The sequence below is a fragment of the Paenibacillus glycanilyticus NBRC 16618 genome, from assembly GCF_004000805.1.
GTDB classification, from domain to species: Bacteria; Bacillota; Bacilli; order Paenibacillales; family Paenibacillaceae; genus Pristimantibacillus; species Pristimantibacillus glycanilyticus.
Genome location: NZ_BILY01000013.1, coordinates 115,344 through 161,383 on the forward strand (window position 1 = coordinate 115,344; position 46,040 = coordinate 161,383).

The window sequence follows — 46,040 nt, forward strand, 5'->3', positions numbered from 1 at the left end:
AAAGGCTGTTAGTCCTTCCTGAGTTACAACTACGGGAACGGTATAGCTCGTCCATGTCCCGCTGCTGCCCAGCTTGTACTCTATCTCGTTGTCAGGATCAGTCGTGATGGTCACCGTTACGTCTTTATTCGTCCAGTTTGCTTCACTCGGCGTAATCGAGAGGCTGTTGTTGACCTTGATGTTCTGGGTAGCGCCGATATGGTTAAGCGTTGTGCTGAAGCCGTTGCCTGCAGCATCCGAAATAACGGCTCCGTTTAAGGCTAATGCTCCGGCATCCACGCTTATGCCATCCGTATCTTGATCCTCCAGACGTACGGTGTAACGGAACTTGAGCTCGCTTGACGATACAGCTTCAAGGTATTCCGCTTTAACGACAGCGGATCCAACCTGCACTTCAAGGTATGGTTTTCCAGCTGTGACATTCAGAATAACCGGTTCGCTTGCTTTAACGATAAAGTCTAGGTTTGCCCCTGCATGATACGTTCCGTCAGCAGGTACGCTGACCAGACTCACAACAGGTGCCGCAGTATCGATCAGTACCGCACTAGTATCGCCTGCGCTTGCAAGAGTAAGTACAGCCGCATTGCCTGCTTGGTCGGCAATTGTTGCTGCGCCATTCAAGGAAATAGCCGCAGCAAGCTCAATGCCTGTCGAATCGGTATCTCCGGCTTGCACTTCATATTGGAATACAAGAGCGTTTGTGCCCGATCCCGAAACATACGACGCTTGAACGGTTTTACCTTCAAGCTTCACATCGAGCTCCGGGTTACCGCCGGTTACAAGAACATTCTCGCTGAAATGAACCTTAAACTGGAGGTTTGCTCCCGCTTTGTAAGAGCCGCTTGCCGGAACATCAACCTGCGTAATGCTTGGAGCAACGGCGTCAATCTTCACTCCAGCCGTACTCCCCAGACCGCTGAGAACCACTGCGGCGTTGTTGCCTGTTGCGTCCTTCAGCGTTCCGCCGTTCAGGCTCAAAGCTCCGACTTCAATACCGTTCGCATCATTGTCCCCGGTTTGCACGGTGTAGCGGAACAGCAATGCTTTTGTCCCCGTACCCGAAACATATTGGGCCTGCACTACAGTTGAACCAAGCGTAATCGAGATCGAAGGCGTTCCGCTGACTGTTACCTCCTCATCGTAATGAATCGTGAAATCCAGATGCTCTCCTGCCACGTAAACATCGTTCGCAGGCAAATCCACGCTTTCAATCGATGGGGCTATCGCATCCACGAGGACAGCGCTTGTGCTTCCTACGGAAGCCAGCGTCAAGTCTGCCGCATTGCCTGCAGCGTCTTTCAACGCGCTTCCGCTCAGTACAATGGCATTACCTACTTCTATGCCGTTTCCGTCAAGGTCGCCGGCTTGAATCGTGTAACGGAATAACAAATCGCTTGTTCCCGTGCCCGATACGTACGCCGCATGGACGGTAGTCGAACCAAGCGTAAGTGTCAAATACGGCGTTCCGCCGCCGACTGTTACGTTCTCGTTGAAGTAAACCACAAAATCCAGCTGTTCTCCCTCTTTGTAGGTCCCGTTTACCGGAACAGCAACGCTTGCAACGGTTGGTACAATCGCATCGACGCGTACCGCGCTAATGTTGCCTGCTCCCGCAAGAGCAAGGCCAGCGGCATTGCTTGCCAAATCCACAATGGAAGCTCCGCTCGGATTTACCGCATTGCCAACTTCAATGCCATTCGTATCTTCTTGGCCGGCTACTACCGTGTACCGGAATACCAGCGCATTGGTCCCGGTTCCGGACATGTAAGAAGCCTCTACTGGCGTAGTCCCGATCGTTACGGGCAAATATGGCGTTCCTCCAAAAACGTGAACAACTTCATCGTAATGAACCGTAAAGGTCAAAGCCTCGCCTGCTTTGTACGTTCCGTCAGCCGGAACATCCAGGCTTGTTACCGCTGGGGCAACCGCATCAACCCTTACCCCCGCCGTGCTGCCCAGGCCGCCAAGAACCGCTTCGGCGTTGTTGCCTGTTGCGTCCTTCAGCGTTCCGCCGTTTAGGCTCAAGGCTCCAACTTCAATGCCGTTCGCATCATTGTCGCCGGTTTGTACGGTATAGCGGAACAGCAGATCTGTTGTCCCCGTACCCGAATCATATTGGGCTTGCACCGTAGTCGAACCAATCGTAATTGCGATCGAAGGCGTTCCGGTAACCGTTACCGCCTCGTCGTAATGAATCGTAAAATCCAGATGATCGCCTGCCACGTAGAAACCATTTGCGGGCAGGTCTACGCTTTCAATCGACGGAGCTATTGCATCGACTAAGACGTTGCTTGTGCTGCCTACCGAAGCGAGCGTCAGAGCCGCCGCATTTCCGGCCGTATCTGCGATCGTTCCGCTATTTAAGTTGAGCGAAGCGCCCACGGAGATTCCGTCCAAGTCCACCTGACCCGTTAACACGGTATAGGTGAAAACCAAAGAATCCGTTCCCGCTCCCGTTACGTATGCCGCCTGAACAGTTGAAGAACCAATCGTAATCGGAAGGGTCGGCGTACCCGTAACCGTTACTTTCTCATTATAGTGAACCGTAAAGTTTAGAGCCGAACCCTCGCTGTAATAACCGCTGCTAGGCACTTGCACACTTGTGACGGAAGGCGCGGCGGTATCCACCAGCACTCCGCTGGTGCTGCCTGTTGTCAAGGTCAGAACGGCGGCATTGCCTGCCGCGTCTTGAAGCGCTGCCCCGTTTACTTGGATGGAGCTGCCGGCTTGAATGCCGTCAGAGTCATTATCTCCCTCCAGCACGTCGTATTCGAACAGAAGGGAGCTTGTTCCCGAACCGGAAACATAAACGGCTTGGACCGCAGCCGAGCCAATCGTAACGGGCAGGTAAGGCGCTCCTCCGGTTACCGTAACCTTCTCATCATAATGAACGGTAAATTCAAGCTTGTCCCCGGCTTTGTAAATGCCGTTGTCCGGCACATCTACGCTTGCGATAGTTGGTGCTGTGGTATCAACCAGCACCCCGTTGGTGCTGCCCGCTGCAGCAAGCGACAGGCTGGCCGCGTTGCCTGCCGCATCGCTTAGTGATCCGCCGTTTAAAGCTGCCGCACCTAATACAATACCATCCGCGTCCTGATCCCCGGTTTGAACGGAATAAGTAAACGTAATATCCTTTGTTCCCGTACCGGAAGCATAAGCGGCATGAACCGTTGCGCTTCCGATCGTTAACGCAATAGACGGCGTACCGGTTACGGTAACTTTTTCATCATAGTGAATCGTAAAGCTCAAGCTGCTGCCGGATTTATATATACCCGCTGCCGGCACATCAATGCTAGCAACGGATGGAGCTACCGCATCGACAAGCACTTCACTGGTATCGTCAACGGCTGCCAAGGTCAAAACGGCCGCATTGTCCGATTCATCCTTCAGCGTTCCGCCATTCAGCGCCAGTACACTGCCAACTTCAATGCCATCCAAATCTACCTGTCCGCTAAGCACCGTATACCGGAATAAAAGGGCGTTTGTCCCCGTACCGGATACATACGCGGCTTGGACCGTTGAAGAACCAATGGTGACTGGCAATGTCGGAGTCCCCGTAACCGCAACATTCTCGGAATAATGAACGGTGAAATCCAGAGTGGAGCCTGATTTGTAGCTGCCACCAGCAGGTACATCTACTCTCGCAACGGCCGGTGCCGTCGTATCAACCAAGACCGCTGTGGTGCTGCCAACGCCAGCCAAGGTCAAAACGGCATTATTATCCGATTCATCCTTTATCGTACTGCCATTCAGAGAAATAGTGCTGCCGACTTCAATGCCGTTATTATCATTGTCGCCAGCTTGCACGACATAGCTGAATACTATCGTGTTCGTACCCATTCCGGATAAATATTGCGCCTGTACCGTAGAGGATCCAATCGTTAACGGAATAGAAGGCGTTCCCCCGGCAATGACCACCTTTTTGCTAAAATGAACCCTAAAGTCCAGATTATCCCCTGGGCCGTAGGTGTCGTTCAACGGCACGTCAACGCTGCTAACGGTTGGGGCTGTCGCGTCCACCAACACCGCAGTCGTACTACCTGCATTGTTTAAAGCTAGATTCGCATTATTCGTGGCGGAGTCTCTTAGTGAGCCGCCGTTTAAGTTCAAGCCGGATGCAACCGTAATGCCGTCGGCATCAAAATCTCCAGCCTGAACGGTGTAGCGGAAAAGAAGGTTCGGGGTTCCCGATCCGGAAACATAGGTTGCTTGAACGGCCTTACTGCCGATCGTTAACGGTAAATAAGGCGTTCCCGTAACCGCCACCGGCTCGTCGTACTGAACCGTGAATTCGAGCTCTTGCCCGGCGAGATACGTTTTGTTAGCGGGCACGGTTACACTGCTGACGGTTGGGGCAACCGCGTCTACCAGTACGATATTGGCGCTAATGCCGGAGAGCGCGAGATTTGCGTTGTTGTTTGCCGCATCCCGAATGCTCCCCCCGTTCACCGCTAGATTTGCCCCTGGCTGAACTCCGTCGGTATCAAGATCTTCCGCTTGGACCGTATAGCGGAAGAGAAGGTCTTGCGTTCCCGATCCGGATACATAGGCTGCTTGCCTCGAAGATGCGCCAATTGTAACCGGCAAATAGGGAGTGCCAGCTACGTTTACGTTCTCGTTGTAATGGACGGTGAAGTTAAGTGGGTCGCCTGTCTTATAGGTACCTCCTGCAGGCAGATTTACCGAACTGACGGTTGGTGCTACGGCATCAACTCTTACGCCTGCCGTGCTGCCGACGTTATTTAGAGTCAACGCTGCCGTATTTCCTGCCAGGTCTTTAATGGTTGCTCCATTAAGTGAAAGAGTACTAACCGTAATTCCGTCCGTATCGTATAATCCGTCTTGCACATCGTAACGGAATACAAGCGAGCTTGTTCCCGAACCGCTAAAGTAATTGGCTTGCACGTTTGTTGAACCGATAGTCAGGCCAAGACTAGGCGTTCCGCCCGTAACGTTTACAGGTTCATTGAAATTGACCGTAAACCCGAGGCTTTGTCCGCTGCCGTAGGTCGCGTTAGCCGGCACGCTGACTGAGCTTGTCGTTGGAGCTGCTGCGTCCACTTTTACATTGGTTAACGAGCCGATATTATTGAGGGTAAGAATACTGTCTTCATCGCTGGCGTTTTTAATGGTGCCTCCGTTGAGGTTGATCGTATTGCCTAATTGCACACCATCCGTATCAAGCTGACCGTTCGCTACGGTGTAGCGGAAGGTGAGAGCGGTAGTACCGGTACCAGATGCATAAGTTGCCTGCACAGTCGTCGAACCAATCGTCAGAGGGATGGAAGGTGCCCCCGTTACATTGACGACACGGTCAAAATTTACGGTAAAGTCCAGGTTTTGCCCGGCAGTGTAGGTTCCATTCGGCGGAGCCGTCACCGACAGTACTTTTGCGTTTGTTGCCGTAGTCACTACCAGCGCTGGTTTGTCGGAAGGCGCGTTGTTGGAATTGATGGCGAACTGATTGCTTTTTCCAGGCGTATCCTTGCTGGTCAGCACAAGAGTCGCTTTTCTGTCGCCCGTAGCCTGGGTCTTAATATAGGAAGTAAGATCTAGCAGCAAAAACTGATTTTGCACAATGCCGGTCTGTCCATTAATGATGGTAACGTCTTTGGTCGGGATCTTCTGGGAAGTTTCCGAAATCGTATCGTCATTTGATCCGTAGACATTCACAAATAATGGGGTTGCGTCTGTATGGTCGTAGTCGACGTACGGCACATACAGCTTTAGTATGGCGCTCGTAACGGTATCGTTAACGGGTATATCTCTCAAATCGAATTGCATGACCGTTACGGAATTTCCGTAAACCGAATCAAAATAAGTTCCAATCCAGCTATATCCCGGACCTACGGAATCATCCCCGTTAAAATAATAACCGGTATTATCGTGGAAATAATCCACGCTTGCGGGAATGGGAGCCAGCGCTGCCGCATAACCCGTTTGCGCGGGCAGCAGTCTGAACACGATTAATGCCAGCATAACCGACATAACCGCTATTCCTATTTTTCGTAAAACACCTTTCATAATCCGCCTCCTTGTTTGTTCAGATGACCCCTGCCCCGTACCGTTTGTTCCCCTTCCGTCGCTAGCAGATCCGCCGGTTTCCGCGCGCCAAAAACCCTCTCATTCGCCCTGCCACCCTGTTATCACCAATGGGCAATGCTAACATGAGAAGTTGCTTATTTTTAGCCAATATAGGTCTTCGTTACCAGTTCGACATTTCTTTCCGGTTTCCTTTCTTCGCAATAAAAACTTAGTATTTTTTGGCAAAAAAATAAGACAGCTGCACAAAGCAGCTGCCTTCAATTTAAACGATAATTTTCAATAATGAGGCCAGACGATATTTTTCAAATACAACTTCGGCTTCGGCAGGTACGCTCCATACGCATTCTTCCAAACTGCATGCAACCGGCACTTCGATGTTAATTCGCGCCAGCGTCCGGGACAAATGCAGCATATCCAGATCCGCTTCAATCTTCGCTTTAATGCTCTTGGACACAGAGTCCAGATTGCTCAAAATGCCATCGATTGACTCAAACTCCTGTAGAAGCTTCAAAGCCGTTTTCTCGCCAATCCCTTTGACACCCGGGTAATTATCGCTTGTATCACCGGTCAGGCCTTTCATCTCAATCACTTGGAAAGGATGGATACCTTTGTCTTCTTTAAGAAAACCTAGATCATAGACCGCATAATTGCCTCTGCCTTTTTTCATGATAACAACATGAATACGTTCTTCAACCAGCTGCAGCATATCCTGGTCGCCCGTCAGAATGTATACATGAGCCATTTGGCTAAGCTGCTTCGATACCGTGCCGATACAATCGTCCGCTTCGTAACCCTCGATTCCGATATTCGGAATGCCAAGCGCGGCTACGATATCTTTCACGAGCGAGAACTGCGGGATCAAATCGTCCGGAGCTTCCGGCCGGTTCGCTTTGTAATTCGAATACATCTCGGTTCGGAACGTTTTGCTCCCCATATCCCAGCAGCACGCCACGTGGGTGGGCTGGAACTGGTTCACCGCGTCAAACAGATATTGCATAAAACCGTAGATCGCATTGGTAGGCGTTCCGTCCGCCATTCTTCTAGCGCTGTATTGCTGAGCGAAAAAGGCCCGGAAAAGCAGCGCCATTCCGTCTACGATAAGAATTTTATTTTCGTTCATTCGAAAGGCCATCCTCTTCACCATAATATAATTCTATTGTACAGCAGTTTTGGCGTTCATTGTAATGCAAAAGCTGGCATTGGATGCTAGGTCGCTGGCTGGTCACTGCAAAAGCTTTCTCGGGAGGATGGGTCGCTGGGGTCGCTGCGTAAGGGAATATTCTTTCGATCGCTGTTGTTTTCAAAGTTTCTCGGATTATAATTTGTCGGATGATAAACTTTGAAAACAAAGGCGAACGCTACGCTTCTCAAGAACATTCCCTTACTCCGCTTCCCGCTCCCCACCTCTTTACTCGCTCCGTTTCTTCGCTCCCAACCTCTCTTAATGCCGCTGAATTTGCATGAAGATGAAGCCAAAACCGTGTACGGCCGTGGACCGTACACCATCACTCAATTCCCGAGTGATGACAAACTATTCAAAGATCCATTACTCGTATTCCGAGTGATGACATATAAAGAACCTGCATCACTCAGGTTACGAGTGATGCAAACGGCCCCTATAAAATTGCTTGGACGAAGCGAAGCGAATCAATACTCTGGAGAAGCGCAGCGTTCGCCTTTGTCCCCGAATTTCATCCGCTAAAGCGGATTCCAAATGAAGAAATTCGGGGACAACAGCGATCGGAAGAGTATTGATTTGCGTAGTGCCGCATCGCAATCCTTAGCTTTTCAAATATGCGCCGATCCGCCGAGCAGCCTCACGCAGCCTTGCTTCGTCTTCGACCAAAGCAATCCGCACATACCCTTCGCCCTCGCTGCCAAACGCTTCGCCCGGTATAACTACAACACCCGTCTGATCCAGCAGACCGCGGGCGAACTCGCGGGAAGTCCATGTTGTGCCATCGCTGCGTTCCGGCAGCTTTGCCCACGCAAACATGGTCGCTTTCGGCTTTTCCACAGCCCAGCCTTCAGCGGCCAATGCCTCGATAAACGAATTCCGCCGCTGTTCATATAATACGCCGGCTTTAGGCGGCGCAGAATCGGACATCGCCTCCTGCAGTGCCGCTACGCCCGCTTCCTGAACAGCGCCAAATACGCCATAGTCTATATTTTCTTTCAGCTCTCGCAGCGCTCCAACCGCTTCCCGATTCCCCGCAAGGAAACCGATGCGGCAGCCGGCCATATTAAAACTTTTGGACAAAGAATGGAATTCTACCGCTCCATCCAATGCTCCCGGAACGGCCAATATGCTTGGGGGTTCATGTCCGTCGAAGGCCATTTCGGAGTATGCCGCATCATGGACGACCAGCACTCCGTATTGCCTCGCTTTAGCGAGCAATCGATCGAAGAAGGCAAGATCAACAACAGCCGAAACAGGGTTGCCCGGATAGTTCAGCAAAATAAATTTTGCGCGTTCCCACACTTCAACCGGCACGGAATCGAGATCAGGGAGAAAATGATTCTCTTCCTTCAGCGGCAGCAAATATGGCTCCACGCCTGCCAATGCCAGTGCCGCCGTATAAATCGGATAACCGGGATTGGGCACGATAACCACATCTCCCGGATTACACAATGACATAGCCAGATGGGACAAGCCGTCCTGCGAGCCCATCAGGGAGACCAGCTCATGATCGGGATCCAGCTTTACTCCGAACCGATGCTCCATCCAGGCGGCTGCCTGCCTACGAAAACCCGTACTTCCATGCGTACCCGGATAAGCGTAAATATCCGTGCGCAGCGCTGCTTCGCTTAGCGCTTTTCTTACTGCCTCCGTTGGAGGCTTGTCCGGACTGCCGATGCCAAGGTTGATAATGTCCCTTCCTTTGCCGGCTGCTTCCTTTCTCCACTCCGCGACCTCGGCGAAGATCGAAGAGCCTAGCTGCGACAACCGTTCAGAACGCCACGATTTCCTCATCCCATCACCCGTTCCATACTTGCTCGTATTGTTCTTCCTTGTACCCAACCGTTACTTTTTGGCCGTCCGTTACGATTGGGCGTTTGATCAGCATGCCATGGGAAGCCAGCAATTCAAGCTGCTCCTGCTCGCTCATGCTGCCAAGCTTGTCCTTCAAGCCAAGCGCCTTGTACACTTCGCCGGAAGTGTTAAAAAATTTCTTCAGTTCCAATCCGCTGTTTCGTACGAGCACTTTCAGTTCGGCGGGAGTTGGCGTCTCTTCCACAATATGCTTCAGATCCAGCTCATTGCCCTTTGCTTGAAGCGATTTGACGGCTTGGCGGCATGTACCGCATTTCGGATATTGATATATGGTCAGCTTGCTCATCTGTGTAAATCCTCCTATTAGCACTCTCTTAACGCCAGTTCCAGCTTCTCAAGATCAGGCGGCAGCGCAGCCGTCCACTCCATCCATTCCTTCGTCATCGGATGCGTCAATCCCAGCGTCTCCGCATGAAGCGCCTGGCGTCCGGCGGCTGTCTCCCATTTGTCTACCTTGCCGGACTGCCGTCCGTACATGCCGTCGCCAATCAGCGGACAGCCGATATGCTTCATATGGACGCGAATCTGATGAGTGCGCCCCGTCTCCAGCTTTAATCTCACTCTTGCTGCCTGTCCCTCGCCGTATACATCCGTCGTCTTGTAATGCGTAACGGAAGGATAACCTTCCAGCGTTACGATTCGAACATGCGGATCCTCCGGGTCGCGGTCAATTGGCGCATCTACCGTTCCTTCTGCCGGGGATGGCGCACCGTAAACGTAGGCGCAATACATTTTCATTATGGTTCCGGCCTGCAGCTGTTCGGACAGTTGCTGGTGAATGTACGGATTTTTGGCAATGACGACAAGTCCCGATGTATCCTCGTCCAGCCGATGTACCGGACGGAACCGGACGCGTTCACCGTTAACCTGCCAATGATGGACGATCCCGTTCGCGAGCGTGTTGGTGTAATGTCCTTTGGTCGGATGGACGATGATGCCCGCGGGTTTGTTCACGACAAGCAGATAATCGTCCTCGAACACAATCGATAAAGGCAGATCCTGCGGCAAAATATCCTCCGAGATCTCTTCCTCCATCCGGATGGCGACCAAATCTCCTTCGGTCACTTTCGCCGTGGTGTATGCCCTAACTCCGTTAATGGTAATGCCATATTCAGTCAGCTTGAGCCGGGACAGAAGCGAGCGGGATACGCCCAGCTTCCGCTCCAGCACCGTCCTGACGTCTTTTCCTGCCAGATCAGCGCCGACCTCAACGGCCAGCGCTTTGTAATAACCCGCTATATCTTTTACTGTCATTTCGATTTCTTGCGGAACACTTCCGCACTCCGTACGTATTCGGTATCGGGCACGCCAAGCTTCGCGTTCGCCGCTCTTGCCGCCGCGAAGAAAAAGTCCGACAGCCTGTTTAAATATTTCTGCACTTCCGGATTAGCCGGATTGTCAGGATGCTCCGCTGCAAGCGTAACGACGCGGCGTTCCGCCCGTCGGCATACGGTCCGGCATACATGCAGCAAAGCCGATACGGAGCTGCCACCCGGCAAAATAAATCTTGTAATCTCAGGCGCCTCGTCGGTATATTGATCGATCATCGCCTCAAGCCTGACTGCCGCCTCTCCCGTCACTTTAAGCGGAGCCCCCGGGCTTGCATAGGCGAGGTCCGAGCCGCAGTCAAACAGCTCCTGCATAATATCGACGAGGAGCGCGGCCATATCCTTCAATTCCTCGTGCTTGGCAGCCTCCGCTGCCGCCTGCCCGACAAAGGAGTTCAGCTCATCGATTGTGCCATAAGCTTCAACGCGGATATCGTCTTTACGAACCCGACCGCCAATAAGCGAGGTTTGACCCTTGTCGCCCGTACGAGTATAAATTTTCATACCAATCAGCCCTTCCTAAGGGTATAGTTCCCTTCACTATACCATATATCTGCTTGTTCATTTCGCAAAAAAACAGGCAAGGGCGCGCCCTGCCTGTTTCCACTACTGCTATTAGCCTTGCTTCAGCTTATGGACAAATTGTCCGATCCGGTCAAGTGCTTCCGTAAGCTGGGCAACCGATGTTGCGTAGGAGCAGCGCAGATGTCCTTCGCCTCCTAGGCCAAATACATCGCCGGGAACAGCAGCGACATTCCCTTCCTCCAGCAGCCGCTGCGCGAATTGCTCGGAGGTTAGACCCGTTGACGTAATGGATGGGAAAGCGTAAAACGCTCCCTCCGGCTCGTGGCACTCCAGTCCGATTTGCCGGAAGCCCTTCACAACAAGCCTTCTGCGCTGGTTGTAAGACTCCATCATCCGGTCCTTTTCTTCCAGGCCATGAGGAGTCAACGCTTCAAGCGCCGCATATTGAGCCATAATCGGCGCGCACATAACGGTATATTGATGAATCTTCAGCATGGCGCCAATCAGATCCTGATGACCGCATGCGTAACCCATCCGCCAGCCGGTCATGGCAAAAGCCTTGGAGAATCCGCTCACAAGAAGCGTCCGGTCCTTCATGCCGGGGATAGCAGCGAAGCTCACATGCTTGGAGCCGTAAGTAAGCTCCGCGTAGATTTCGTCGGAAATAACGATCAGGTCGTTCTCTTCGACAACCTTAGCGATTGGCAGCCAGTCCTCGTAGGTCATAATGCCGCCGGTTGGATTGCTTGGATAACATAAAATAAGAACCTTGGACTTTGGCGTTATCGCCGCACGCAGCGATTCCGCCTTCAGCTTGAAATTATCCTTCGCAAAGGTCTCGATGCCAACGGCTTTCCCGCCGCTTAACGTCGTAATTGGCGAATAGGAAATATAGCATGGCTCCGGAATAAGAATCTCGTCGCCCGGGCTGATCAAGGCCCGCAGGGCAAGGTCAATCGCCTCGCTGCCGCCGACCGTTACCAGAACCTCGTTAGCCGGATTATAGGAAACGGCAAAGGAATCGTTCAAATATTGACCAATCGCTTCTCGCAGTTCCGGCATGCCGGCATTGGATGTATATTGCGTCTTGCCTTTCTCGAGCGCGTACACAGCAGCGTCGCGCACATGCCATGGCGTTACGAAATCCGGTTCGCCTACGCCAAGCGTAATTACGTCCTTACGGGTACTAACCAAATCAAAAAAGCGCCGGATGCCTGACGGTTTGATGCTCCGAGCAAGCGGCGACAAATAATCAGCCATTGATTGGCGATGATTCGATGTTACCTCGTCTTTAATCATAGCCATCACCCTCTTATGGCGAAATCATCAATCGATGGTCACCTTCATGCTCCTCGAAGATAATTCCGTCCTGTTTGTATTTTTTCAGAATAAAGTTCGTTTTTGTCGACAGCACTTTGTCGATCGGTGATAGTTTATTGGAAACAAAAGAGGCAACCTCTTTCAGATTCTTACCTTCAATCTCGACAAGCAAGTCGTATGCCCCGGACATCAGATAGACCGATTTCACTTCCGGATATAAGTATATGCGCTCGGCGATGCCTTCAAAGCCGCGTCCGCGCTCAGGCGTAATTTGAACCTCGATCAATGCCGTAACCTTCTCGTCATCAACCTTGCTCCAGTTTACTACCGTGGCATATTTAACGATGATATGTTCTTCTTCCATGTAGGCGATTGCCTGCTTCACGCTCTCCACCGGCTCATTCAGCATGGCGGCAATCAGGTCGGCGTCGCGTCGCGCGTCTTCCTTGAGCAGCTCCAGCACTTTCAGCTGTAGTTCGTTCATCGTCAAACTCCTTCCAAAACTGCGGTTATTAAAATATTTTACAACGAATTATAGGTTCCTGCAAAGAAAAAAAACGAAAGACCCCGAAGGGTCTTTACATGTAGAAAGGCTGATGCGACTGGTTCTGCTGCTGTTGCTGGAACTGGCCGTACTGCGGGAACGACGGCTGGGAGTTGCCCATGCGCTGCTGTAAATATTGAGTCGTTTTTTGCTGGGTTTGCTGATATTCCTTCGTTTGCTTGTCGATTTCCTGACGAAGCGCGGAAGAAGCCGTGCTGTACATATTTTGAGACTGCATCGCTTGGAACAAGTTCCCTTGCAGCTTCAGCGTGCTGTTCAGCAGATGGGTGAACATTTGACGCACTTCCGGGCAAGTCGATTCCGTCGCAGCCGTCGCATACTCGCGTACAACCCGTTTCAGATCGGCAAGTACGGTATAAGCCAAATCTTCATCCGGCAAATGATGCTGTTGTTGGTACATGGTTGATGGACCCTCCTAAAATAAATTGCGAAGCCACTTATGCTTCGTAAGTAGTTATTGTGGTTGCGTTGGCGCCAAATGCTGATGCTGCTGCAGTGCCTGCATCAACGTTTGATAATGCTGCTGATGCGTTTGCAATTCCGCCATGCCGGCTTGTCTTAATGTCGGGTTAGTCGCTAGGGACGCAAGCAGTGCATTTTGCTTGATCAGCAGATCTTCATTGGACAACGAGTCCGCGATATATTCCAGTTCCTTCGCGGTTAGAGCTTGAAGCATATGTTTTCGTCTCCTTCATGCCAAGTTTGGGATAGCATACGTATTATGGTCGTAACTCCCATGGATTATGTATGCAGCTTGAGTTCGGATTTCGTGCGGAGCTCCGATTCCTTCGTAATCTTGCACTTCACTTCGATGGTCAAATCTTTTGGACCGGGCCTCCAATCTTCTTTAACAAGGCGCTTCCACGCCTTATTGTGATGACGGTACAACTGATGCTCGAGATCATAAATATCGGCATTGAGCGCTAATCCCCTCGCGTAAGTGTCCTTCAGCTGTTTTTTCACAGTCTTCTCCACTTGCTCAATAAGCTCCTCGTCTGTCACATCGCTTGATGCTTCAATTAAATGCCCGGACAGATTAACCTTTAATACGAAATGAGGGTTGTTATTATCCATGCTGGCCTTTACCTTCGAGTTTGCCGAATCAACAACAACGGAGGCTCTTTTGTCGTCAACCTGGATTGGAATGAGGGAACGTTTGAATGCTTCGTCAATCCAGATTAGCCCTTCGGACTTTGCCCTGGACATATAACCGGACGGTTTCTTCTCATTAAATAAAAACACGCCATCAATGGTTAAAAAGTTTAGCTTCTTTTTATTGTTCTCCCAGTCATCCGGCAGAATCGAAAGCGAAGGAAGCTTGACGGACATAGCCGGTTCAAGAGCATCGCGCACGAATGACTGCAGGGTCATCGGCTCGACATAGCTGTTCTGGTTATTCTCGATTTGAGGTGCGTAAAGCGGCGTTGTCAGCGGCGTTTTGTTAAACAGCATATCCATCGTAAACAACTCGTTAATGTCTGTTTTGGTTCCAAATATAAAGGAATTGAATCGGGTGGAGCTAAGCCGGTTAAGACTGTCGATGATTTGCTTCATTTCTTTGAAGGCGCGTTCGTGGATCACGACCGACTTCAAGTGATTAAGCGACAGCTTGTACTGGGAAGAATCCATTAAATTAAACACCGCAGCAAGATTGGTATTGCCTTCATGCTTTCCTATCCATATCGGGCTGCCTGGCGGCGGTGCGCTGCCTTCCTGCTTGGCGATGACGCCAAATGATATCATTTGGGCGTACACAACGAATTTATCGTCAACATAGTCGACGCCGATAGCCGATATGTAACTGACATCCTGCAAATTCACTTCGTCCCAGCAGCCGCCTGTTACAAGCATCACGCAAACGGCCAGAGCGGCTTTAGCCGCTTTCGCATAGCTTCGAATTTTCGCATGAACCGTCATGGCTTCTCACCTTTTGCTCTGGACTTCCAAGGCTTCTGGAATAATCCCGTCACTAATTCCCTCCATTTAATCGGGGCAATGGGCTGCATGTAATTCTGATTAAACGTTTCAAGCGAACACATATAGATCAGGATTAAAAACACGCTGACAAAGAAGCCGAAGATCCCGAACATCGACGAGAGGGTCAACACGAAAAATCGTAATATGCTGACGGTTCCGCTTAAGGTCTGATTAACCAGCGTAAAGGTGGAGACTGCCGTAATAGCAGCTGCCACAAGCATCGTCGGAGAGGTTATGCCTGCCCGTATGGCAGCATCCCCGATAATGAGCCCGCCAACGACGGACACCGTTTGGCCAACGGGCCGGGGCAGCCTCACGCCAGCCTCCCGGAACAACTCGAACATCGCCATCATGAGAAACATTTCCATCGTGGCCGATATCGGCAGACCGATTCTGGAGTTCGTAACGGTAGCTAGCAGCGTAAACGGTATTTGATCCGTATTATAGGCCGATAAAGCGACCCAAAAGCCCGGGAGACAAATAGCCAGTACAAATCCGATAAAACGAAGCAGCCGCTCCAGGGTTACATAGTAATAAGGAAGATGGGCATCCTCCGGGGATTTTACAAGGAGCGTCAGATTACCCGGCAGGATAATAACCGAAGGATTGCCATCAACCAGGAGACAAACTCTGCCTTGCATTAACGCCTGAACGACGTAGTCGGGACGGCCAATGTAATCAACGAGCGGGAACAGACTGTTGGGCCTGTCCGACACAAGCTCCTCCAGCTCGGAAGAGCTGTACAAGGCTTCGATATGAATCTCATCCAGCCTTTTTTTAGCTTCTCTGACCAAGGACGGCTCCGCTTTGCTTCTCATGAACATCATCGAAATTTCCGTCTGAGACTCGGTTCCGATTTTCATATATTCCACATTCAGATCCGGCGTGCGCAGTCTTCTCCGGATAAGAGCAATATTGGTAGCTAGACTTTCCACAAACCCGTCCCGCGGCCCTTTGACCGACAGCTCCATCGTTGATTCTTCGGGCTGGCGCCCCGGAATGCTTGCGATATCGAAGGAATATACCGAGCGCGTAGCATCGTCGATAACGATGACGCTGCCCGAGTAAAGGTTGGAAAAAAAGAAAGCGACCTCCCGTTCATTATCGAGCGAAAGACGCGCGCCAAACGAATGGCCTTCCTTGTGCAGATTGTTCTTGTCCATCACAACCGGTTCCCGCGCAGCCTCTGCCTGATCCAGCGCTCCGAAGTTTTTGTTTAAACTCTCAGCCAGCTTGTCAAGCTGCGGCAGCAAGGCGATAAATACCGTCTGCATATCCACCATGCCGCTGCACATCAGAATGCGAAATACCCGCTTTGGTTCTTCTTTGCCAACCACCAACGTTTGAATAACGATGTCCCCTGAACCGGCCAATTCTTCATAAATTCGGTCCAAACGATCCCGTTTGCGATGTTGCTTGTCCGGTTCATGACTCATTGCGGTAACCTCCTTGCGTTTCCGGCTGAGCTGATTTTTTTGGTTTGCGGAACGTGAGAATCCATAGCAGCAGAAGAACGGCGCCAAACAGAATCCAAGCAACCTGAAAGTAAGCGTGCATTAGGATCATGTACCACTTCATATGCATCAGAACGGTAATGCTTGCTATAGCCAAAACAAAAACGGTGATCAGCATGCTGATCCATTTTCGCTTTATTTTCCTGAACGGTCCGTAAAGCTGAATGAGATAGAGTGGCAGCGATATCCGGATAAGCGCTCCGGAAAGCCATTGAAACACGGCAAAAAAATCAACATGCTCGAAATATTTGCCAATCTTCACTAGACGCCATTGCGAATAAGCCGGATAACGCATCATGCTTGCTTCTTCAGGTCCAAACAGAGTAATAGCTCCTACCGTAGGGCCCAGGGTCAAGAGCATGAGCATGATGGTCAGCAGCAGGAGATGCCACTTCTTAAAGCTTCTCTTCATTTCATGTTGGATAAGAAGCAGGAAGGACAGTTCCATAAATGCGCTAAGGGAATAGACAGAACCTTTGAGTATCGGGTACATCCCCATTTCGAACATCGGCAGCAAGTACCGGTAATCCTTGGACGGCATGTTGGCTGACATGACAAAGTCTCCCAGCACTACAACGATTGGAAGCAGAATGCAGGATACATAAGCAATCGTGCGCAGTCCGTTCATAGCCGCAAACATGCAGATAAAGCAGAAAATAAACAGAACCACGTATTGCGGTGTCAACGGCAAATAGGTATTGGATGTCCAGGCGACAACGTCTACCAAAGATCCGAAAGCGACGAAAAGCAAAGCCAAATTAATAATTGCGAGAATCAACCATACAAAAAAAGTCGGAACACGTTGCCCGAGCCATTCGTCAAAGCGTACTCTGTTCATCTTGAACATCACGCGCTGCAAAGGAAACACGGCAATGGGAAGCGCGATAATAAGCGCAACCGGAATACTCAGCCATGCATCTCTTTTCGCTTCGGCAAGCAGCAGGGGCACTACGATGACGTGATTGACAAGGCCAACGCTGAGCAGAGTCATCATAACAATTGGCCATAAACCGATAGGCTTCGCATTTAGCTGCACAGACATTCACCACCTTCGCTTCCAGCATTCCCCTTAGGAAGAAAAGTGATGCATTTCCTTATCTATGGAAAAAAGCCCTTTGATTGCTGGACGCGATCAAAAGGGCTTTACCGTTTATGGCAGGTGAATCGTTTTGACGTGATCAAAATGGATAAACACCGATGATCCACTCGCATCCGCAAGTTCAAGCAGGTTCAAATCGACATTTTTGAGGACACCTGTTTTTCTAGGATTCTCCCCCAGATCAAGAACGACGAATTGTCCGATATGTTTGCGCAGCTGCTGATCAAAGGTTCGGGCAAGGGTTAAGGGCGTTGGCTTGAGCGGAAATTGTTCGGATGACAACGAGTAAGGGGTAACATTGGCGTTATACGGTACCAGATATTTAAGATGCCGCATGGAGATCATGACGGAATGGTAGACCGGCGAATAAAAAACAAAGAAATCGTTCATGACTGCCGTCACATAGCCATGTATGGATTGATTGCCGGTAATATAAATTTCCGAAAACATGCCTTTGGAATTCAATAAAATTTTGCGGAAAGATATGGAGTCGTTATACGATTCGAAAGGTAGCTCCGGCGTACTGCTGTAGTTTTGATTTTCATCCTGCACAATTCTCATTTGCTGCAAATGGATCAGCGGTACGTAAAAAAACTGGGTGCCGTTGTAAAGCACAAGTATATCGGGGCCAAAATCAATCAGCTTGCCGCGTATGCCCGCTCTTCCGGAAATAACAAGCTCAACCTGTGAATCGAGGAATGGATGCTGGTTTTTCAACTGCTCGACCTCCTTTTCAAAAGCTTCATCTATTAAGGAAGCCGGACACTAAAGTAAATGCCCGGCTTCTATCTATCGATTAGCCTTTTTTCGAGCGGTTGCTGCTACCGGATTTTTTTGATTTGTTGCCTGTCGACTGCCCTTGAGCTTGAGCACCGGTACGGTTGCCCGATTTGTTGCCGCCGGATTTGTTGTTGTTTTTATTGCCCGATTTGTTGTTGTTTTTGTTGCCGCCGGATTTGTTACCGCCTTGGTTGCCGCCTTGGTTGCCGCCTTGGTTGCCGCCGCTCTTGTTGCCGCCGGATTTGCCGCCGAATTTTTTGATTGTTTTGATGTGGTCAACCAGGAGATAAACAACTTGATTATTTGCTGCTACAACGAGTGCTGTGTTGCCTTGTACTTCAGCGAGGAAGCCTTCTACCTTTTCCGGCCCGCCCCAGTTGATTTGCACGAATTCTTTCGTTAAAGCATTAATAACGCCTCTGAAGTTGTTCGCGTTGATAAAATCAGTGCTGGTACCGCCGCTTTTGCTTGTAGCAAATCCTGTTACGCTTTTAACATGGCTGAGGTCAACGTATACAACGCCTTCTTTTGTCGCAAGAACCAGGTAATCGTTTTTAACTGCGAGCAGTTTGCCTTCCAGAGATTCCGGACCGCCACGGTTGATTCTGACAGTTTCGCCTACCAAGTTTCTAAGTTCAGTGTTGCTGCCTGTTCCTGTGTTGCCTGTTCCTGTGCTTTTGCCATTGCTTCTGTGGCTTTTGTGACTCTTGTGCCATTGGTGACCGCCGCTGTTGTTGCTACCTTGCTGCCAATTGCATCCGTACATGTAATAAATCCCTCCGATAACTTTCTCTTAATAGATTTACAACCGTGCCATCCAATTGACCTTCTACCACTAATAGGCTGAACTTCCTGGTGTTTCGCTATCTAGTCATCTACCATTGGTGACGGTTTGTAATATATTTATATGTAACCCGTATAGGAGAGGTACTAGATTAGTAACCATTTATGCGGACAAAAAGAAGAAATAAACAATTTCATCACTAGCGGGTGTCATTCTCCCCCTTTCCCGAATACCGTAAATAAGCACAGGAGCCTATCGGCCACGATAGGCTTTGACTTCGGTCTTAAGGGGTGAAGCCCGTGGCACAGCTGCCTATACGTAAAATTGAAATTGACGAGGATGATCTGTGGGATTTGAAGAACAATCCTTGGAGCAAATCGTTTAAACCCATCCATATTGAAATAGATGGAAAAAGCTATTCGGGGACTTGCGGCATTCGGGGCGGCCATACGCGCAATTACACGAAAAAATCGTTCGAGATCAGGCTAGACGGGGGCAAAACGCTGCACTGGAACGCGGAATTCGACGATCCATCCATGATCCGCAACGCCTTATCCTTTCAATTTTTCAACCTCATTGGAGTGCCGTCCCCGGAAACCCAGCATATCTCCGTCGAGATTAACGGTTATGAGCAAGGGGTTTATTTGGAGATTGAAGCGGTGGACCGGCGGTTCTTTAGAAAAAGAGGTATCGGTTATACCTCCTTGATCTATGCCGTTAATGACAGCGCGGATTTCAGTCTTGTCGATCAGAATACAAATGCGAAAAAAGACTCGCTATTTGACGGATATGAAATCGTGAACGGACAAACAAACACAAAATACCGGCTGGTCCGTTTCATTCGCAATATCAACTCCCTCTCTAGCAAACAGTTGAGCGTCTATACGGCCAAACGGCTGGATATCAATCAATATTTATTGTGGCTGGCCGGAGCGGTTCTTACCGGCAACTACGACGGCTTTGATCAGAACTATGCCCTCTATGAGCATAAGAAAACAAGCAAATATCGAATTATTCCTTGGGATTACGAGGGAACCTGGGGTAGAAACTGCTACGGAAAGCCATGCGGCAGCGATCTTGTAAGGCTGCAAGGCTATAATAGTCTGACCGGCAAGCTGTTTAAATTCTCTTCCTGCCGCCAAAGATACCGCGCAATCCTGCATAGACTATTGAAAACAGCCTTTACCGTTGAGCGGATCGATCCTATGATTACCCGCTTATACAAAGAGATCACGCCGGCAATCCGTGATGATTTTACCCGCAAAAGCAGCTACGACACGTTTCTCGACGAGCCTTCTTTTATACTCGATTATGTAAGAGAACGCCGCGGACTTATTAAAGAAGCCCTTAAAGCTTGGAAATAAGCTTTAAGGGCTTTCTTTTCGGACAGAACTCGAGGCGATTATAAGCCCAGATGAAGCTTGCGGACATTCAGCATCCCGTTAAGGCCGGTTGGATCCTTTTCGGTCTTGTAGGCCGTAAATTTATCCGCCGCCTCCGAAGTACGGATGCGAAGCGGCTTCTCCTCGAGGCTAACAAGGCTAAACACAACCTCGGCGACCGATTCGGCCGTTTGCGGAACCGCATTGCGTTTGGAAAACTGCTCCACGTAACGGTCGATTAACGCTTTGTACTCATCGTTCAGGATACCGCCCGTGCTGCCCAGCTGTTTAAAGACCGTATCGTTAAAGTTGGTCGCTATCGCTCCCGGTTCAACCAGGGTAATATCGATATTAAACAGAGGTTTGTAGTAGGTTGCTAGGCTTTCCAGCAGGCCCTCCAACGCGAACTTGCTGGAGCAGTAGATTTCGTTGAACGGCTGGCCAACTAATCCACCTACGCTGGAGGTTGCCATAATATGCGACTTGCCTGCTTCGCGAAGCATGGGCAAGGCTTCCTTGATGGTATGAATAACGCCAAATACATTGGTCTCGAATACATTGCGAATTTCGTCCATGGATGCTTGTCCCAGCGTTCTTAGAAATCCAAAGCCGGCATTGCAGAATAGCGCATCCAGCTTGCCGGCCGTCCGGTCATTGATCTGTCCAAACGCTTTTTGCAACGACGCCGGGTCGGTAACCTCCATCTCCAGCCATTCCAGGCCTTCAACGTTATGCAGTTGCCGCTCGCGCTCCAAATTCCTTGTTCCCGCAAATACCGACCAGCCTTTATGGGCGAATAGCAATGCGGTTGCCAGCCCGATTCCTGTTGAAGCGCCTGTAATCGCAATTGTCTTATTCAACCATCTATCCCTCCCTTAAAATAGATTCATGCTTAAATACCGCTCGCCGGTATCCGGTGCGATGCATAAAACACGCTTGCCCTCTCCAAGCTTCTTGGCAACCTGCATAGCCGCCCAAACGGAAGCGCCGGAGGACGGTCCAAGCAGCAATCCTTCAAGACGCGCAAGATCTCTCATCGTCCGAATGGCATCTTCATCGGCTACCTGAATAATCTCGTCATAAACTTCCGTGTTTAGGATCGCGGGTACAAATCCGGGACTTGTGCCAACCAGCTTATGAGGACCGGGCTGGCCTCCCGAAAGAACGGGAGAACCGGCAGGTTCGACAACCGCGATATGGATATGAGGCAATGAGGCCTTCAGCGTCTCGCCTGTGCCGGTAATGGTCCCGCCCGTTCCGGCAGTCGCAACAAAGGCATCAAGCTTGCCGCCCGTTTGCTCCAGGATCTCTACCGCGGTTGTAGTCCGGTGGATGTCCGGGTTGGCATGGTTCTCGAACTGGTTCGGAATAAAGCTGCCCGGTATTTCGGCTTGCAGCTCCAGCGCCTTGCGGATGGCTCCCGGCATTCTTTCCGCGGCCGGGGTCAAAACAACGTCAGCCCCGTATGCCTGCAGCAGCTTGATTCGCTCCGCTGACATATTGTCCGGCATGATCAGGATAAGCTTGTAGCCCTTGGCAGCCGCATTCATCGCCAGGCCAATACCGGTATTCCCGCTGGTCGGCTCGATAATGGTACTGCCCGGGGAGATTAAACCTTGACGCTCGGCCGCTTCGATAAGAGCCGACGCGGCGCGGTCTTTCACGCTGCCGCTCGGATTGAACCGCTCCAGCTTAACGCACACTTCCGCGCTTCCCGGTTGAATAAGCCGGTTAAGCCTGATGACTGGCGTTTCGCCGATGAGGTCGATGATGGTGGACACTATACGTGGCATAAATTCTCCTTTGTTTCAAATCGTGAGGCCAGCTACACGAAACTATTAGGATTCGATCGCGGTTGTCTCCAAATTTCTTCATTTAGAAACCGCTTTAGCGGTTGAAATTTGGAGACAAAGGCGAGCGCTGCGCTTCTCATTCCTAATAGTTTCGCTTCGCGCTACGATTTGAATTGCGTTCGAAAATTATTAACGAAATTTATTGTTGGCCGAAAGGAACGGCCGGATAAAAAACCATCCGGCGATTGGAACGATACCAACACAAAACATTAGAGTAACGATAGCCGCCGGCGTCTGCGTCTGGGATACGACAACCAGATAAGCGGCTAGACCGATGACACGGCCTATAATGAGGCCGGCCTCGCGGAGAACGATTAACTCTTCGCGATTAACGGCGCTTTCCTCGGAGTGGCCGATCAGGTCGAACACCCGGGATGTCATCGGAATAATGTACAACGGTATAAACAAGGAAGTTCCTATGCCGAAGATCAGCAATGTGCTATAGGTGACTTTATAGAACAACGGAAGAATGATCAGACCAATCATGATCGTACCTGCCAGCATCGCGATTCTGCGGTTGCTCGGTTTGAGGCGCTTGCCGACAAACCAGAAGCTGATGAGGGCAACAAGGGAAGTAATCAGCGAGAAATTCCCCAATTTTCCTTCGTTTTTAGTTGCGATATAGATGACAAGTCCAATCAGGAACATAAAGACGCCTTCGCGAACGCCTTGAGCGACGATAGCACCAAACATCCGCCGCCATGGATTTCCCTTTTCTTTCAGTTCTTGAAGTCCAAGGAACCATTTGTACTTCTCTCCTATAACGCCGCGGTTCTTCAGCCAGAAGCTGCCGACAACGGCCAGACCAAAGATAACAAGGGAAATCGTAAAAATAAGCTTGTAACCGCGCTCGCCATGCAGCGTCGTAATCAGGAAACCCGACACCCATGGGGCAATAATCCCCGACAATGATCCTAATATGCCTGCTATTCCATTAAACCGGTCGCGGTTATCCGGCTCGGTAATTTCGAAATAAACCACATTGTAAGCCATCCAATAAAAGCCTAATGCCATACCGCTTAGCATGCCGAGAGGTATGCTGTAGGTTTTGGCCTGCTGGCCCAGCATGAGTACCATAAAATAAAACGCCCCCGACAGCACGATGCCAAGACGGAGGCTGTACATTTTATGATGTTCCTTCACCCATTTGCCTGCCAGCCAAAAGATGATGCCGCTTGTTATGTATTGCCCAAGCGTGTACCAGCCAATTAGCATAAAGGACTGGCTTGCTTTCCAGAGATAGACCGGGATGAACGTTCCGGACAGCGCGCTTGCTACGCCAAACAGACCTTGTACCGTCAGCAGCAGGATGGCCTGCGCATCCATCGCCCCGCCGTGGCGTGAACCCTGGACAACGCGGCCGACTGATCTGCCAGGCATACGCCCGCCGGTCTTAACGCCATGATGACTCTGCTTCAATCCGATTCCTCCTAACAGTGATGTTCCGTTAGGTTTCCCAATTAAGCAGGCCGCATGCCGTTTTCCAGTAATTACTCTTTTGGCGCAAGCAGCTCCAGCATCTGGTTCCGGGCTTTCTCGCTTAGAACCGTCGAAGTCTGGAAGCAGGACGGACAGATATAAGTTACGGTCTCAAACGGCGATTGGATAACGGGTTTACCGGTTACGGCATGCACCGTTGGCTGAAGCGATACCGTTTGTTTACCCGCTTCCAGCATATATTCACGGCAAGAAGGACATTCCGGCGCTTCTTCCTGACTGTCCGTTATTTGACGGATCGTTTCTTCCGCCGCAAGCCAGGATACATTCATTTGACGGAAGCCTTCGTTGGATTCATCGTTATAGGAATCATCCTGCTTTTGCTCTTCCTGCTCCTCGTCCCAGTTGTCGTCCTGCTCGTCTTCATCGCGGTCGATCCCGATCTGCATCGTACGATAGCCGCTTAGTTCATTCTCGCAATGCGGACAATGCTTCTCCGGCCCGATTTCCTCATCCCATACAATTTCGGTATCGCACCATGGGCAAATTGTTTGCTCTTCCATTCCAAAACCCTCCACAAGCTTAATTGTTCAAAATATAGATAACGCCTAATCCAAAAAATATAATTGCAATCGCGAGTAAAATTCCCCATAAATACTTCATGACTGCCCTCCTAAAAAGAATTGCGAAGCAATTCTTACTTCGAAAGCATACGCTTAAAGAATTGCGAAGCAATTCTTACTTCGGAAGCATAAGCTTACGCAAGCCTATGCCGCTTACAATATAACCGTTGCTCCGATAACATAAGACAAAGAAATGGAAATAATCATGGCAATAAATCCTACCGCCCGGTTATCCTTAGCGATTTCGTCATCGATCTTGAACACCGGCGTAAGAAACTCAAACAAGAAATAGGCGGCAAGCAATATGATAAAGCCGAATATCCCCCAGATCAGACTTTCGTACACGGAAACTTTCGCCTCAATGGAAAACCTGAAAATATTGCATATCCCGAATATTTTCCCGCTTGTCGCCATAGCTACCGCTACGTTGCCGTTCTTGATTTCCTTCCAGCAATTATAACGGGTCACAAGCTCAAACACGGACAAAAAGACGATAAGCGACAGGACAACCAGCGATACATAAACGAGAGATGCCGCATAAGAATTGCTGAGCAAACGATCCACTTCATTACCCATCCTTATCACTCCCAAAGGCTTGCTTGCCGTGCCGCAAGCTTAACGGCGAAGCTATTTCAGCTCCGCCACGGTTACGCCTGCGCCGCCTTCGCCGTATTTTCCGAGACGATACGCCTTCACAAGACTATGCTTGCGCAAATATTGTTGGATTCCCGCACGCAATACGCCGGTACCCATGCCATGGATGATATATACTTGACCAAGCCCGCCCAAATACGACTCGTCGAGGAAACGATCCACTTCAATAATAGCTTCCTCCAGATTCGCCCCGCGCAGATCCAGCTCCATGCGGAGGCTATCTTCCTTGGAGCGCTTCAGGCTTGCCGTCTGCTTAGGCTGCTGCTGCTTGTTGAGCTGCGCCACCGGCTTAATCAGCTCAAGATCATCCAGCGCGACCTTCATCTTCATAATGCCAAGCTGAACGGTAGCATCCGATGCGCCTATCTCTACAACGATACCCTTTTGATTAAGGCTGTAGACCATAACCTCATCGCCGGCTCCAATCTTCGCCGGCTTCTTCGCTCCGCCGCCTGCCGGACGCTTCTTCTTCGTGGCAAGCTCCGGAGCCGCTTCCTCCAGTCTGCGCTTGGCTTCAATCAGCTTATGCTCCTTGACGGAAGCGCCTTCCTCCAGAGCCAGCTTGCGAAGATCCGCGATAATCTGATCCGCTTCGCGTCTGGCCTTCGCAACTGCCTCATGCGCTTCTTCCTGCGCCTTCTGCAGCATTTTGTCGCGCTGCTCCTCGAAGCGCTCCAGCTCCGCTTCGTGACGTTTGCGCTGCGCTTCCATCTCGCGCCGCATCGACTCTGCCGTATTACGCTCCGATTCCGCGCTTAGACGATCTTCCTCCAGAGAGGCAATCATGTTCTCAACGCGTTGATCCTCTTCGCTGACCTCGCCCTTGGCATGATCGATAATCGCCTGGCTGAGACCTAGCCTCTCCGCAATGGCAAACGCATTGCTTCGTCCCGGAACGCCAACAAGAAGGCGGTAAGTCGGGCTAAGCGTTGCAACGTCGAACTCCATGCTTGCGTTAATGACGCCTTTGCGGTTATAAGCATACGCCTTAAGCTCGCTATAATGCGTAGTCGCAATAATGCGGCTGTCGAGCTTATGGATATGCTCCAGAATGGCAATCGCAAGCGCCGAGCCTTCGGCCGGGTCTGTTCCCGCACCAAGCTCATCGAGCAGTACTAGGCTCTTGGACGTCATGGATTCCAGAATCCGGATAATATTCGTCATATGGCTGGAGAAGGTACTAAGGCTTTGCTCGATGCTCTGCTCGTCGCCGATATCGGCATAAATGGAGTCAAACACGCAAAGCTGGCTTCCTTCTTCAGCCGGTACAAACAAACCGGACATCGCCATCAGGCTGAGCAGACCCACGGTCTTTAGGGATACCGTTTTACCTCCCGTATTCGGACCGGTAACGATAATAGCCGTAAACTGATTGCCAAGCTCCACATCAAGCGGCACAACTTTGTCCGGAGCGATCAACGGATGGCGTCCGCGTTTGATTTTGAGGAAGCCCCTGTCGTTCATGCGCGGCAAAGTCGCTTTCATTTCATGGGCAAGGCGCGCCTTGGCATAGGCGAAGTCAAGCTTGCCGAGCAGATCCTGGTTATAAAGCAAATCCTCCACATGCTCTGCCGCGCGGGCCGTCAGCTTTTGCAGGATTTTCTCGATTTCGCGAAGCTCCGCGGCTTTGGTCTCCCGCAGCTTGTTATTCATCGATACAATAGCTTCCGGCTCAATAAACAGAGTAGCGCCGGAACCGGACTGGTCGTGGACAATTCCGCCAAAATGCGAACGGTACTCCTGCTTAACCGGAATGACGTAACGGTCGTTCCGAAGCGTAATAATGGAATCCTGCAGCATCTTCTGCACCGAAGACGAACGGATCATCTGTTCCAGCTTTTCACGGATCCGCGACTCTCCGCTCCGCAGCTCGCGACGGATGGATGCGAGTTCAGGGCTCGCGCTGTCCATGACTTCCGCCTGGTCGTCGATGCAGTCAAAGATGGCATCCTCCAGCGGCTTATGCTCGGATAATTGCTCAGTCAGCTGGAACAAAAGCGGAATCGGATCATCCTCATGCAGATTGTCGATATGCTTCTTAACCCGGCGTGCGCCTCTTGCCGTTGCCGCGATATCCAGCAGCTCGGCGGGGTTCAGGGTTCCTCCGATTCTCGCGCGATGAAGGGAAGCGCTGATGTCCACAACGCCCCCAAACGGTGCATTGCCCTTCAGCCTGTCTGCTTTGTACGCTTCATCGGTCATCTGCAGCATATGCTTGACGTCTTCCAGATCGGAGACCGGAGCAAGCTGCCCCGACACGTTTTTCCCTAGCGATGTAGCGGCATGATGCACTAATTTATTCGTAATTTTATGGAATTCCAAAGTGGATAAAATTTTGCTGTCCAAGTGAACACTCCTCTCGCCCTTATATTATAGCTGATCGGGGTTTAGGATGCACGACATCACCGCTTGATTCATACATGTTTCCCTGATTAATGGTCATAATAAGTTAGGAAACGCACCATACTTAGGCTAACCTAACATGAGGAGGCTAATGATATGAGTTTTCTTGGTCATGTTGTCCGTTTTATCGTTGCAGCCATCGTTCTGATGGTAGTCGGCTGGATCGTTCCGCAATTTAGTGTCGGCGGCTTCTGGAGCGCCCTCCTGCTGGCGCTTGTTATCGCGGCGCTGGGCTGGATCGTTGAAGGTATTTTCGGCAAAAAAGTTACCCCGTTTGGACGCGGTATCGTTGGCTTTATCGCCAGCGCGGCTGTCATCTGGATTGCACAGTTTATCGTGGGCGGCGTATCCGTCACTTGGCTTGGCGCAATCTTAGCCGCTCTCGTTATCGGGATTATCGACTTGTTCATTCCGGTCAGCACCCCGTACGAAGCAGGCAGAAGCGATTACCGCAACCGCGACTAGCAGCAAATAAGCTTTGAAGCCCTTGTCCTGTCGGAAACGATGGGCAGGGGCTTTTTCATTTGTCACGGGACTGTCACTGCAAATTGGATGCGGATAAGCTACAATAGGAAAAGTATTGAAATTTGTATGCTTTTGGCTATGAAAGGGGTATGAAGATGAAGAAGTGGCTCATATTTGCATCCGTGCTTTGCCTTGTGTTTGTCGTTGCTGCCTGCGGCTCCAACAGCAAGAGCAATAACTCCGGATCGGACGCGGCAAGCTCTACGGTTGCGGACGTTGTGATTAAAGCGAGCAGCTGGGAATTCGATCAGCCGGAATACCATATCAAAAAAGGTCAGACCATTAAGCTCGAGCTCATCGATGGCGTTCACGGCGTCGAGATTGAGAAGACAAACGTGAAGCTGACTCAGAATAAAGCAAAAACCATCACGCTTGATGCCGGCGAATACGAAATCAAATGCAACATTCCTTGCGGCGGCGGACATTCGAAAATGTCGGCCAAGCTTATTGTTGAAGCTGCTTAAGCCTTATTACCGCAAAGACCTCTTTATTTGAAGAGGTCTTTTTTTCTTTCCGCGACATGCCTGCTTGCCAGCCTACATATGAATTATAATGATTCCTTTACAAAAGGGTAAGAAAGACTGATGCTATGAACTCTTCCCCTACCGCCTTCCGGTCTGATAAGATGATTCATAAATTATTCTTTTGAGGAGGGGTATGATCCATGAGCTTATTAAACGGACGGATTGCCGTCGTAAGCGGTGCAGGTTCGGGACTCGGAAGAGCAGCTTCCCTGTCGTTCGCGAAAGAAGGAGCCGAGGTTGCTTTGTTAGGCCGCCGTGAAAGCAAGCTGCAGGAGACAGCCGAGCTGATCAAACAGAATACGGGCCGCGAAGCGCTGATCATCCCTACCGACATTACGCAGGAAAGCCAAATTCAATCCGCAGTCCAGCAGGTCATCGATCGATGGGGCTCCATCCATGTGTTATTAAATAATGCGGCCGTATTCGAGCCCGGTTCCGTGCTGGAATTAACCTCCGAGAATTGGCATGCGCAAGTGGCCACCAATTTGACAGGACCGTTTCTGCTTACAAAGGCCGTTCTGCCAACCATGCGCAAAAGCAAATACGGCCGCATTATTAATATAACCTCCGGCTTGTCCTGGAACGGAGCAGGCGGTTATGCCGCCTACAGCGCAGCGAAAGCCGGCCTGGAATCGCTGACCCGCACGCTCGCCGACGAGGAGCATGAGCACGGCATTCTTGTTAATTTATACAATCCCGGTACGCTGCGTACCGAAATGCACGCCACCGGCAAAGATCCGGCGGTCGTCACCCCGGACCTCATCCGCTTGGCCAGTCTTCCGGTAGGCGGTCCTACCGGAACGATTGTCAGCTACGGATAACAACAGAGAAGAAGCCGCTCCAATGCTGTGACATTGAGGCGGCTTTTTCTTTGCGTCCGGTAATTCGGTGGTGCATCGTTAAGCTTGCCCGAAACGCCCGAATTTGCTTCGAATCGAGCCCTAGCAGCTCTCTTAACGATGTGGCGCATCGTTAAGCTCTCGCAAAGGCCGTTTTCACTGCACCTTGACGATGTCTCGCATCTTTAAGCTTGCCGGTAACGCCCGAATTTGCTTCGAATCGAGCCCTAGCAGCTCTCTTAACGATGCGGCGCATCGTTAAGCTCCCGCAAAGGCCATTTTCACTATACCTTTACGATGTCGCGCATCTTTAAGCCTGCCGGAAACGCCTCGATCCTTTTCCACCCCCTATACCAATAGGCATAAAAGAGCCGCCTGCATTTTTAGCAGGCGGCTCTTTTGTTAGTACGGCTTAACTGTGCTCGATCAGCTCAATCCATTCATTGTATTCCGTTTGAAGCTTGCGGTATTCGATTTCCAGCTTCTCATGCTTCACGCCAAGTACGCGGAGTTCCTCGCGGAGGGCTTCCGTTTCCCCGGAAGCATCCTGATGCTCAGCCGCCAATGCTTGTGCCTGTTCATCCAGCAATACCCGCAGATCCGCAGCTGCTGCCGCTTCTTTCCGTGCCGCTTCGAGCTCTTCAAGAAGAGACTTCTCTGCTGCTTCGGAGGCACGTTCCGATTCCGTCAGACGCTCCGCTTCCTGCTTCGCTTGCTCCGCAAGCTGCTGCTCAGCCCGCAGTTTCTCGTTAAGCTCCTTGATCTGTTGCGAGGCAACCTCGATCTGCTGTACCGTAATCCGTTCGCGAGCAGCGGTATATTCCAGCTGCTCCAAAAGCTCGTTTTCGCGTTTTGTTGAATCCGCAAGCTGTTCTTCTTTTTCAAGACTGCGCAGCTCCGTCTCTTTCAGTAAAGACTCTAACTCTTCAATGCGGGAGCGCAGGCTATGCTGCTGCTCTTCCTGCTTCGCCAGAAGCTCGGAGTAACGATCTTCCGCTTCCGATAGACGCTCCTCGTAGCGTTGCTCATACAGCCGGCGCTGCTGCTCGAGTTTACGGTTATTCTCCTGCTCCCGTTCGTCCCACTCTGCCTTGAGCTCTTGCTGCTGACGTTCCAACAGCTCGATTTGCTCCATGTATTGAAGCTCTAGCAATTCATTCTGATCGGTGAACTGCCGTTCGAGGAAACGAAGCTGCTCTTGATGACGCTGCTCCAGCTCGGCAATTTGCTGCTCCTGCTGCTCTGCCATGGCGGCATTTTGCGCCTGCAGCCGGTCTTCCAGCTCCCGATTCGTCGACTGAACGGCTTCAAGCTGCTGCTTCAGCTCATCGTATTGCTGCGCATAGCGTTCCTTCAATTCAAATTGCTGCTCGGCAAAACGCAGCTCCAGCTGCTCCTGCTGCTCTTGATACTTACGCTCCAGCTTGTGCTTGTCCTCTTCGTATTGAAGCTCCAGTTCAAGCTCTTTTTCTTCAAAAATAGCAGATGCTTCTGTCAACTGACGCGCTTGTTCCTCCAGTCGGCGTTCCGCTTCGCTGTATCGGTCCGCGTGAAGCTGCTCGACAACAGAGCGTTCTGCTTCGAATTGGCGCTGCTGCTTCACCATTTCATCCTGGAGAAGATCGAATTGCTCCTGCAATTGCTGCAGCTTCTCGGTTTGTTCCGCGGCAAGTACTTCAATGGCCGTCTGCAATTCCAGCTGCTTGGAAGCTTGCTGCTCCAACTGCCCGATTTTCTCAAGCGATATCGCATACTGCTGAGAAACTTCCTCCAGCTGCTCTTTTACCTCAGCGTATTGCTGATCAAGCTCATTCGATTGCTGCTCCATCGTCCGGATAGAAGCACGCAGCGCTTCTTCCTGCTCCATCGCTTGCATCAGGTGTTCATCCGCAGCTTCAAGACGAAGCTCGTGCAGCTGTTTATCCTGATTCCAAGCCTGCTCCAGCTCGGACAATTTCGTAAGAAGTTTGGTACGCTCTTCAATCCAGCCATTGCGGCGGCGTTCGAAATCGGCCTTCAGCGATTGTTCCAGCTGAGCTAGCTGCTCTTGCCACTGCTGCTCCTTCGACTGTATAAGCTCCAGCGTTTTTGCGCGTTCCTGCTCCAACTCTTCAGCAGCGATGACTTGAGCCAAGGCAAGCTCGTCTACGGCTTCCGCTACCTTCGCTCGCTCGCGTTCCAGTTCAAGTGCCGCTGCCGCCTGCTGTTCCGAGAGGGCTTGCGCCGATACAGAGCGTTCTTGTTCCAGCTGGGCGGACAAAGCTTCCGCTGCTCTAATACGTTCAACCTCAAGCTCTTCCGCGGCAAGCGTTTGGTTCAGCAACAGCTCGTCTGCGACTTCAGCCGCTTTCGCGCGTTCGCGTTCGAGCTGTTCCGCAAGCACTGCGGCTTTAGCACGCTCCAGCTCCAATTCTTCCGCGGCATAGGCTTGCGCCAAGGCAAGCTCCTCCGCTGCCGCCGCTTGCTGTTCTGCTAGTGCTTGCGAAGCCCGAGCACGCTCGCGTTCTACTTGCTCGGCTAGTACTTCGGCGGCTTTCATACGCTCCTGCTCCAGTTCCTGTGCAGCTTGCGTCTGCAAAGCGGCCAACGCTTCCGCTGCTCTTGCGCGCTCGCGTTCCAGCTCCTCTTCTGCAAGAGCTTGCGCCAGCGCCAGCTCCTCTGCGGCTTCCGCGGCTCTCGCCCGTTCTTGCTCCAGCTCCCGTGCGGCCTGGGCCTGCAAAGCGGCCAACGCTTCCGCTGCTCCCGCGCGCTCGCGTTCCAGCTCTTCTGCTGCAAGTGCTTGCGCCAGCGCCAGCTCCTCTGCGGCTTCCGCGGCTCTTGCCCGCTCTTGCTCCAGCTCCTGTGCGGCACGTGCCTGCAAAGCGGCCAACGCTTCCGCTGCTCCTGTGCGCTCGCGTTCCAGCTCTTCTGCTGCAAGAGCTTGCGCCAGCGCTAATTCTTCAGCCGCTTCTACCGCTCTGATCCGTTCGCGCTCCAGCTCTTCCTCAGCCTTCGCCTGCTGCTCTGCTAGTGCTTGTGCAGCTGCCACACGCTCTCGCTCTACTTGCTCAGCGAGCTTTTCCAATGCTTTCGTACGCTCTTGCTCCAGCTCCTGTGCGGCCTGTGCCTGCAAAGCGGCCAACGCTTCCGCCGCTCTTGCGCGCTCGCGTTCCAGCTCTTCTTCGGCCAGGGATTGCGCCAAAATCAGCTCCTCCGCAGCTTCGCTTGCTTTCGCACGCTCTTGCTCCAGTTCCTGTGCCGCCTGCGCCTGCTGCGCAGATAAACTTACCGCTGCCGCAGCGCGCTCGCGTTCCAGCTCTTCGGCCGCCAAAGCTTGCGCCAAGGCCCATTCCTCGGCTGCTTCAAAGGCCCTTAAACGTTCACGCTCCAGCTCTTCGTTCAGCTTCGCCTGCTGCTCCGCCAAACTTGCCGCTGCTCTCGCTCGTTCCCGCTCCAGCTGCTCTGCCAGCTCCTCCGCAGCCTTGGCGCGCTCGCGTTCGAGCTCCTCCGCGGCTAGCGCTTCGGCTAACGCCAGCTCCTCCGCAGCTTCAGCCGCTCTCGCTCGTTCCCGCTCCAGCTCCTGCGCCGCTGCCGCCTGCTGCTCCGCCAGTGCTTCCGCAGCCTTCGCGCGCTCGCGTTCGAGCTCCTCCGCGGCTAGCGCTTCGGCTAACGCCAGCTCCTCCGCAGCTTCAGCCGCTCGCGCGCGTTCCCGCTCGAGCTCCTGCGCCGCTGTCGCCTGCTGCGCGGCTAACGCTTCCGCCGCTCTCGCTCGCTCCCGCTCCAGCTCATGCGCCGCTGCCGCCTGCTGCTCCGCCAGCGCTTCCGCAGCCTTCGCGCGCTCGCGTTCGAGCTCCTCTGCGGCTAGCGCCTGCGCCAGCGCCAGCTCGTCCGCCGCCTCCGTCGCTCTCGCGCGTTCCCGCTCGAGCTCTTGCTCCGCTGCCGCCTGCTGCGCGGCTAACGCTTCCGCCGCTCTCGCGCGCTCGCGCTCCAGCTCGGCCTCCGCTTTTGCCTGCGCAATCTCGAGCTCCCGCTCCAGCTGCTCCGCGGCAAGCGCTTGAACGCGCTCGATTTCCTCCGTCGCCTCCGCCTGGGCTAAAGCCAGCAGCTCGGCTGCTTCTTCCAGCCTCGCAGCCAGTTCTTCGGCAGCAGCCTCTTTCGCGGCGGCAAGCTCGGTATCATATTCTCCCCGAAGCTCTTCCAGCTCCGCCTTGGACTTCTGCTGAACAGCCGCAAGCTCCTCGCGCAGCGAAACCTCCAGCCGGCTTGCCTGCTCGAGCAAATCAACCAGCACAAGCCGCTTGGCCTCGGCGTCGTGCAGCGTATCGTTTTCGCGGCGAAGCCGGAAAACCTCCTCGGTCATCTGAACGGCGGCCAGAACGGCCAGCTTGGGCATATCGAGACGAGGATTGCCAATCGCCAGCTTTTTCATGGCGTCATCGATCGTGCCGGCTACCCGCTTTATATAATCAGCATTGTTATGACCTTTAAGCTTATATTGATGTCCGTATATATCAACTGTTACTACGGTTTGGTCAGCATCCATACTGGGTTATCCTCCTATTCAACGCCTCGCGTTTTTTTAGTCGTACGCAAATCCAAACATTTGCCTTCATCTATGTAACAAAAATCGATTGCGAAAGTTTCAAATATGTGAAAAAACTCATCTTTTGAACCCTTTTTAGCGCCTTTCAGCATAAAAAAGCCGCATCGAAAGTTCACAAGGAACTATTTCGATGCGGCTTAAAAGGTTTCCTGCCTACTTTCTTAATTCTGCGGCAAAAGATTGCTCAAGTTCGGCTACGACTTTGCCGTGCAGCTCGGTCACTTCTTCGTCGGTCAGCGTGCGGTCCGCATGGCGGTAAACAAGCGCTACGGCAACGCTTTTCTTGCCGGCTCCAAGCTTCTCGCCGGTGAACACGTCGAACACTCGAACGGACTCAAGCAATTCGCCTGCAACGGCCCAAGCAACGTCCGTCAGCTTCGCAGCCGGCACGGCTTGGTCAAGCACTACGGCGATATCGCGCTGCATAGCAGGGTAACGCGGAAGCGCCTTGTACTCGATGCCGGAATCAGCCAGCTCATACAATGTGCCTAGTTCCACCTCTACTACGTACGTATCGGCAAGGTCGCTTTCATGCTGCAAAGTCGGATGCAGCTGGCCGACGTAACCGATCGTTTCCGGTCCATGAGCGGTATCCACGATAACCGCTGCCGTTCTGCCCGGATGGAAGTTCGTTGGCTGAGCCGATTCGTAACGAACCTTCGAGGTCAAGCCAAGAACGTCAACCACGGTCTCCAGAACGCCTTTGGCGTCGTAGAAATCAACCGGCTCCGCTTTACGGTTCCATTGCGCGTCTACACGGTTGCCCGTGAGCAATACCGCCAGGCGCTGCTTCTCCTTCGGAAGGCGCGTAAGCTGCTCTTCTTCCGTATGGAAGACGCTGCCGATTTCGAAAATAGCGGACGATTCATTTTTGCGGTTGCGGTTATACGTCGCCGTCTCGATCAATTGAGCGATCAGCGTAGTACGCAGAACGCTGCGGTCCTCGCTCATTGGCATAGCCAGCTTCACCGGCTTCAGATCCTTGCCGGTCAATTCGGGGAACAGCTCCGTGCGGGAAGGACCCGTGAACGAATACGTGATCACTTCATGCAGGCCGGCATCTGTCAATCTTCTGCGCAGCTCGCGGCGGATCGTCTGCGGCTTGGTCAGCCCGCCAGGCGTCACATCGCCGTGAATTGGCGTAGTCGGAATATTGTCGTAGCCATACAAACGGGCTACTTCTTCAATTAAGTCAACATCGCGTGTAATGTCCCCGCGGCGCGTCGGCACCGTTACGGCGAATTGGTCATTAGCATCGGACAGACGGTAGCTGAAATGCAGACGGTCGAAAATCGTTTGAACCTCAAGGCGCGACAGCTCCGTTCCGAGGTAGCCGTTGATTTTGTCCAGCGTTACTTCAACAACGGCCGGATCCGATTTTGCAATTACCGCTTCCACGATTCCTTCTGCCACAAGACCGTCGGCAAGCTCCGCAATAAGAGCAGCCGCGCGGTTCAGCGCCGGAATAACGCGGGCCGGATCCACTTCCTTCTCGAAGCGGATGCTCGATTCCGAACGGAGGCCAAGCTGGCGGGAGGTTTTGCGGACCGTACCGCCGTCGAACTTCGCCGACTCCAGCAAAATGTTAACCGTCTTCTCGTTTACTTCGGAGTTCGCTCCGCCCATGACGCCAGCGAGGGCTACAGGCTTCTCGCCATCCGTGATAACAAGCATATGCGGCTCAAGCGTGCGCTCTTGGTCATCCAACGTAACGATCTTCTCGCCTTGCTTCGCCAGACGAACGTCGATTCGGCCCGTCGTAATGGCATCCGCGTCAAAAGCATGTAGCGGCTGGCCGTATTCCAGCATAACGAAGTTTGTTACGTCAACCACGTTGCTGATCGGACGGATGCCCGCCGCGATCAGGCGGTTTTGCAGCCATTGCGGGGATGGGCCAACCTTCACGCCTTTGATGTAACGCGCGCTGTAATGCGAGCATTGCTCCGGGGAGCTGATCGATACGGCAATATGGCTGTCCGCACGGTCTGCCGCATGGTTGACGGCCGGTTCGGGAACGCGAACCTCGCGGCCGGTTAATGCGCCAATCTCGTAAGCAACGCCCAGCATGCTAAGGCAGTCCGAACGGTTAGGCGTCAGATCCAGCTCAAGCACCTCGTCGTTGATGCCAAGCACTTCGCCGATTGGCGTGCCAACCGGAGTCGATTCCGGGAGCACGAGAATCCCTTCCTGCTGCTCTTTCGGCAGAAGCTTGTCGTTAATGCCAAGCTCCTTCGCCGAGCAGATCATGCCTTGCGATTCCACCCCGCGCAGCTTCGCGCGTTTGATTGCGAAATCTCCTGGCAGCTTCGCGCCAATCATCGCAACCGGCACCTTTTGGCCGGCGTCCACGTTTTTCGCTCCGCATACGATCTGAAGCTCTTCGCCCGTACCGACATCGATCTTGCATACGCTAAGCTTGTCGGCATCCGGATGCTTCTCGCGGGATTTCACGTAACCGACAACAACGCCGGTAACTCCTTTATTCAGGGATTCCACGCTGTCGATCTCGATGCCGCCGCGCGTCATTTTTTCGGCTAATTCCTCGCCTGTATAGCCTGTCAAATCGATATATTCATTTAACCATTGGTAAGATACTTTCATCGCTTGTTTCCCCTCCCTTTACATTCTCGCGAATTGGCTTAAGAACCGCTGATCGTTCGTGTAGAAATGACGGATATCGTCGATGCCGTACTTCAGAAGCGCGATACGCTCAACGCCCATGCCGAACGCGAAGCCGCTCACTTCCTTCGGATCGTAGCCGCCCATCTCGAGAACGCGCGGATGCACCATGCCGCAGCCGAGAATTTCAAGCCAGCCTGTTTGCTTACACATGCGGCAGCCGTGGCCGCCGCATTGCACGCAGGTTACGTCAACCTCCGCGCTTGGCTCCGTGAACGGGAAGAAGCTTGGGCGAAGACGGATTTGCGCCTGCTCTCCGAACATTTGCTGAACGAACTGCAGCAGCGTGCCCTTCAGGTCGCTCATGCGGATGTTAGGACCAACGACAAGGCCCTCAATCTGATTGAACATGAACGAATGCGTCGCGTCGTCGTCGTCGCGGCGATAAACTTTGCCCGGGCAGATGACTTTGATCGGCTTGCCGTTCATTTGCTGCATCGTGCGAACCTGTACCGGCGACGTATGCGTGCGCATCAGAATGTCTTCCGTAATGTAGAACGAATCCTGCATATCGCGGGCAGGGTGATTCTTCGGCAGGTTAAGAGCTTCGAAGTTGAAATAATCCGTCTCGACTTCCGGACCTTCGGCAATGGAATAGCCAAGTCCGATAAATACGTCTTCGATTTCCTGCGCGACTTTGTTCAGCGGATGCACCGCGCCCGTCGGCAACGCTTTGCCTGGCAGCGTGACGTCAATCGTCTCCGCGCGAAGACGGTTTTCCGTCTCGGCAGCGAGGAACGCGTTCTGCTTCTCGTCGATTACGCCTTCGATTGCGGCGCGAACATCATTGGCCACTTGGCCGATAACCGGACGCTCTTCCGCGCTCAGGCCGCCCATGCCGCGCAAAATCTCGGTCAGCGCCCCTTTTTTACCCAAGTACTTTACACGCAAATCATTCAGCTGCTGCGGACTGTCAACCTGCTGCAGCTCTTGCAGCGCTTCTACGCGCAATGCTTCCAAACGTTCTTTCATCGTAAAATCTCGCCTCCACTGTGGAATTTAAAACAAAATAGCAACAAAAAAAGGCCTTTCTCCCCGCAAGGGACGAAAGACCGTGGTACCACCCTAATTCGGATTGCCATAAAAACAGCAACCCCTCAAATCCCGTTAACGGCGGGAACCGGACCTTCCCTAATTCGCCGTAAGCCATTAGCGGCTTGCAGCGGTTCAGGCGTCTGCTCCGGAGTGAACTTCGGCAGCCTAATCCCGTAAAGACGCTCGCAATCCATGGCGTCTTCTCCCTGTACGGAAGCCCTGCTTACTTATCTCCATCAAAGCTTTCATCCATTTTTACACTTGGACACAATAATCTATATTATATGCATTTCCTTATTTCCTTGCAACCATTCGCTGCCAAGGCAAATTTATTTTTCGAGCAGCCCTTGTTCATAGGCATAACGGGTAAGCTGAACGCGGTTATCCAGATGAAGCTTCTGCAAAATGTTTTTCAAATGGTTTTTGACCGTATGCTCGGACAATCCGAAGGCAAGCGCAATCTCTTTATTCGATTCTCCCGTCACCACCCGTTCAAGAATATCCTTCTCGCGGGAAGTAAGCGGCGTTGTCATTGCCGAAGCATCACTGGCAAGGCCAGGTCTGGCACCGGTCTTTGCCGGGTTTGTCCCGTTGGACGAAGCAGCCGAAGTAAATTCCTGCAGCAGCCTAAAAGCAATTTCCTTCGACATCGGCGCCTCGTCATCCACAACGGCCCGGAGATATTCCCTCCAGGCGGAAGGAGAAAGATTTTTGAACAGATAACCTTGGGCTCCCCGCTTGATCGCTTCGAACAGGTGGGTTATGTCGTCGGAGACGGTCACCATAACAATCTTCAGGGACGGATAGAGGTATTTCAGCTGCTGCGTCGCCTCAAGCCCGCCCATGCCCGGCATGTTGATGTCCATCAGCACCAGATCGGGCAGCACGTCATCGATGCGGGCGATGGCTTCCTCGCCGCTGGCCGCTTCTCCAACAACCGTGAATTCCCGATCCGCTCCGATAATTTCCCGCATGCCTTCCCTTCCGTGAGGATGATCATCCACCAAAAAAACTCGAATCTGCCCTTTTGCTTCACTCATTTCCCTTCACCTCCGGATTGAATGCGTACCGTTGTTCCTTCGCCGACCGCGCTTTTTATGTCAAACAGCCAGCCCATTTGCTCAGCGCGATCCCGCATCATGCGAATGCCGTATCGATCCTTTGCATCGATCTGGCTAGGTTCCGCCCCAACCCCGTTATCCTTTATTTCACATACAAAATCCTCATCGCCCTGCTGCCGGCTAATGACCCGAACCTCGGTCGCCTGCGCGTATTTGCGGACGTTCATAAGCGCTTCCCGAATAATCGACTGCAGCTCGACCAGCTGTTTGTTGGATAATACGCCTTCCTGCAGCTGCCAATCGAGCTTTGCGCGAATGCCGCTGTTTTGCAATAAATCATTCACCGCGCCATGAATCGCGGTCAGCCATGAATCGTCAACGACTACGGCCGGGGACTGCAAATTCGCGATGGACTGCCGGACATCCTCGTACACATGCTTAACGGTCTGCCGGATTTGAACGGTTGTGTCCCTTGCATCATCGCCAAGCTCCATACGCTCCAGCTTATCCAGCTTAACGGAGAGCAGGAATAACGATTGGGAGATGCCGTCATGCAGCTCGCGGGCCAGCTGCTCCCGCTGCTGAAAGGACGCCTTGGATACCCGTTCCCGTTGAAGGGCTTCCTGCGTCTGCTCCAGCCTGCCGAACAATCCGCGCAATAAAGTTAACGTAAACAGAAATACAAGAGCCGGCGCCAAAAAATTCCCCAGCTCCATGGAAACGTACGGAAGCAGAAAGACGTGCCGGACGTACTCCCATAAACCAACGACGATAGTAGGGATCCATAATATTAAAAATTTCAGGGATTTGTAGGACATTTTTGCATCTCCTAAAATGAATTAGAATACAAGCAGCTCAAAAGCTGCTCGTGATGATTCATACTTCGTAAGCGATCACCTATTCGTAAGCATTAACTTAATGAATGATCGCACATCACTAATGCTCTAAATGATTAACGCAAATAACATTTCCCGGGTAATCGCATAGTGGACTCCCCTCCAAGTGTACTAGACACCTTGCGAAAGAACAATTCGTATAAGAATGCTCCACCGCGAGCACAATGAAAATTAGAGAGGAGGAATACCAATGACCAATAATCATTTCAAGCTTGCTGAGCTTGAAGGCCATACGGAAGCGCTTGAAGAGATCCGACAATTAGAGCAAAAGCTAACCGGCCAGATGGGTTCAACAATCAGCTTAATCGCTTACGAGTCCGAGGACGAGCATAAGTAGATTCATAACGCCTCCATTTTGGGCATGGGGGCGTTTTTCTATTGACAGGAAATTGAATTTGAATTATTTTTGTTGTACATACAAAATAGAAGTCATCAAACCCCAAGGAGGGCATAGGATATGACAAAAGACATCGACCCGGCAACGGCTGCGGATATTGAACAACAAGTGGAAAATCCCGAAGCTTTCCTGCATACCTGCTTATATTTTACGGCGAACCGCCTAAGCAGAGCTATTACCCGCATGGCAGACGATGCTTTTGCTACCACGGGGCTTGCACCCGGTTATGGCTATGTGATTCGTCTCAGTGTCGCCAAACCCGGCATTACGCAAAAGGAATTATCCGAGAAGCTGTATATTACCCCTTCTACCTTAACCCGCTTTATTGATAAGCTTGAAGCCAAACAGCTTGTCGAGCGCAAGGTGCAAGGGAAAACCGTTCTGGTCTATCCGACGGATAAAGGCCGCGAGCTGGAGCCAGCGATTCGTGCCGCTTCCAAAAAGCTGCTTGAATCGTACCAAGCGATTCTTGGCAATGAAGCTGCGGCGCAGCTGACGCTATCTCTGGAAACAACAAGCGAACAGCTGGAGAAATAACGGCCCGTAACTGCAATAAGTCATACTGTTGCAACTCGAAATGGGTTTAAATCAAAGCTTCTGCCATAGTTCCTTTATCCGAACTATTTATGTTCATACGTTTGTATGTACAAACAAATTAAGTCGAGGTGCGACATGAATCAGGTCAAAAGCAAGTTTTATTACGGGTGGATAATCGTTCTGCTCACCTTCGTTACCCTGCTGGTATCGGCAGGCATTCGTTCCATGCCAAGCGTACTGATGATCCCTTTCCAGGACGAATTCGGCTGGAGCCGGGGAGAAATCTCCAGCGTAGCATCCATCGGCATTTTACTATACGGTCTGGTTGGTCCGTTCTCCGCTGCCCTGTTACTACGCTTCGGCATCCGTAAGGTCGTGCTTATCGCTCTAGCGGTATTGGCCGCAAGCCTTGCCGTTACGCCATTCATTACAGCGTTATGGCAGTTCGATCTGCTGTGGGGCCTCGTCTCCGGTCTTGCAACCGGCATGATGGCCAACGTGCTTGGCGTTACCGTCAGCAACCTGTGGTTTGTGAAGCGAAAAGGGCTGGTTGTCGGTATGCTGACGGCAAGCGCCGCCGCCGGACAGCTGTTGTTCCTGCCGCTGCTTGCCAAAATGACCTCCGATTATGGCTGGCGCTCCGCGATGTATACGGCTGTTGCTGGTATCGTGACGGTGTTTGTGCTGGTTGCCATCTGGATGAAAAATCATCCATCCGATGTGGGTGCCGCTCCTTACGGTACGGATGAAATCGTTAAGCCTACGCCGTTCCGCGGCAATCTGTTCCTGTCTCCTATCCAGAATCTTGGCTATGCGATGAAAAACAAAACGTTCTGGCTGCTCGCCGGCACTTTCTTTTTCTGCGGCTTCTCTACAAACGGCCTGATCGGCACCCATCTGATTGCCGCCTGCGGCGATCACGGGATGGTGGAGGTTGCCGCTGCGGGACTGCTCGCGATGATGGGAATCTTTGACCTCTTTGGCACCACGATATCCGGCTGGTTGTCCGACCGCTTCGACAGCCGCTGGCTGCTGTTCTGGTATTACGGTCTGAGGGGGCTGTCGCTGCTGTTCCTTCCTTATGCGCTTGACGCCACTCCGGCTATGCTCGTCATTTTCTCCGTATTCTATGGCCTGGACTGGATTGCGACCGTACCGCCTACCGCCAAGCTCGCCGGCGAAACCTTCGGCAAAGAAAAGTCCGGCATGATCTTCGGCTGGATCGTGGTAGCTCACCAGATTGGCGCTTCAACCGCCGCGTACGGAGCAGGCGTTATGCGCGACTGGCTTGGCAGCTACACGCAGGCTTTTGTTATCGCTGGCTTCACCTGCTTCTTCGCTTCCCTGATGGCCATCCGGGTAAAACGGCATCTGGCGGAGCGCAAAGACATGACGCTTCAGGCTTAATGCTGTAAAAAACCTCGGGCGGCTCCTTGAATAAGGAGTGTCCGAGGTTTTTTTAACACACATGACGTACTATCCGGCCATTCACTATCCCACGTTTGTTTCGCTAACGAAACTACGTATTCTTATTTGGCAAAAATCAGCATCTTTCGGATTCTAACGAAACCTAGTAACGTTATTGGGCCGAATAAGGGCTGGAATCTGCAAAAAGTAACCAAATAGCGATATGAGGTTTCGTTAGAACAACAGAAAACCCAATTTCGGGGCAATAGCGCGTTGTAGTTTCGTTAGGTGTTTTACACTTTAAATTTCTCAATCTGCAGCTGAAGCTGCTCCGCCATCTGGGAAAGAGATAAAGCGGCGCCGGAAATATTTTTCATCGACTCCATCTGTTCCTCCGCGGAGGCCGATACCTCCTGGGAACCGGATGCCGTATGTTCCGACACCTCCGCGATTGCTTTCATCGATTGCACCATCTGCTCGGCACCCGCCGCCATTTGCTGTACGGAAGAGGAGACCTCCTGAATCTGGGAGGATACGATATTAACGGACTGCTGGATCGAATCAAAGGATTCGCCTGCCGTGTTAACCATCCGAAGCCCGTCGCCGACGTCGTTAGTCGCCGTTTCCATCGCTTGCACCGCCCGGAGCGTCTCCTCCTGGATCGAAGCGATCAATTCGGAGATTTGCTGCGCCGACTGGCTCGACTGCTCGGCCAGCTTCCTGACCTCTGCCGCGACAACGGCAAATCCTCGCCCATGCTCGCCTGCTCTTGCCGCTTCGATAGCCGCGTTAAGCGCCAGCAGATTGGTCTGCGTCGAAAGCCCCGTAATTACGCCGCTGATTTGGCCGATTTCCTGCGAACGTTCGCCAAGCCCTCCAATGACTCGTGACAGCCCGTTTACCGTGCGGGATATCGCGTTCATTTGTCCGATAACCGTCTGAACGGAAGCCGTCCCTTCGGTGGCTCTCGAATAAGCGTCCAGCGTAGTATCCGACACTACCTGGGTACTATGGGCAATCTCCTGCGCCCCCGCCGCAATCTCGGCGATCGTCCGGGATGCCTCTTCAACCGTATTGAACTGGGTTTCTACCCCGGTTGCAACCGAAGTCATCGTAACGGCAATCTGCTCCGTTGCCCTCGAGGTCTGTTCGGCGCTTGCCGTCAGTTCTTCGGCCGATGCCGCTACCTGGCTTGCATTCGTATTGACCGTCTGAATCAATTCTCTCAGATTGCGGCGCATTCTCTTGAAGGAGACGGCCAAATCTCCGATCTCGTCTTTATTTGTTACGTTCAGCTCCGTTGAGGTTAAATCGCCAGCCGCTATTTTTTCCGCAGCTTTGGAGAGCTCCACCACCGGTCTGCTTATTTTCCTGCCTATATATACCGCAACCGCAAGCCCGATCAGAACAGCGGCCAAGCCCAACACCAGCATCGAGGTTTTTGTGCTTGCTGCCTGATCCGCCGTCTCCTGATGCCCCTCATCCATAACCGTCTGCTGATAATCCGTCAACTCGTCCATCTTGCTGTCAAAAGCCGAGGAAATCTCATGACCCTGCTTCGTTACGAGCTCCATGTATTCATCGGTCTTATTCTGATCCTTCAGCTGCATCTCCCGAGTGGCGGCCTCATGGAACTGGTTCTCCAGCCCAATCAGCTGCTCAAGCAGCTCCTTTGCTTTCGGAAGCTTTACGATGGCGCTCAGCTCCTTGCTTAGCTGCAGGAAGCTTTCATGGGCAGCATTGAAATTTTGCGAGGAGGAATCATCCTTCAGAATCAAATACCCCCTTGCGTTAAGCTGCTCTTTTTTGATCGCTACGTTTAGCTCCTGAATCAGGATCAGCTTCTTCGCCTTGTCATCAATCAGCTTGCCATAGGCGCGGTCAACCGTCGTAATTTGGGAGTAGCCGATAAATACGATTGCGGCCAAAACGATAAGCACAGCCAAAAATCCCATAAATAATTTCCTGCTTACGGTCAACTTCATAACTACACCTCTTATTGGTAATTGGATACATGCACGGCTGCGGATTTTATAACAGTCAACGAATTTTCGTTTTATTCCACCCCTTCCATAAATAACCTCATTAACTGTCCTTATTTTAGGAGATTTGGCCTATTTTGATCTAGTACAAAATTTGGGATTTCCACATTTTTGAAGGACAAAAAAAGAGAATGTACCAAAAGGTACATTCTCCCGTTCAAGCTTTATCGTGTTATTTCAGAAACTTCACCAAGTCCAGCTTAACCTCTTCTACCCATACATCCGTAATTTCAGCATCTCTGAAGTATTTCCAGGCTTCATAATATACCTTTGTCATATAGACGGATACATCATATCGTCCCATAGGGAATGTGACCTTATAACCTTCAAAAAACTCTCCCGTAATCCCATCTTCAGTCATAGTTAATCTCTCCCCTAGCCCTAGATCATACCTCTACATCATATCTAATTCTAGGAGATTATGTGATTCCAGTCTAGCAGTAATTTTACATTTCATGAAAGCTTTGGTTTAGTGGTCAAGCTATTTAAATAATCCGGCCACGATGAGCCGGGAACCGGCGGGCAGCTGCGGTCTGACGGCCAAATATAGACCCAGCCCTCGAGCTCTGGATTTCTGGCATCCCGGACCCACACCCGTTCGTAGTCATTGCTCTCCTCGATCCCGTAAAACTCCTCCAGCTCGTCGAGCACAGCTAGTCCTGCACGGTCGATCGTAAGCCATAAGCCTTCGATTACCGCATCGTTCGTTCTGGCCGACTGATCCCTGACCGCAGCCGGATAAGCCCCAACGTCCACCAGCCTGCCCGAAATCATGCCGCTCCTGCTGTCGATAAGAAAAGGCGCTATGACAAAATGGTTGATCAAACCCGGGAGCAAGGAGCCATATACAAACACGGTAAGCGTGTCGCGTACAAACATATCTTACGCCTTGCCCGGCGCCCGGAGAGTAATCCCCTCTTGGATCAACGCCTCCCGAATGCGGGAAGCAAACAGAGCCGCGTGGGAACCGTCGCCATGCAGGCAAATCGTGTCGGCTTGCACGTTTACCGGAGCGCCTTCCGGCGTAAAAGCAATGCCCTTCGCTGCCATCGCTACCGCTTGGGCTGCCGCTTGATCCGCATCATGCAGAACGGCTCCTTGCTTGCCGCGGGGAGCGAGACTTCCGTCCGGTTCGTAAGCCCGGTCCGCGAATACCTCGGATGCGGAAGGCAGGCCGTATTGCTTGGCCGTATCCAGCAGGATACTGCCCGATTGACCGTAAATAATAAGGCGCTCATCAACAGCCAAGGCCGCTTTGACAATCGCCTCGGAGACCGCTTTATCGCGGTTAGCCATATGGTAAAGGGCCCCATGCGGTTTCAGGTGAGCCATTTCCCCGCCTAATGCCCGAACAAAAGCCTGCAATGCGCCAACCTGATATAAAACAAAATCATACACCTCGGCTGCGGTTACCTGCATCTCCCGGCGGCCAAAGCCAAGCCGGTCGGGCAGGCCCGGATGGGCGCCAATTGCGGCACCCGCGGACAAAGCCTGCTTCACGGCCGCATGCATCGTGTGGGGATCGCCGGCATGAAAGCCGCAGGCGATATTCACGCTTGTTATATAGGGAAGAAGCTCGGCATCTTGCCCGAAGGAATAGCTGCCGTAGCCTTCTCCGAAATCGCAGTTGAGATCTACCGCGCGCTTGTCCGTATCAATGTTTACCATGCTGGTGCTCCTTTCTTTTAAGGCTGACGGCTGCGGATCGCGGCGGCCAAATAGCGGATATCCTGCTCGCGCTGGCGATCCAGCCGCTGCGCTTCGTCCAGGGTAACAGGCTGGAACCGGATCGTATCTCCCGGTTTCGCCTGGGCCAGGAGCGGCATGTCGACCGACGCGACATGCGCGATTTTGGGGTAGCCGCCGGTTGTCTGGCAGTCGGCGGCCAGAATGATCGGCCCGCCGCCGGGCGGCACCTGGACGGCGCCGGGCGTTACCCCGTGCGAGAGCAGCTCCGCACGGGACTCTCTTGCCAGCGGGGTGCCGATCAGGCGGCACCCCATGCGGTCCGAGGCGGGAGCGATGGCATACCGCTCCCGGAAGAAGGCTTCACGGGCAGCTGCGCTGAACTGCCCGTGCTCGCTCCCCGGCATCGCGCGTAGCACGATGCCGTCTTCGTCGCCGCCGTAGGCTCCCGGCGGCGCGAACCATGGCGCGGCCGCCCACGGCAGG

Annotated in this window: 38 protein-coding genes and 1 other annotated feature (1 of these 39 only partly in view); of the genes, 7 read left to right on the forward strand and 31 right to left on the reverse strand. The window is 52.2% G+C overall.

What is annotated here, in order from left to right; all coding sequences use genetic code 11:
* The 15 genes from PGL01S_RS12830 to PGL01S_RS12900 all read right to left on the reverse strand — a co-directional run.
* Window positions 1-6,024, reverse strand: partial view of an S-layer homology domain-containing protein gene (locus PGL01S_RS12830; protein ID WP_127495023.1) — the 5' portion only. It extends 1,659 nt beyond the left edge of the window; the window shows 6,024 of its 7,683 coding nt (coding positions 1-6,024); the start codon lies at window positions 6,022-6,024; its stop codon lies beyond the left edge, outside the window.
* A 283-nt stretch (window positions 6,025-6,307) separates the two neighbouring features.
* Window positions 6,308-7,165, reverse strand: coding sequence for a 5'-3' exonuclease (locus PGL01S_RS12835; protein WP_127495024.1), 858 nt, complete (start codon window positions 7,163-7,165; stop codon window positions 6,308-6,310).
* A 660-nt stretch (window positions 7,166-7,825) separates the two neighbouring features.
* Window positions 7,826-9,019: an aminotransferase class I/II-fold pyridoxal phosphate-dependent enzyme gene (locus PGL01S_RS12840; RefSeq protein ID WP_127495025.1), complete on the reverse strand. Its 1,194-nt coding sequence runs from the start codon at window positions 9,017-9,019 to the stop codon at window positions 7,826-7,828.
* Window positions 9,020-9,023: 4 nt separating this feature from the next.
* Window positions 9,024-9,386 carry an arsenate reductase family protein gene (locus PGL01S_RS12845; RefSeq protein ID WP_127495026.1) on the reverse strand — a complete coding sequence of 121 codons (363 nt, stop codon included), beginning with the start codon at window positions 9,384-9,386 and terminating at the stop codon, window positions 9,024-9,026.
* A gap of 17 nt (window positions 9,387-9,403) precedes the next feature.
* The gene (locus PGL01S_RS12850) at window positions 9,404-10,354 is read right to left on the reverse strand and encodes an RluA family pseudouridine synthase (protein WP_127495027.1); all 951 of its coding nucleotides are present in this window, start codon (window positions 10,352-10,354) and stop codon (window positions 9,404-9,406) included.
* On the reverse strand, window positions 10,351-10,932 hold the full coding sequence (locus PGL01S_RS12855) for a cob(I)yrinic acid a,c-diamide adenosyltransferase (RefSeq protein WP_127495028.1): 582 nt from the start codon (window positions 10,930-10,932) through the stop codon (window positions 10,351-10,353). The genes PGL01S_RS12850 and PGL01S_RS12855 overlap by 4 nt, the downstream gene beginning before the upstream one ends.
* A 111-nt stretch (window positions 10,933-11,043) precedes the next feature.
* Window positions 11,044-12,252 carry an aminotransferase class I/II-fold pyridoxal phosphate-dependent enzyme gene (locus PGL01S_RS12860; RefSeq protein ID WP_127495029.1) on the reverse strand — a complete coding sequence of 403 codons (1,209 nt, stop codon included), beginning with the start codon at window positions 12,250-12,252 and terminating at the stop codon, window positions 11,044-11,046.
* A gap of 13 nt (window positions 12,253-12,265) precedes the next feature.
* Complete coding sequence (locus PGL01S_RS12865; protein WP_015843024.1) at window positions 12,266-12,757, reverse strand: Lrp/AsnC family transcriptional regulator; 492 nt, start codon at window positions 12,755-12,757, stop codon at window positions 12,266-12,268.
* Window positions 12,758-12,851: 94 nt separating this feature from the next.
* Window positions 12,852-13,238, reverse strand: coding sequence for a spore coat protein (locus tag PGL01S_RS12870; RefSeq protein WP_116393873.1), 387 nt, complete (start codon window positions 13,236-13,238; stop codon window positions 12,852-12,854).
* A 54-nt stretch (window positions 13,239-13,292) separates the two neighbouring features.
* A complete protein-coding gene (locus PGL01S_RS12875) occupies window positions 13,293-13,514 on the reverse strand; it encodes a hypothetical protein (RefSeq protein WP_116393874.1) in 222 nt (73 codons plus the stop codon).
* A gap of 65 nt (window positions 13,515-13,579) precedes the next feature.
* Complete coding sequence (locus tag PGL01S_RS12880; protein WP_127495030.1) at window positions 13,580-14,755, reverse strand: Ger(x)C family spore germination protein; 1,176 nt, start codon at window positions 14,753-14,755, stop codon at window positions 13,580-13,582.
* A complete protein-coding gene (locus PGL01S_RS12885; protein WP_127495031.1) occupies window positions 14,752-16,251 on the reverse strand; it encodes a spore germination protein in 1,500 nt (499 codons plus the stop codon). The genes PGL01S_RS12880 and PGL01S_RS12885 overlap by 4 nt, the downstream gene beginning before the upstream one ends.
* Complete coding sequence (locus PGL01S_RS12890) at window positions 16,241-17,371, reverse strand: GerAB/ArcD/ProY family transporter (RefSeq protein WP_127495032.1); 1,131 nt, start codon at window positions 17,369-17,371, stop codon at window positions 16,241-16,243. Before PGL01S_RS12890 ends, PGL01S_RS12885 begins: the two co-directional genes overlap by 11 nt.
* Before the next feature lie 108 nt (window positions 17,372-17,479).
* The gene (locus tag PGL01S_RS12895) at window positions 17,480-18,145 is read right to left on the reverse strand and encodes a YwrJ family protein (RefSeq protein ID WP_116393878.1); all 666 of its coding nucleotides are present in this window, start codon (window positions 18,143-18,145) and stop codon (window positions 17,480-17,482) included.
* Between the two features lie 79 nt (window positions 18,146-18,224).
* Window positions 18,225-18,974: a hypothetical protein gene (locus tag PGL01S_RS12900; protein ID WP_127495033.1), complete on the reverse strand. Its 750-nt coding sequence runs from the start codon at window positions 18,972-18,974 to the stop codon at window positions 18,225-18,227.
* Between the two features lie 317 nt (window positions 18,975-19,291).
* Here PGL01S_RS12900 and PGL01S_RS12905 point away from each other — a divergent pair, with 317 nt between their 5' ends.
* Complete coding sequence (locus PGL01S_RS12905) at window positions 19,292-20,356, forward strand: CotH kinase family protein (protein ID WP_127495034.1); 1,065 nt, start codon at window positions 19,292-19,294, stop codon at window positions 20,354-20,356.
* Window positions 20,357-20,394: 38 nt separating this feature from the next.
* Here the strand turns inward: PGL01S_RS12905 and PGL01S_RS12910 are convergent, their stop codons facing one another.
* The 6 genes from PGL01S_RS12910 to PGL01S_RS12935 all read right to left on the reverse strand — a co-directional run bounded on the left by PGL01S_RS12910 (window position 20,395) and on the right by PGL01S_RS12935 (window position 27,287).
* On the reverse strand, window positions 20,395-21,234 hold the full coding sequence (locus PGL01S_RS12910) for an SDR family oxidoreductase (protein WP_127495035.1): 840 nt from the start codon (window positions 21,232-21,234) through the stop codon (window positions 20,395-20,397).
* Window positions 21,235-21,249: 15 nt separating this feature from the next.
* Complete coding sequence (cysK, locus tag PGL01S_RS12915) at window positions 21,250-22,167, reverse strand: cysteine synthase A (RefSeq protein ID WP_127495036.1); 918 nt, start codon at window positions 22,165-22,167, stop codon at window positions 21,250-21,252.
* A 189-nt stretch (window positions 22,168-22,356) separates the two neighbouring features.
* Window positions 22,357-23,646: an MFS transporter gene (locus tag PGL01S_RS12920; protein ID WP_127495037.1), complete on the reverse strand. Its 1,290-nt coding sequence runs from the start codon at window positions 23,644-23,646 to the stop codon at window positions 22,357-22,359.
* Window positions 23,647-23,717: 71 nt separating this feature from the next.
* A complete protein-coding gene (locus PGL01S_RS12925) occupies window positions 23,718-24,227 on the reverse strand; it encodes a hypothetical protein (RefSeq protein ID WP_127495038.1) in 510 nt (169 codons plus the stop codon).
* A 213-nt stretch (window positions 24,228-24,440) separates the two neighbouring features.
* The gene (locus PGL01S_RS12930; protein ID WP_116393884.1) at window positions 24,441-24,863 is read right to left on the reverse strand and encodes a DUF350 domain-containing protein; all 423 of its coding nucleotides are present in this window, start codon (window positions 24,861-24,863) and stop codon (window positions 24,441-24,443) included.
* Between the two features lie 51 nt (window positions 24,864-24,914).
* Complete coding sequence (locus tag PGL01S_RS12935) at window positions 24,915-27,287, reverse strand: endonuclease MutS2 (protein WP_127495039.1); 2,373 nt, start codon at window positions 27,285-27,287, stop codon at window positions 24,915-24,917.
* 153 nt (window positions 27,288-27,440) lie between these two features.
* Between PGL01S_RS12935 and PGL01S_RS12940 the strand changes: the two genes are divergently transcribed.
* From PGL01S_RS12940 to PGL01S_RS12950, 3 genes are all read left to right on the forward strand, one after another.
* Window positions 27,441-27,809, forward strand: coding sequence for a phage holin family protein (locus tag PGL01S_RS12940; protein ID WP_015843010.1), 369 nt, complete (start codon window positions 27,441-27,443; stop codon window positions 27,807-27,809).
* Between the two features lie 155 nt (window positions 27,810-27,964).
* Window positions 27,965-28,333: a cupredoxin domain-containing protein gene (locus PGL01S_RS12945; RefSeq protein WP_015843009.1), complete on the forward strand. Its 369-nt coding sequence runs from the start codon at window positions 27,965-27,967 to the stop codon at window positions 28,331-28,333.
* Window positions 28,334-28,533: 200 nt separating this feature from the next.
* Window positions 28,534-29,214, forward strand: a complete 681-nt coding sequence (locus tag PGL01S_RS12950; protein WP_127495040.1) for an SDR family NAD(P)-dependent oxidoreductase — start codon at window positions 28,534-28,536, stop codon at window positions 29,212-29,214.
* 430 nt (window positions 29,215-29,644) lie between these two features.
* On the opposite strand, the gene PGL01S_RS12955 is transcribed toward PGL01S_RS12950, so the two are convergent.
* From PGL01S_RS12955 to PGL01S_RS12975, 5 genes are all read right to left on the reverse strand, one after another.
* Window positions 29,645-33,754 (reverse strand): hypothetical protein, encoded by a 4,110-nt coding sequence (locus PGL01S_RS12955; protein WP_127495041.1) that lies wholly within the window; start codon window positions 33,752-33,754, stop codon window positions 29,645-29,647.
* A 213-nt stretch (window positions 33,755-33,967) separates the two neighbouring features.
* Window positions 33,968-36,415 carry a phenylalanine--tRNA ligase subunit beta gene (gene pheT / locus PGL01S_RS12960; protein WP_127495042.1) on the reverse strand — a complete coding sequence of 816 codons (2,448 nt, stop codon included), beginning with the start codon at window positions 36,413-36,415 and terminating at the stop codon, window positions 33,968-33,970.
* Window positions 36,416-36,433: 18 nt separating this feature from the next.
* Complete coding sequence (gene pheS, locus PGL01S_RS12965) at window positions 36,434-37,465, reverse strand: phenylalanine--tRNA ligase subunit alpha (RefSeq protein WP_116393890.1); 1,032 nt, start codon at window positions 37,463-37,465, stop codon at window positions 36,434-36,436.
* A 65-nt stretch (window positions 37,466-37,530) separates the two neighbouring features.
* Window positions 37,531-37,777 (reverse strand) — a binding site (T-box leader).
* An 80-nt stretch (window positions 37,778-37,857) separates the two neighbouring features.
* A complete protein-coding gene (locus PGL01S_RS12970) occupies window positions 37,858-38,568 on the reverse strand; it encodes a response regulator (RefSeq protein ID WP_127495043.1) in 711 nt (236 codons plus the stop codon).
* Window positions 38,565-39,407: a sensor histidine kinase gene (locus PGL01S_RS12975; protein WP_127495044.1), complete on the reverse strand. Its 843-nt coding sequence runs from the start codon at window positions 39,405-39,407 to the stop codon at window positions 38,565-38,567. The genes PGL01S_RS12970 and PGL01S_RS12975 overlap by 4 nt, the downstream gene beginning before the upstream one ends.
* 268 nt (window positions 39,408-39,675) lie before the next feature.
* On the opposite strand from PGL01S_RS12975, the gene PGL01S_RS30825 reads away from it, so the two are divergent.
* The 3 genes from PGL01S_RS30825 (at window position 39,676) to PGL01S_RS12985 (ending at window position 41,826) form a co-directional block, all read left to right on the forward strand.
* Complete coding sequence (locus PGL01S_RS30825) at window positions 39,676-39,822, forward strand: hypothetical protein (protein ID WP_162862759.1); 147 nt, start codon at window positions 39,676-39,678, stop codon at window positions 39,820-39,822.
* Between the two features lie 120 nt (window positions 39,823-39,942).
* Window positions 39,943-40,419: a MarR family winged helix-turn-helix transcriptional regulator gene (locus tag PGL01S_RS12980; RefSeq protein ID WP_116393893.1), complete on the forward strand. Its 477-nt coding sequence runs from the start codon at window positions 39,943-39,945 to the stop codon at window positions 40,417-40,419.
* A 135-nt stretch (window positions 40,420-40,554) separates the two neighbouring features.
* Window positions 40,555-41,826, forward strand: coding sequence for an MFS transporter (locus tag PGL01S_RS12985; protein ID WP_116393894.1), 1,272 nt, complete (start codon window positions 40,555-40,557; stop codon window positions 41,824-41,826).
* 293 nt (window positions 41,827-42,119) lie between these two features.
* Here the strand turns inward: PGL01S_RS12985 and PGL01S_RS12990 are convergent, their stop codons facing one another.
* The 5 genes from PGL01S_RS12990 to PGL01S_RS13010 all read right to left on the reverse strand — a co-directional run.
* A complete protein-coding gene (locus PGL01S_RS12990) occupies window positions 42,120-43,811 on the reverse strand; it encodes a methyl-accepting chemotaxis protein (RefSeq protein WP_127495045.1) in 1,692 nt (563 codons plus the stop codon).
* Between the two features lie 229 nt (window positions 43,812-44,040).
* A complete protein-coding gene (locus PGL01S_RS12995) occupies window positions 44,041-44,229 on the reverse strand; it encodes a hypothetical protein (protein ID WP_015842998.1) in 189 nt (62 codons plus the stop codon).
* Between the two features lie 92 nt (window positions 44,230-44,321).
* Window positions 44,322-44,747 (reverse strand): gamma-glutamylcyclotransferase family protein, encoded by a 426-nt coding sequence (locus PGL01S_RS13000; protein WP_127495046.1) that lies wholly within the window; start codon window positions 44,745-44,747, stop codon window positions 44,322-44,324.
* Window positions 44,748-44,750: 3 nt separating this feature from the next.
* Window positions 44,751-45,536, reverse strand: a complete 786-nt coding sequence (locus PGL01S_RS13005) for a LamB/YcsF family protein (protein ID WP_127495047.1) — start codon at window positions 45,534-45,536, stop codon at window positions 44,751-44,753.
* Between the two features lie 17 nt (window positions 45,537-45,553).
* Window positions 45,554-46,040: 5-oxoprolinase subunit C family protein (locus PGL01S_RS13010; RefSeq protein WP_507763294.1), on the reverse strand; the 487-nt coding region annotated here is incomplete at its 5' end.

Bases quoted from the DNA above. Each gene is read 5' to 3' on its own strand.
- PGL01S_RS12835 (WP_127495024.1), bottom strand. From the start codon at position 7,165: ATGAACGAAAATAAAATTCTTATCGTAGACGGAATGGCGCTGCTTTTC.
- PGL01S_RS12840 (WP_127495025.1), bottom strand. From the start codon at position 9,019: ATGAGGAAATCGTGGCGTTCTGAACGGTTGTCGCAGCTAGGCTCTTCG.
- PGL01S_RS12845 (WP_127495026.1), bottom strand. From the start codon at position 9,386: ATGAGCAAGCTGACCATATATCAATATCCGAAATGCGGTACATGCCGC.
- PGL01S_RS12850 (WP_127495027.1), bottom strand. From the start codon at position 10,354: ATGACAGTAAAAGATATAGCGGGTTATTACAAAGCGCTGGCCGTTGAG.
- PGL01S_RS12855 (WP_127495028.1), bottom strand. From the start codon at position 10,932: ATGAAAATTTATACTCGTACGGGCGACAAGGGTCAAACCTCGCTTATT.
- PGL01S_RS12860 (WP_127495029.1), bottom strand. From the start codon at position 12,252: ATGATTAAAGACGAGGTAACATCGAATCATCGCCAATCAATGGCTGAT.
- PGL01S_RS12865 (WP_015843024.1), bottom strand. From the start codon at position 12,757: ATGAACGAACTACAGCTGAAAGTGCTGGAGCTGCTCAAGGAAGACGCG.
- PGL01S_RS12870 (WP_116393873.1), bottom strand. From the start codon at position 13,238: ATGTACCAACAACAGCATCATTTGCCGGATGAAGATTTGGCTTATACC.
- PGL01S_RS12875 (WP_116393874.1), bottom strand. From the start codon at position 13,514: ATGCTTCAAGCTCTAACCGCGAAGGAACTGGAATATATCGCGGACTCG.
- PGL01S_RS12880 (WP_127495030.1), bottom strand. From the start codon at position 14,755: ATGACGGTTCATGCGAAAATTCGAAGCTATGCGAAAGCGGCTAAAGCC.
- PGL01S_RS12885 (WP_127495031.1), bottom strand. From the start codon at position 16,251: ATGAGTCATGAACCGGACAAGCAACATCGCAAACGGGATCGTTTGGAC.
- PGL01S_RS12890 (WP_127495032.1), bottom strand. From the start codon at position 17,371: ATGTCTGTGCAGCTAAATGCGAAGCCTATCGGTTTATGGCCAATTGTT.
- PGL01S_RS12900 (WP_127495033.1), bottom strand. From the start codon at position 18,974: ATGTACGGATGCAATTGGCAGCAAGGTAGCAACAACAGCGGCGGTCAC.
- cysK (WP_127495036.1), bottom strand. From the start codon at position 22,167: ATGCCACGTATAGTGTCCACCATCATCGACCTCATCGGCGAAACGCCA.
- PGL01S_RS12925 (WP_127495038.1), bottom strand. From the start codon at position 24,227: ATGGAAGAGCAAACAATTTGCCCATGGTGCGATACCGAAATTGTATGG.
- PGL01S_RS12930 (WP_116393884.1), bottom strand. From the start codon at position 24,863: ATGGGTAATGAAGTGGATCGTTTGCTCAGCAATTCTTATGCGGCATCT.
- PGL01S_RS12940 (WP_015843010.1), top strand. From the start codon at position 27,441: ATGAGTTTTCTTGGTCATGTTGTCCGTTTTATCGTTGCAGCCATCGTT.
- PGL01S_RS12945 (WP_015843009.1), top strand. From the start codon at position 27,965: ATGAAGAAGTGGCTCATATTTGCATCCGTGCTTTGCCTTGTGTTTGTC.
- PGL01S_RS12950 (WP_127495040.1), top strand. From the start codon at position 28,534: ATGAGCTTATTAAACGGACGGATTGCCGTCGTAAGCGGTGCAGGTTCG.
- PGL01S_RS12955 (WP_127495041.1), bottom strand. From the start codon at position 33,754: ATGGATGCTGACCAAACCGTAGTAACAGTTGATATATACGGACATCAA.
- pheT (WP_127495042.1), bottom strand. From the start codon at position 36,415: ATGAAAGTATCTTACCAATGGTTAAATGAATATATCGATTTGACAGGC.
- pheS (WP_116393890.1), bottom strand. From the start codon at position 37,465: ATGAAAGAACGTTTGGAAGCATTGCGCGTAGAAGCGCTGCAAGAGCTG.
- PGL01S_RS12970 (WP_127495043.1), bottom strand. From the start codon at position 38,568: ATGAGTGAAGCAAAAGGGCAGATTCGAGTTTTTTTGGTGGATGATCAT.
- PGL01S_RS12975 (WP_127495044.1), bottom strand. From the start codon at position 39,407: ATGTCCTACAAATCCCTGAAATTTTTAATATTATGGATCCCTACTATC.
- PGL01S_RS30825 (WP_162862759.1), top strand. From the start codon at position 39,676: ATGACCAATAATCATTTCAAGCTTGCTGAGCTTGAAGGCCATACGGAA.
- PGL01S_RS12980 (WP_116393893.1), top strand. From the start codon at position 39,943: ATGACAAAAGACATCGACCCGGCAACGGCTGCGGATATTGAACAACAA.
- PGL01S_RS12985 (WP_116393894.1), top strand. From the start codon at position 40,555: ATGAATCAGGTCAAAAGCAAGTTTTATTACGGGTGGATAATCGTTCTG.
- PGL01S_RS12990 (WP_127495045.1), bottom strand. From the start codon at position 43,811: ATGAAGTTGACCGTAAGCAGGAAATTATTTATGGGATTTTTGGCTGTG.
- PGL01S_RS12995 (WP_015842998.1), bottom strand. From the start codon at position 44,229: ATGACTGAAGATGGGATTACGGGAGAGTTTTTTGAAGGTTATAAGGTC.
- PGL01S_RS13000 (WP_127495046.1), bottom strand. From the start codon at position 44,747: ATGTTTGTACGCGACACGCTTACCGTGTTTGTATATGGCTCCTTGCTC.
- PGL01S_RS13005 (WP_127495047.1), bottom strand. From the start codon at position 45,536: ATGGTAAACATTGATACGGACAAGCGCGCGGTAGATCTCAACTGCGAT.